The sequence below is a fragment of the Maricaulis alexandrii genome, assembly GCF_005871165.1.
In the GTDB taxonomy this organism is placed as follows: Bacteria; Pseudomonadota; Alphaproteobacteria; order Caulobacterales; family Maricaulaceae; genus Maricaulis; species Maricaulis alexandrii.
In genome coordinates, this window is the sequence record NZ_SWKP01000012.1 from 1 (window position 1) to 53490 (window position 53490).

A 53490-nucleotide genomic window follows, 5' to 3' on the forward strand; every position below is an offset into this window, starting at 1 on the left:
GGGCGATAATGTGGAAATGAATGTCGAGCTGATCACGCCGATCGCCATGGAAGAGAAGCTGCGCTTCGCTATCCGTGAAGGCGGTCGTACCGTCGGCGCCGGCGTCGTCTCCAAAATCGTCGAGTAATTGTAAACAACTGGTCGGGGCGGTGCCTCAGCGGTATTCGCCCCGGCCTTTCGCTCTTTTTGAAAGTTTAGACACGGGATCGGTTTGATGGAACGTCAAAACATCCGCATTCGCCTGAAGGCGTTCGATCACCGGGTACTGGATAATTCCACCCGGGAGATCGTCTCCACCGCCAAGCGCACCGGCGCGAACGTTCGCGGTCCGATTCCGCTGCCGACGCGTATCGAGAAGTTCACGGTGCTGCGTGGACCGCACATCGACAAGAAGTCGCGCGAACAGTTCGAGATCCGGACTCACAAGCGCCTTCTCGACATTGTTGACCCCACCCCGCAAACGGTTGATGCGCTGATGAAGCTCGACCTGTCTGCCGGTGTGGACGTCGAGATCAAGCTGGGAGCGTAGGATTATGCGCCAGGAAGATCGCAGAACCGGCGTTGTTGCCCGCAAGCTGGGCATGACGCGAGTTTTCGCCGACGACGGGGCTCACGTGCCCTGCACGGTGCTGCAGCTGGAATCTGTCCAGGTTGTTGCGCACAAGACGGCGGATCGTGATGGTTATGTCGCAATGCAGCTCGGCGCGGGTGAGGCCAAGGCCAAGCGGACGCCGAAGGCGCTGCGCGGTCATTTCGCCAAGGCCAAGGTTGCGCCCAAGCGCAAACTGGTCGAATTCCGCGTTCCGGAAGGAAACCTGATCGAAGTCGGCGCCGAGCTGACGGCGGATCACTTCGTTCCGGGCCAGAAGATCGATGCCGCAGGCATTTCGATCGGTAAGGGTTTTGCCGGTGCCATGAAGCGGCACAATTTCGGTGGTCTGCGCGCCTCGCACGGCGTGTCCATCTCCCACCGTTCGCACGGCTCCACCGGTCAGTGTCAGGACCCGGGCAAGGTGTTCAAGGGCAAGAAGATGGCCGGCCATATGGGTGCCGTCCGTGTCACGACCCAGAATATCGAAGTTGTCCGCGTCGATGCCGAACGTGGCCTCATCCTGGTCAAGGGTGCGGTTCCGGGCTCGGCCGGCGGCTGGGTTGAACTGCGCGATGCAGTGAAGGGTCACGGCGATGCCGAGCTCCCGCTGCCGGGCAAGTTCCGCACGCTGGACGAAAAGAACGCACCGGCTGAAGCGGCTCCGGCTGTCGAAAACGACGCCGCGCCGGCTGAAGCCGAAGCTGCGGCGCCGGAAGCGGCTGCCGACGGTGAAGAAGGAACGCAAGCATGAAGATCGAGGTAAAAACCCTCGCGGCGAAGGACGCCGGTGCTATCGATCTCGACGATGCCGTTTTCGGCATTGAAGAGGTGCGCTCCGACCTCCTGCAGCGCGTTGTGAAGTGGCAGCTGGCCTCCCGCCAGCAGGGCACGCACAAGACGCTCGGCCGCTCTGAAATCGCCCGCACGAAGAAGAAATTCGGTCGCCAGAAGGGTGGCGGTGGCGCTCGCCACGGCGCTCGCTCGGCACCGATCTTCGTCGGCGGCGGCAAGGCGCACGGCCCGCGTGTGCGCTCCCACGCCCATGAGCTTCCCAAGAAGGTCCGGGCCCTGGGTCTCAAGCATGCCCTGTCGGCCAAGGCCGGCTCCAAGGCGCTCATCATCCTGGATGATGCCGCCATGAAGGCACCGAAGACCAAGGACCTGCGCACCTCGCTGGAAGGCCTGGGCATCTCCAACGCCCTGTTCATCTCCGGTGATCAGGTCGACGAGAATTTCGCCATGGCGGCTCGCAACCTGCCGTGCGTCGACGTTCTGCCCGCACAGGGCCTGAACGTGTACGACGTGCTGCGTCGCGATACGCTGGTGCTGACGAAGGCTGCCGTGGAGAAGATCCACGAACGCCTGAGCGCGAAGGAGGCTTAAGATGACGGCTGCTGCGCGCCATTACGACACGATCCTGCAACCGGTGATCACGGAAAAGTCCACCCTGCTGTCGGAAGACGGCAAGGTTGTCTTCTTCGTCCCGCTGACGGCCAACAAGAAGGAGATCGCGGAAGCGGTCGAACAACTCTTCAAGGTCAAGGTCACGGCGGTGAACACGATCAAGGTTCACGGGAAGACCAAGCGTTTCCGGGGTATTGCCGGCAAGCGCAATGACCAGAAGAAAGCGGTCGTGACTCTCGCAGAGGGTCACTCGATCGACGTGACGACGGGTCTCTAAGATGGCTTTGAAAACATTCAAACCGACGTCTCCGGGCCGCCGCGCCCTCGTGCTCGTGGATCGCTCCGCGCTGCACAAGGGTCGTCCCGAGAAGACGCTTGTTGAAGGCCTTACCAAAAAGGGTGGCCGCAACAATACGGGCCGGATCACCGCCCGCCGTCGTGGCGGTGGTGCGAAGCGCCTTTACCGTGTGATCGATTTCAAGCGCCGCAAGTGGGACGTTCCCGCGACGGTCGAGCGCCTGGAATACGACCCGAACCGGACCGCATTCATCGCGCTCCTCAAGTATGAGGATGGCGAGCTGGCCTACATCCTGGCGCCGCAGCGCCTGGGCGTGGGTGATACGGTGATCGCGTCGGCCAAGGCTGACGTGAAGCCGGGCAATGCGATGCCGCTGAAGGCCGTTCCGGTCGGGACGATCCTGCACAATGTCGAGATGAAGCCGGAAAAGGGTGGCCAGATCGCCCGTTCCGCCGGTGCCTATGTCCAGCTGGTCGGCCGTGATGCCGGCTACGCCCAGATCCGTCTGGCTTCGGGCGAGCTGCGCATGGTTCCGGACAGCTGCATGGCGACGGTCGGGGCTGTGTCCAACCAGGACCACCTGAACGTCAATCTCGGCAAGGCCGGCCGCAAGCGTCACATGGGCAAGCGTCCGTCTGTTCGCGGTGTTGTCATGAACCCGATCGACCACCCGCATGGTGGTGGTGAGGGCCGGACCTCCGGTGGTCGTCACCCGGTGACGCCCTGGGGCAAGCCGACCAAGGGTGCCAAGACGCGCAAGAACAAGTCCACGGACAAGTTCATCATCCGCTCGCGCCACGAGCGCAAGAAGCGATAGGGAGCCGAGACGATGCCTCGTTCTGTCTGGAAAGGTCCGTTCGTCGACGGTTATCTGCTGAAGAAAGCGGAAAAGTCGCACGAAGGCGGACGCAAGCAAGCGATCAAGACCTGGTCGCGCCGTTCCACCATCATGCCGCAATTCGTGGGTCTGACCTTCCAGGTCCACAACGGCAACAAATTTGTGCCGGTGCTGGTGACCGAAGATATGGTCGGCCACAAGCTCGGTGAATTCTCGCCGTCGCGGACCTATTACGGTCACGCTGCGGACAAGAAAGCGAAGCGGAGATAAGCGATGGGCCAGTCTGCCAATCCCCGTCGCGTCGCTGACAATGAAGCACGCGCCAAGCTGCGGATGATCCGCACCAGCCCGCAGAAGCTCAATCTCGTCGCGGCCCTGATCCGTGGCAAGAAAGTCGAGCGCGCGCTGGCGGATCTCGAGTTTTCGCGCAAGCGGATTGCCAAAGAGGTTCGAAAGACCCTCGAGTCGGCGATTGCCAATGCCGAGAACAATCACGGCCTGGACATCGACAGCCTTGTCGTGTCGGAAGCCTTCGTCGGCAAGAACCTGGTCATGAAACGGTACCGGGCTCGTGCACGCGGTCGCGGCGCGAAGATCCTGAAGCCGTTTTCCGAGCTCACCATCGTGGTGCGCGAAGTCGAGGAGGCCGCCTGATGGGTCAGAAGATTAATCCGATCGGTCTGCGCCTCGGCGTCAACCGCACCTGGGAATCCCGCTGGTATGCGGGCGCCGGCGAATACGCCAAGCTGCTGCACGAGGACATCAAGATCCGTGCGATGCTTAAAAAGCGCCTGAAGAATGCCAGCGTCTCGAAGATCGTGATCGAACGCCCGCACAAGAAGTGCCGCGTCACCATCCACACGGCCCGTCCGGGTGTGGTGATCGGCAAGAAGGGTTCGGACATCGAAGTCCTGCGCCGTGAACTGTCCAAGATGGTTGATGGTGAGGTCTTCCTGAACCTGGTCGAAGTGCGCAAGCCGGAAATCGACGCCAATCTGGTGGCCGAATCCATCGCTCAGCAGCTCGAGCGCCGCGTGGCTTTCCGCCGCGCCATGAAGCGTTCGATGCAGTCTGCCATGCGCATGGGTGCCAAAGGCTGCAAGATCCTGTGCGGCGGCCGTCTCGGCGGTGCTGAGATCGCCCGTTCCGAGCAGTACCAGGAAGGCTCCGTGCCGCTCCACACACTGCGCGCGGACATCGACTACGGAACCGCCGAAGCCAAGACCGCGATGGGTATCATCGGTATCAAGGTCTGGATCTACAAAGGCGAGATCATGGAACATGACCCGATGGCCCAGGAGCGTCGTCTCCAGGACTCGGGTGAGCAGCGCGCCCGTTCGGGCCGCCAAGCCGCGTAAGGAATTACAGCCATGCTGCAACCGAAACGCACGAAATTCCGCAAGGCGCACAAAGGCCGCATCAAGGGACAGGCGAAGGGTGGTTACTCCCTGAACTTCGGTTCCTACGGTCTCAAGGCGCTGCAGCCGGAACGCGTCACCGCACGCCAGATCGAAGCCACGCGTCGGGCCATCACCCGTCACATGAAGCGTGCCGGTCGCGTGTGGATCCGCATCTTCCCGGATGTGCCGGTTTCCAAGAAGCCGACCGAAGTCCGGATGGGTAAAGGTAAGGGCTCGCCCGAGTTTTGGGCGTGCAAGGTCAAGCCGGGCCGCATCATGTTCGAGATCGACGGGGTTCCCGAAGATGTCGCACGTGAGGCTCTGGCGCTCGGCGCTGCGAAGCTGCCGGTCAAGACCAAGATCGTCGCCCGTCTGGGCGAGTAGGAGCACGGACAATGAGCAAGTCTGAACTCAAGGCCGTCGACGTTCGGGCCATGACCGAAGACCAGCTGACGGACACGCTCCTGAAGCTGAAAAAAGAGCAATTCAATCTGCGCTTCCAGCAGGCCTCCGGCCAGCTGGACAACACCGCCCGCTACGGCCAGATCCGCCGCGACATCGCGCGTATCCAGACGGTCCAAAACGAGCGCAAGTCGCAGCAAGAGCAAGGGAGCTAAGCGATGCCTAAGCGTATCCTGCAAGGCGTCGTTGTGAGTGACAAAGGTGCCAAGACCGTTGTGGTGCGTGTGGAACGGACTTTCCTCCACCCGCTGCTGCGCAAGACGGTTCGTCGCACCAAGCGTTACCACGCGCATGACGAAGCCAATACGTTCAAAGTGGGTGACACGGTCCAGATCCAGGAATGTGCACCCAAGTCGAAACTGAAGCGGTGGGAGGTCGTCCCGGCTCAGGCGAACGCCTAAGCAGAGGACCCTTTCCTAAGGAGGATCTGCCATGATCCAGATGCAAACCAATCTGGACGTAGCCGACAATTCTGGCGCCCGCCGTGTGCAATGCATCAAGGTGTTGGGCGGTGCCAAGCGTCGCTATGCCCATGTGGGCGACATCATCGTCGTCTCCGTCAAGGAAGCCATTCCGCGTGGCCGCGTGAAGAAGGGTGACGTCCGCAAGGCCGTCGTCGTTCGCGTGGCCAAGGACATCAAGCGCAAGGACGGTTCCGTCATTCGCTTCGATTCCAATGCGGCGGTGATTATCAACAATAACAACGAGCCGCTCGGCACGCGTATCTTCGGCCCGGTTCCGCGCGAACTGCGTGGCAAGAACCACATGAAGATCGTTTCGCTGGCGCCGGAGGTGCTGTAATGGCTGCCAAGATCAAGAAGGGCGACAAGGTCGTCATTCTCGCCGGCCGTGACAAAGGCAAGACCGGTGAGGTCACCAAAGTGCTGCCGTCCGATAACAAGGTCGTCGTCGCTGGCGTGAATGTGGTCAAGCGCCACACGCGTCCGACGCAGACCGAGCAGGGCGGCATCAAGGAAAAAGAGGCCCCGATCCACGTCTCGAACGTGGCCCTGGCCGATCCGAAAACCGGCGAACCGACCCGTGTCGGCTTCACGACGAATGAAGCGGGCGAGAAGGTCCGGGTCGCCAAAGCATCCGGCGAGGTCATCGATGTCTGACGTTGCGACCTATACTCCGCGCCTGCGTGCGAAATACCGCGAAGAGATTCGCGCTCGCATGAAGGAAAAGTTCGGCTACGCCAACGACATGATGATCCCGCGTCTGGACAAGATCGTGATCAATATGGGTGTTGGTGAAGCGTCCCAGGATTCCAAGAAAATCAAGGGTGCCCTTGAGGATCTGGAAGCCATCACCGGCCAGAAGCCGGTCAAGACGGTTGCCAAGAAGTCGATCGCCGGCTTCAAGCTCCGCGAGGAGCAGGTGATCGGTGCGAAGGTGACCCTGCGCCAGGATCGTATGTACGAATTCCTGGACCGTCTGATCACCATCGCCCTGCCGCGCGTGCGTGACTTCCGTGGGCTCAATGGTAAGAGCTTCGACGGTCGCGGGAATTACGCGATGGGCATGAAAGAACACATTGTGTTCCCGGAGATCGACTACGACAAGGTCGAGAAGATCCGGGGTATGGATATCGTTGTCTGCACCACCGCCGGCAATGATGAGGAAGCGAAGGCCCTGTTGGCCGAGTTCGATTTTCCGTTTTCGAACTAACGCAGCAGGAGAGCAGGACCGCTCGGGTTCTGCACGCAGGAGGATATAAATGGCGAAGACTTCCGCAGTTGAACGCAATCGCAAGCGTGAACGCCTGGCTCAGCGCTATGCTGCCAAGCGTGCCGCACTGAAGGCGATGGCGCGCAATCAGGAACTGCCGGTTGAGGAGCGTTTTGCTGCTCAGCTGAAACTGGCCCAATTGCCCCGCAATTCGGCCCCGACGCGTGTGCGTAACCGGTGTGAGATCACCGGCCGTCCGCGGGCGTTTTACCGCAAGCTGCGTATGTCGCGTATCGCGCTGCGCGAACTGGCCAGCCAGGGCATGATCCCGGGCATGGTCAAGTCGAGCTGGTAAGAGAGGGAGACGAAACATGTCCGTGAATGATCCTCTCGGCGATATGCTGACCCGGATCCGCAACGCGCTGATGCGCAACAAGCGGTCTGTGAACACGCCGGCTTCGGCCCTGCGCCGCCGCGTGCTCGATGTGCTGAAAAGCGAAGGCTATATCCGCGACTATGCGGAAGTGGACCACGCCAACGGCCAAAAAGAGTTCGAGATCGAACTCAAGTATTTCGAAGGTGACTCGGTGATCCGCGAGATCAAGCGTATCTCCAAGCCGGGCCGCCGTGTGTATTCCGGCGTCAAGGACCTTCCGCTCGTCCAAAATGGCCTGGGCATCGCCATCCTCTCCACGCCGAAGGGCGTGATGTCGGATGCGACTGCTCGCGAGGCCAATGTGGGCGGCGAGATCCTGTGTCACGTCAGCTAAGGGAGCGCGCCAATGTCACGTATCGGTAAACTCCCCGTCGCCATTCCGGGCGGTGTCAACGTCACGCTGACGGATGACAGCCTGACTGTGAAGGGGCCCAAGGGCGAACTCTCGATGCCGATCGTCGAGCATGTGAGCCTGTCGCAAGGTGAAGACGGTCTGACCGTCAAGCCGGTGGACGAGTCCAAGAAGGCCCGTGCCATGTGGGGCATGCAGCGTGCGCTGGTTGCCAACCTGGTGCACGGCGTCACGAACGGGTTCGAAAAGGACCTGGAACTCGTCGGCGTCGGTTACCGCGCCCAGATGCAGGGTTCGTCCCTGAAGCTGTCGCTCGGCCTGTCGCACGACGTCGTCTATGACGCACCGGATGGCATCACCATTTCCTGCCCGAAGCCGACCGAAGTGAAGATCGTCGGCTCCGACAAGCAGAAAGTCGGTCAGGTGGCGGCTGAAATCCGTCGCTTCCGTCCGCCGGAGCCCTACAAGGGCAAGGGCATCAAGTATGCTGGCGAATACATTCGCCGCAAAGAAGGCAAGAAGAAGTAGGGCGAGCGATGAAGACTCAACGCGAAAAACAGGTCCGGCGTGCCCAGCGCAACCGGATCCGCCTGCGGAAATTCGCCAATGGGCGTCCGCGGCTCTCGGTCTACCGTTCTTCGAAGAACATCTATGCCCAGATCATCGACGATGTGGCGGGCAAGACCCTGGCTTCTGCGTCTTCCCTCGAGGAAGTGGCTCTGAAAGAGCACGGCAAGTCCTGGGACACGAAGGCGGCGGAAATCGTCGGCAAGCTGATTGCCGAGCGCGCTGTCAAGGAAGGCGTCAAGGACGTCGTCTTCGATCGTGGCGGTTACATCTATCACGGGCGTATCAAAGCGCTCGCAGAGGCGGCCCGCGAGGGCGGCCTGAACTTCTAAGGGAGCGGACGTATGGCTCATCAGAACGAGCAACAGCGCGACCGTGGTGATCGCGGCGATCGTGGCCGGGGTCGTGGCCGTGGCCGGGACCGTGACCAGGAGCGCGACGACGAGCTCGTAGACAAGCTCGTCCACATCAACCGTGTGGCCAAGACCGTCAAAGGTGGCCGGAACTTCCAGTTTGCCGCGCTTGTCGTGGTCGGCGACACCAAGGGTCGCGTCGGCTTCGGTCAGGGCAAGGCTCGCGAAGTGCCGGAAGCCATCCGCAAGGCGACGGACGAAGCCAAAAAGACGATGATCCGTGTGCCGCTGCGCGAAGGTCGCACGCTGCACCACGACACCAAGGGCCGTCACGGCGCTGGCAAGGTCATCCTGCGTGCTGCGCCTCCGGGTACCGGTGTTATCGCCGGTGGCCCGATGCGTGCCGTGCTGGAGACCCTGGGTGTCCAGGACGTCGTTGCGAAATCGGTTGGTACCTCCAACCCGTACAACATGATCCGCGCCACCATTGACGCGCTGAAGTCGCAGTCGAGCCCGCGCTCGGTTGCTGCCAAGCGGGGTCTGAAGGTTGGTGATCTGGTGAACCGCCGTGATGACGGTGCGTCCTCGCCGGAAGCGATCGAAGCGTAAGGAACGGATCCAATGGCCAAGAAGACCATTCGCGTGCGCCAGACGGCGAGCCCGATCCGTCGCCCGCAAGATCAACGTGCCACGCTCGTCGGCCTGGGCCTCAACAAGGTCGGTCGTGAACGTGAACTGGAAGACACCCCGGCTGTCCGCGGCATGATCGCCAAAGTCAGCCACATGGTGGAAATCGTCGAGGAGTAGGTCCCGTCACGGGAAACCGCTCGTTCGAATGGAGAACGACATGCGTCTCAATCAATTGCGCGACAATGACGGCGCCGCCAAACTCCGCACCCGTGTGGGTCGCGGTATCGGCTCCGGCAAAGGCAAGACCGGTGGTCGCGGCGTCAAGGGCCAGAAATCCCGTTCGGGTGTGGCTATCAAGGGTTTCGAAGGCGGTCAGATGCCGCTTCACATGCGCCTGCCGAAGCGCGGCTTCAACAAGCCGAACCGGAAGGCCTATGCCGAAGTGAACCTCGGACGTCTTGAGAAAGCCATTGCTGAAGGCAAGATCGATGCGAAAGCCGCGATCAATGCTGAAGTCCTGATCGCGGCCGGCCTGGTCCGTCGTGAACTGGACGGCATCCGCCTCCTTGCGAAAGGTGAGCTCAAGTCCAAAGTAGACATCACCGTTGCCGGTGCCTCCAAGGCGGCCATCGAGGCTGTCGAGAAGGCTGGCGGTAAAGTGACCGTCACCGCTGCCGAGAAGGCCGCGGACTAAGCGACTTCACGCTGACCTTTCGGGGACTGGTTGATGGCTTCAGCAGCTGAACAGCTTGCACAAAACATGAGTTTCAGCTCCTTCGCGAAAGCGAAGGAGCTGCAACAACGTATCCTGTTCACGATCGGGATCCTGATCGTGTACCGCATCGGGACCTTCGTTCCGATCCCGGGCATCGACCCGGAACAGTATGCGCGGGTATTCGAACAGTTTCAGGGCGGGTTCCTGAGCATGTTCAACACGCTGGGCGGCGGTGCCGTCGAGCGTATGGCGATTTTTGCGCTCAATGTGATGCCGTACATCTCGGCGTCGATCATCATGCAGCTCATGTCCGCCACCATTCCCTCTCTCGAGAAGATGAAGAAGGAAGGCGGCGAGCAGGGGCGTCAGCAGATCAACCAGTACACCCGGTATCTCACCGTGGTTCTGGCCACCGGCCAGGCGCTGGCGATCGCGATTCCCATGGGCAGCGTGAATGCGGACGGCCTGTCTCTGGCTGTGCACCCGGGACCGTTCTTCATCGTGTCGACGGTGACGACCCTGGTGGGCGGTACGATGCTGCTGCTGTGGCTGGGTGAGCAGATCACCTCGCGTGGCGTCGGCAATGGCGTTTCGCTGATCATCTTTGCCGGTATCATCTCGGCCGTGCCGGGCCTTCTGGGCAATGCCTTTGGCCAGGCGGCGTCCGGCGCCATTACGCCCGCCGTCTTCTTCTTCGGCGTCGTGATGGTTCTGGCTGGTCTGGTCCTGGTCGTGTTTGTCGAGCGCTCCCAGCGCCGTCTTCTGGTCCAGTACCCGAAGCGCCAGCAGGGCAATCGCATGGTGGGCGGTGACACGTCCTTCCTGCCGCTCAAGCTGAATACGGCCGGCGTGATCCCGCCGATCTTCGCTTCCTCGCTTCTTCTGCTGCCGGCGACGGCGGCCCAGTTCCAGGCCCAGTCCGGCCCGCAATGGCTGCAGACCGTGGTTGCCTATCTGGGTACCGGGTCTCCGCTCTTCCTGACGCTCTATGCCGCGCTGATCATCTTTTTCTGCTTCTTCTACACCTCGGTTGTCTTCAACCCGGAAGATACGGCAGACAATCTGCGCAAGTATGGCGGCTTCCTGCCGGGTATCCGCCCGGGCGCCCGGACCGCCGAGTACATCGATTTCGTGCTGTCGCGTCTGACCCTGATCGGGGCGATCTATCTGGTCATCATCTGCATGGTTCCCATGCTGATGGGTGGCGGAGCGGCGATCGCCCTGGGTGGCACGTCCATTCTCATCGTGGTTTCGGTGACGATGGATACCGTGTCCCAGGTCCAGTCCCACATGCTGGCTCACCAGTATGAGGGCCTGATCAAGAAGTCGAAACTGCGGGGGCGCAAGCGATGAATATCATTCTGTTCGGACCGCCGGGCTGCGGGAAGGGGACCCAGGCCAAGCGTCTGGTGACCGAGCGCGGCTGGGTACAGCTCTCCACGGGCGACATGCTGCGTGCAGCGGTTGCGTCCGGTTCCGAACTCGGTAATCGCGTGAAGGCGATCATGGATGCTGGCAATCTCGTCTCCGACGCGATCGTCATCGAACTGATCGAGGAACGCCTGCCGGAAGCCGAAGCTGCGGGCGGGGCCATCTTTGACGGTTTCCCGCGCACCGTGGCCCAGGCTGAAGCCCTGGATGCAGCGCTGGAAAAGCGCTCTACCAAGGTCGACGCAGTCATCCGTCTTCTGGTGGATGATGCTGAACTTGTGGCCCGCATGGAAAAGCGGGCTGCCGAGGAAGGCCGCGCCGACGACAATATCGAGGCCTTCAAGGTTCGCCTGAATGCCTACCAGGAGCAGACCGCTCCGCTGCTGCCCTTCTATGCTGATCAAGGCAAGTTGCGGGAAGTGGAGGGGATGGGCTCCATGGAAGATGTCGCGGCTCGTATCGCCACGGCACTGGATGAGAAGTGACACACACCTGTTGCAACCCCATTGACGGGGCGGCAACGCTGACTGTAGATAGCGCCCTTCGCGAAACGGGCGAGCACATGCGGCGACCGAAAGGTTGCCCATTGGTTCGTCCGTGAATGGCGTTCTGAATTAGGAGATGGAAAGTGGCCCGTATTGCCGGCGTCAATATTCCGACGAACAAGCGCGTTGAAATCGCGCTTCGCTACATCCACGGCATTGGCCCGGCCAAGGCGAAGGAGATCTGCGAGCAGGTTTCCATCACGCCTGAGCGCCGTGTCGCTGAACTGACCGACGCAGAGGTCCTGCAAATCCGTGAAGTGATCGATCGCGATCACCTCGTGGAAGGGGATCTGCGCCGTGAAGTGGCCGTGAACATCAAACGTCTCATGGACCTGGGTAATTACCGCGGCCTGCGCCACCGTCGTGGCCTGCCGGTCCGCGGCCAGCGCACGCACACCAATGCGCGTACGCGTAAAGGTCCGGCCAAGCCGATTGCCGGCAAGAAGAAGTAGGGCCCTGACAGATGGCTAAGGAACCGAGCCGCGTAAAGCGGCGCGAACGTAAGAACATCACGTCGGGCGTTGCCCACGTGAATGCCAGCTTCAACAACACCATGGTGACCATCACGGACGCCCAGGGAAATGCGATTTCCTGGTCCTCTGCCGGTCACATGGGCTTCAAGGGTTCGCGCAAGTCGACCCCGTATGCAGCCCAGATGGCTGCTGAAGACGCTGGCAAGAAGGCAATTGAACACGGCATGAAGACCCTGGAAGTCAAGGTCTCCGGTCCGGGTTCGGGGCGCGAAAGCGCGCTGCGTGCGTTGCAATCGGTGGGTTTCACCATCACCACCATCCAGGACGTCACGCCGATCCCGCACAACGGGTGTCGTCCGCCGAAGCGCCGCCGCGTCTAATCCAGACGTTTCGCGCATTTCGCCTGTTGAACGCGCCGCCGCTAAGGCGCGCGGCTGATGAAGGGGCAGTAAGAACGTGATCGAGAAGAACTGGCAAGAACTCATCCGCCCGATGAAGCCGGAAATCGAACCGGGCCACGACCCGGAGCGGCATGCGAAGATCATCGCCGAACCGCTGGAGCGTGGCTTCGGCATGACGCTCGGCAATGCGCTTCGCCGCGTGCTGCTGTCCTCGCTCCAGGGCGCGGCCATCACCAACGTCCATATTGATGGCGTGGTGCACGAGTTTTCGTCGATCGACGGTGTGCGGGAAGATGTCACTGACATCGTCCTGAACATCAAGCAGATCGCCCTGCGCATGCATGGTGAAGGCCCCAAACGCGTCGTGCTGAAAAAGTCCGGCCCGGGTGCCGTCACGGCGGGTGATATCGAGGAAACCGCCGACGTCGAGATCGTGAACAAGGACTTGGTCCTGTGCACGCTGGACGAAGGTGCCGAGATCCGCATGGAATTCACGGTGAATACGGGCAAGGGCTATGTCCCGTCCGAGCGCAACCGTCCGGAAGATGCTCCGATTGGCCTGATCGGCGTGGATGCGCTGTACAGCCCGGTCAAGCGCGTCTCCTACAAGGTCGAGAACACCCGTGAGGGCCAGGTTCTCGATTACGACAAGCTCACGCTTGAAGTGGAGACCGATGGTACGGTCACGCCGGAAGACTCCGTGGCTTTTGCCGCGCGCATCCTGCAGGACCAGTTCCAGATCTTCATCAATTTCGAGGAAGCCGTCGAGGCCCGCCCGGCCGAGGACGACAAGCCCGAGCTCGACTTCAATCCGGCGCTGCTGCGCAAGGTCGACGAGCTGGAGCTGTCGGTGCGTTCCGCGAACTGCCTGAAGAACGACAATATCGTCTACATCGGCGACCTGATCCAGAAGTCCGAGGCGGAAATGCTCCGTACCCCGAACTTCGGCCGCAAGTCGCTTAACGAGATCAAAGAAGTTCTCGCCCAGATGGGTCTCCACCTGGGTATGGAAGCGCCGAACTGGCCGCCGGAGAACATCGAAGATCTTGCCAAACGTTTTGAGGATCACGTCTAGGCAGCCGCCGGGAGGCGCCTGAACCGGACCTGAGGAGATAAAGCCATGCGTCACGGCATCGCACACCGCAAACTCAATCGCACGCACTCGCATCGCAAAGCCATGCTGGCCAATATGGCCTCGTCGCTGATCGAGCACGAGCAGATCGTCACCACCCTGCCGAAGGCCAAGGAACTGGCCCCGTTCATGGACAAGCTCATCACGCTGGCAAAGCGTGGTGATGTGCACGGCCGCCGTCTGGCCATGTCCCGCATCCGGAACGAGGACCAGGTCAAGAAGCTGTTCGACACGCTGGGCGGCCGTTATTCCGAGCGCAATGGGGGCTACACCCGCGTGCTCAAGGCCGGCTTCCGTCACGGCGACAATGCGCCGATGGCTGTCATCGAGCTGGTTGATCGCGACCCGGAAGCCAAGGGTGCCGTCGACCGGGCCCGTCTGGCGGCCGAAGATGGCATGACTGAAGAGTAAGCTTCCAGTCAGCACAGGTTCAGGGAAAGGCGGCTTTGCTCTTGCAAGCCGCCTTTTTCATGTCTCGAACTCGGCCTATATGGACACCATGATCAAACACATCCTGCTTGCCTCCGCCCTCGTCACTGCGCCGGTCGCGGCGCAGGAGACCGGTTTCACCCCCGAAGCCACCTTGCCCCAGGACCGGATCGTGCCGGACAGCCGGGCCGAGGTGCAGCTGTCTTTCGCGCCCATTGTCCGCGATGTGACGCCGGCCGTGGTGAATGTCTATTCCCGCCGCGTGGTGCAGAACCAGCACCCCTTCGCGAATGATCCCTTCTTCTCGCGCATGTTCCGCAGCCAGCCGCAGGAACAGAACTCGCTGGGCTCCGGGGTGATCGTGGATCCTTCCGGTGTGATCGTGACCAATAATCACGTCGTGGCGAATGCCACCGAATTGCGCGTCGTACTCGCGGATCGCCGCGAGTATGAGGCGGAAATCCTGCTGACTGACGAGACAACCGATCTGGCCGTCCTGCGCGTGGAGACGGACGAGCCGCTGCCTGTCCTGAATTACGACATGTCGGGCGATATCGAGGTCGGCGATCTGGTCCTGGCGATCGGCAACCCCTTCGGCGTCGGCCAGACGGTCACCTCCGGCATTGTGTCGGCCCTGGCGCGGACCGATGTCGGACGCAGTGATTTCGGCTCCTTCATCCAGACGGATGCGGCGATCAATCCGGGCAATTCCGGCGGCGCCCTCGTGGACATGGATGGCGAACTGGTTGGCGTGAACACGATGATCTTCTCGCGCTCGGGCGGATCCAACGGGATCGGCTTTGCCATTCCGGTGGAGATGGTCCGCCGTGTCGTGGATACGGCCTTGGGCGAGGGGGAGTTGATCCGGCCCTGGCTGGGCGCGCGTCTTCAGCCCGTCGACAGTGATCTGGCCCAGGCCCTGGGTCTGGACCGGCCGCGCGGGGCCCTGGTGGGCGAAGTTTATCCCGATGCCGCCGCGGACGATGCCGGATTGCGCCAGGGCGATGTGATCCTCGCCATCGACGGACGGGATATCAATGACGAGTCCGGTGCCCGGTTCCGGCTGGCGACCCGAGCGGCCGGTGATGAAGCACGCTTCACCGTTCTGCGCGGCAGCCGCGAACTCGACCTGGATGTCTTCGTGGAGGCCGCCCCGGGCAATAGCGAACCCGTGCCCTTCGAGGCGGAAGGCCGCAATCCGTTCAACGGGGCCGGTCTCGTCCAGATGTCGCCGGCCTTCAATGAACGCGTGGGCTTGGACCCCTTCCTGGACGGTGTGATCGTGTCAGGCGCGGCCCGCCGCAGTATCGCGGCGCGGTTCGGCTTCCGGCCGGGCGATGTCGTGGTGGAAGTGATGGGTGAGCCCGTGCGTACGATGGACGATTTGGCAGAGACCCTGATTCGTTATGATGGCGAGCGCGTCTGGCCGGTGGTCATCGAACGCCGGGGACGCCGCTACGAGACGGCGCTGCAGCTCTATTGAGTCTCGACCGGCTTGGTCAGCGCTTCAGCTCGACCACGCTCCAGACATGCCCGAACGGGTCGCGCAGCTTGCCGTGCCGGCCGAAGAATTCCTGCGTCAAAGGGCGCAGGGTTTTCGCGCCGGCGGCCGTGGCCCGCTCGAACCAGGCTTGGGCGTCATCCACATTGAGATTGATGGTGGACGTGGTGCGGCCGCCCAGGGTCTTCGGTGAGACATTGCCGATCAGGTCATCGGGGTCGGGAAATTCGTCTGCCAGCATCAGGATGCCGCCATTGATGCGCAGGGTGGCATGTCCCAGCTTGCCCTCGTGCTCGTACCGCTCCAGCACTTCGGCGCCGAAGGCCGTTTCGTAGAAGGTGAGGGCAGCCGCCCCGTCATCCACGCTGAGATAGGGCACGACCCGCATCTCGAGGCTGACTTGCTGGGTTTGCGCGACCGGATCGTCCATCTTCGTCGACATGCTGTCCTCCCAGGCAGAGGCCGTCACTCTAGCACAGTCCAAAATGACTGCGGATAGGCGAGCGGGACAGGTGTGTCCGCGCTCCGCGCGTGGCAGGGTAGGGATATGAGCACATTGTTCGAATCAGCCGGCCTTGAGGCCGAGGCGCCGCGTCCGCTCGCGGACCGTCTGCGTCCGCGGACGCTGGATGAAGTCGTCGGACAAGACCATCTCCTCAAGGGGGATGGGCCGATTGCCCGCATGCGGGCCCAGGGACGACTGGCTTCGCTGATCCTGTGGGGCCCGCCCGGTGTGGGCAAGACGACCACGGCCCGGCTTCTGGCTGAGGATAGCGGCCTGGAGTTCGAACCGCTTTCGGCTGTCTTCTCCGGCGTGGCCGATCTCAAGAAGGCGTTCGAGCGAGCCCGGGCCCGGCGGCAATCCGGCCGCGGCACGCTGCTTTTCGTCGACGAGATACACCGGTTCAACCGCGCCCAGCAGGACGGCTTTCTGCCGGTCGTGGAAGAGGGCGTCGTCACCCTTGTGGGTGCGACCACGGAGAACCCGTCCTTCGAGCTCAATGCGGCTCTGCTGTCGCGGTGCCAGGTCCTGGTGCTCAAGCGTCTGGACGAGGAGGGGTTGGATCTCCTCATGGCCCGGGCCGAGCAGGAGATGGACCGGTCCCTGCCGGTGGATGAGAGCGGACGGGCAGCCCTGCGCGGCATGGCGGACGGGGATGGGCGCTATCTGCTCAATCTGGTCGAGGAGGTCTTCACCTTCGACTTCCCCGAACCGGTCAATGCCCAGCGCCTGGCGCAGCTCCTCAACAAGCGTCCGCAGGCCTATGACAAGGACCGGGACGAGCATTACAACCTGATCTCGGCGCTCCACAAATCGGTGCGGGGGTCCGATCCGGATGCGGCGCTTTACTGGTTCGCTCGCATGCTGGAAGGCGGGGAAGATCCGCTTTTCCTGGCCCGCCGTCTGGTGCGCATGGCGTCGGAAGAAATCGGTTTGGCCGATCCGACCGGACTGATGATCGCGTCTGAAGCGGCACGGACCTATGAGCGGCTCGGCTCGCCGGAAGGCGAATTGGCCCTGGCGCATGCCGTTGTGCATCTGGCTACGGCACCCAAGTCCAACGCGGTCTATACGGCCTACAAAAAGGCCCGCCGCCTGGCGAAGGAAACCGGTTCGCTTATGCCGCCGGCTCATATCCTCAATGCGCCGACCAAGCTCATGGAAAGCCAGGGCTATGGGAAGGGGTATGAATACGACCATGATGTCGAGGGCGGTGTGTCGGGGCAGGACTATTTCCCCGAGGAGATGCGCGAGCGGCCCGTCCTGTATGAGCCCAAGGATGTGGGACGCGAAGCGCCGCTGCGCGAGCGTCTGGCCCGGTCACGGGCGCTGCGGGACCAGCGCCGCAAATCGGCTGAATAAAGCGACGCTTGCCACGATCGCGGAACCGGAGAATTCTCCTGCCACTTGAAACTCTGGGGGGAATTCAATGAATCCGATTCGTATCAATCTGACGCTGGGATTGCTCTGGCTGCTGCTGGGCATGTTGCTGGGCGAGCATATGGGGCGCACCGGTGACCACGGGCAAATGCCGACCCATGCCCACATCATGCTGCTGGGCGGCGTGCTCTCGATCAGCTGGGCCGTGATCTACAAGGTGTTCGAAATCCCGGCCGGTTTGCTGGCTTGGGTCCAGACCGGGTTCCACCAGGTCTCGACCGTCGTGATGATCACCGGTCTCTACATGCTCTACGGCCATATGGCGGAAGAAGCGGTTCTGGGGCCGGTCCTCGGCCTGTCCGCGATCGGTGCTGTGGTGTCGGTCTTGCTGGTGCTCGTGCAGACGCTTCGCACCAAGGTCTGATCAAGGCTGTTCGTCGTCCGGTCCGGCGTCTTCGTCGCCGCAGGCTTCACTGACGAAGGCGTCCGGATCGAGCGGCGGCAGGCCCAGCGCCTCGCGGCGCTCTGCGAGCGCTTCCGGGGCGCGGACCGGGGCGAGGGCGGTTTCACCAGACAGGCAGACAAGGGCGGTGCCATAGGATTGCGGTGCTTCCTGGCTGACGGCCAGGGCATCGGCCATCTGGGCAAAAGCGAGACCGTCGTAATCGCCATTCAGGGCGACCGGTTCCAGCGCGGCCACGATCTGAGGACGGGCCGATTCGGCCCGCTCCGCCCAGCGCAAGATGTCCTGGGCCATGCGTGGTTCCTCGGCATAGAGCACGGCGAAGTCTTCCGGGGTCAGCTGATCCACGGCCCATTGCGTATTGGCGTCCTCGACGGCGGCGATCTGCGGACCGAAGGCCTGCAGGATTTCACCCCGTGCGCCATCATCCAGATCAGTGCGGCTGATGACGGGCAAGACGAGCCCGGTCAGATAGCGTTCGCGGGCCTTGCGGGCGGCGAGTTCGGCGGCCAGTTCGCCATAGGCGGCTGCACGGCCTTCAATGTCAGCAATCAGGGTCGGTGCGTCTGTGGGCACGGCCGGCGCCTCGCTCCCGGTTTCCGCCGGTGGCGTCTCCGGCTCCGGGGTCGGCGTGTCCTGGACGAGCACAAGGGCAATGAGGGCCGTGAACAACATGACGCAATCTCCTGACTGGAGCGGCAGTCTAGGCGGTTCAGGTTCGCTGCCAAGAGCGCAAACAAAAAGCGGGAGCTGTGGGGGCAGCTCCCGCTCTTTTTGGTGAGGGATCGATCCGACCGGTCTGGGCTGTCTCGTGAGGCGGTGAGGCAGCCGGGACCGGGATCGTAGCCGTTCAGGTTTTAGGCAACCGCGCCGGACAGCGCGATCGTCATGGCCCCAAACACACCGGCCACGAAGAGGATATTGATCACCGTCGACAGGGTTGAAGTGACGCGGTCCATAATGAAGTCCTTTTCTCTTGGCGAGACCGGGCCCTCCCGGTTCGCGTCTTGGTAAATAAGGACTTAGCCGAAATCCGGAAGCGCCATTCCGCCAATGCGGCATTGCAAAAATGCATATTAAACGTTTGTTAGTATGACAAAAAAGAAAGGGCGGCCGAAGCCACCCTTGCTGCAGACTGTGTCTGGCGGCGATCCGCCCGGTGACGGGCCGCGATTTTCGGGACCGGGTTGGGCCCTATCCGGCCAGGGCCGACAGGATGATCATGGCGGCGCCAAAGAAACCGATCACGAAGAGGGTATTGAAGGCGCTGGAGATCTGGGTCTGGTTGCGAGTCATGGGAGTCTCCTTTCAATCGGGCTCAGCAGTATTTCGCATGTGCAGCATACTGCGAATGGTGCGGTGCACAATTTGCAGAAACGGATACCGGGTATGAATTTCCGGGCAGGCGCGTGGCGCGGGTCTTGAAGCCATTCCGCTTGCGTCCTGCGGGGCAGGGCCTTATCGAGCCGCCATGACCAATCTTTTGCTGATCGGCGCCGGGGGCGCACTGGGTGCCATCTCGCGCCATCTGGTCGGACGCGCCGCCCTGCGCTGGCTTGGACCGGACATGCCACTGGGTCTGCCCTGGGGCACGCTGGCCGCCAATGTCCTGGGCGGGCTGTGCATGGGTCTCCTCGTCGGTTGGCTGGCCCTGTCGGGCCGGGGCTCGCTGGATCATGATATCCGCCTGTTCGGGGCTGTGGGATTACTGGGCGGGTTCACGACCTTCTCCGCCTTTTCGCTGGAACTGGCGCAAATGGTGGAACGCAAGCAGGTTACGCTCGCTTTCTCCTATGCTGCCGGATCGGTGCTTCTGTGTCTGGCCGCAGTTTTCCTCGGCCTGTTTGTCATGCGAAAGGTGCTGGCATGAGTGGTGTTCAGACCCTCCGGGTCGAGCCGTCCGAGGACGGGTCCCGCCTGGACCGCTGGTTCAAGCGGCGCTTTCCCCATGTCTCGGCCATCATGGTCCAGAAGCTCTGCCGCAAGGGTCAGATCCGGGTCGATGGCGGCCGGGTGAAGGGGGATAGCCGGGTCACAGCCGGCCAGGAAATCCGGGTTCCGCCTTTGCCCGAGCCCAGCGAACGCAAGCCCAAGCCGCGCCTGTCGGACGAGGATATCGATTATGTCCGCTCCCTCGTCATCTATGAGGATGCCGAGCTGATCGCCTTCAACAAGCCTGCCGGTCTGGCCGTGCAGGGCGGGTCCAAGACCACGCGACACCTGGACGGTCTGCTGGATGCGTTCGGCGAGGGGCTGGAGCGCCCGCGCCTCGTTCACCGGCTCGACAAGGATACGTCCGGTGTCGTGATTGTCGGCAAAGGGCCGAAGGCGACGGCGAAACTGGCCAAGGCTTTCCAGTCCCACAAGACCAAGAAAACCTATTGGGCCATCGCCCTGGGTGTGCCCAAGCCGAAAATGGGTGAGATCAAGGGCTTCATGAAGAAGGCCGCGGGGGCGGGCGCCGATTCAGAGCGCGAGACCATGGTCGCGGCCCGCCATGGCGATGAGGGCGCCAGCCATGCCCTGACCCGCTATGTCGTGGTCACCGAGGCCGGTCAGAAAGCGTCCTGGGTGGCGCTGCGACCGGTGACGGGCCGGACCCACCAGCTGCGCGTCCATCTCGCTGCCATGGGCCATGCCATTCTCGGCGACCGCAAATACACCTGCGACCGTGAAGCCCCGGAAGACCTCGACCGCCGCCTCTGCCTGCATGCCCGCCGTCTGGAAATCCCGCGCGAGGGCAAGAAGCCGCTGGTCCTCACAGCGGACCTGCCGCGCCAGACCCAGAAGATTTTCGACACGCTGGGCTTCTTCGCGAACGAGATCGACGAAGCGGCAGCGGAAGAGGATCTGGCTTAGTCGGTGGGAAGCACGAATACGGCTTGAGCGCTTTCTGCGAGTTCGGTCAGGTGTGATCTCACACACTCGGCGTCATCTTGATTGATGACTCTTACGGACGTGAAGGGCCCGCGAGCGGCATTGCGCACGAATGGCTCTCGAGCATCAGCCGTCATTCTGAGAACAATTAAGCTATCGGTTTCAGGTGAGCTGATTTGATCCTGACCCGTGAAATATCCGGACCATCCGACGTCCCACACAGTGTCAGCGTCGCACGCCTCAAGTCTTACTGTGTAGAGCGTGCTATCGATGCCATGCGCTTGGTTAACGATGCGAAATTCACCCGCTGTGGCGGGGAAGGCAAACCCGCCGAGGATGAAGCCGGTCGCGGGGCGAACGGCACGCTTGTCAGGTTGCAGCAGGATTGCCGTTGCAGTGGCGCCCAATAGGGTGCCTGCGACCAGAGAAACGACTACCTTCATCTTCCACTCTTTTCGTCCGTCAGTGTGTCCAGCTCAGCGCCGAAGATGGGCAATTATTTGGCCACCTGCTTCGCCTTGAAGGCCGCAATCTTTTCCGGGCTGGCTTCGGCTTGGTGTTTCGATTTCCACTCGGCGTAGGGCATGCCGTAGACGCGTTCACGGCCTTCTTCCCTGGACACCTCCAGACCGCGTTCGGCGGCGGCTTCGCTCCACCAGTCGCCCAGGCAGTTGCGGCAGAAATCGGCCAGCAGCATGAGATCGATGTTCTGGACCTCCTTGTGGGCATCCAGATGCGCCAGGAGGCGGCGGAAGGCGGCGGCGTCCAGTTCGGTTCGCTGGGCGTCGGTCAGGTCGGTGGGGGCAGTCATGGACACAAACTCCGGTTTGGCAGGGGCGCATAGCTAGCATGCCGCGCCCCCGTCTTGCCAAGCGGCAGGCAGGCTTCTATCTCGCGGTCAGACCCCGAACGGAGACGCCATGTCCGCCCCGCTGAAACTCGCTGTCTGGGATATTGACGGCACGCTGATCGACAGCCGCAAGGTGATCCAGCAAGCCATGGAACGGGCCTTTGCCCGTGCCGGCCTGCCGCCGATCGAGTATGACCGCACTCGCACGATTGTCGGATTGGAGCTCTCCGAGGCCATCACCCGCTTGGCGCCGCCGGACTATCCGGCCGAGCACATCATGCAGCTGGCGACCTATTACAAGGAAGCCTTCGTCGAGCAGCGCGCCGAGAAGGGGTTTGACGAGCCACTCTATGAGGGCGCTCTGGAAACAGTGGAGCGGCTGGCCGATGAAGGCTGGCTGCTGGGCGTGGCGACCGGCAAGGCCCGGCGGGGGCTGGACATCGTCTTTGGCCATCATGATCTGCACCGCCTGTTCGACACGCTGCATACGGTGGATGGCGGACCGGGCAAGCCGCATCCGCGCATGGTGCTGGATGCGATGCGCGAGACCGGCACCGACCCGCACCAGGTCGTCATGATCGGCGATACGCGCTTCGACATGGAAATGGGCCGCAATGCCGGGGTGCATGCGCTGGGCGTCAGCTGGGGCTTCCACACCGAGGACGAGATCCGCGAGGGCGGAGCTCATTCCATCCATCATGATTTTGACGGGCTGAATGCCGCGCTGGACGCCTTCGGGGCTTCCGTGGAAGGACGGGTCGCATGAGCGAGAAATACGAAACCAAGCCCGGCGTGCGCCTGCCCAAGCCGGAAGATGCCCGCCCGAAACGTTTCTATGAAACCGTGTCGGTGGAGCCGACGGAGACCGGCTTCGCCGTGCGCCTGGACGGGCGGCCGGTGAAGACCCCGGCCAAGATGCCGCTGGAAGTGCCGACCGAAGCGCTGGCCCGCCTCATCGCGGCGGAGTGGGACGTGCAGGGGGAACGGATCGATGCCCCCTCCATGCCGACGACCCGCCTCTGCTTTGTCGCCCTGGACCGGATGGGTGAAAGCCTGGAGGCCACCGTGGCGGAAGTGACCCGCTATGCGGCGACGGACCTGTTGTGCTTCCGTGCGCCGGACCCGGCCGAACTGGTCGCCGCCCAGGCCGCTGCCTGGGATCCGCTGCTGAAATGGGCGGACGAGACACTCGGGGCGCACTTCGTGCCGGCGACCGGCGTGCTGCCGGTCGACCAGGACCCGGTCGCCCTGCAGCGTGTCATGGCCAAGGCCGGCGAGCAGGACAAATGGCGTCTCACCGCACTGGCCCATACAACGGCTGTATGCGGTTCTGCCATTCTCGGCCTGGCGCTGCTGGAGGGCGAGATTGATGGCGAGCAGGCCTTTGCCCTGTCCTCCGTCGACGAGGCTTTCCAGGCCAGCCAGTGGGGCGAGGACAGCGAAGCGGCCGAGCGTCTGGCCCTGCTCAAGGGCGAATTGCAGGCGGTCGATGCCATGCTGCGCGCTTTGGACGCGCCTGCCGCGGTTTGAAGCTTCGGCCAGCTGCGTTAGATTGCGCCGCATAAACTGATCGGAGTGGATGTGATGGCTGAAACCGTCGCCAAGGACACCGCGGCTGAAACGCCCAAGGCCGGCAAGACTGGACCGGGGGGCATGCTGGATTTCGACGCGCTGCGGTCAGCCCGCCTGCGCACCGAGCCCTACAATTATTTCGTCGCCGAGGGTGCGCTGTCCGAAACCGAGGCAGCCGATATCCGCCGCGACTATCCGGCCATCAACAAGCCGGGCTATCTGCCGCTCTCCAAGCTGGAAGCCACAGGCGAATTCCAGCGTCTGATGGACGATCTCAATTCCGCCGAGCTGGCTGAAGTCCTGACCGAGAAATTCGGCGTCGATTTCACGCAGAAGCCGCGCATGATCACCGTGCGCCGCCTGTCGCAGCTGTCCGACGGTCCGATCCACAATGATTCGAAATCGAAAATCCTGACCATGCTGACCTATCTCAATGCCGAGTGGGACGGTACGGGCGCCGGCTGCATCCGCGTGCTCAATGGGCCGAAGGATTTCGAGGATTTCACCGAGGAAGTGCCGCCGCTGGCCGGCTATGTCTTCGCCTTCCTGCGCGATGACCATTCCTGGCACGGCCATCTGCCCTTCGAGGGCGAGCGCTATGTGGTGCAGACGACCTTCCTGACCTCCCAGGAAGAGCTCGACCGCAAGGAAAACCGCGGTGGCCTCCAGTATTTCCTCAAAAAGCTGAACCCGTTCCAGTAAACGAACAGCTTTCCGGTCCGCCAATCCGGACGGCCCTGAACGGGCAGTACCGGCGGTTTGTTCCGGTTCGAGACTGTTTGGTCTTGTGACACTGCACGCTTGCGCTAACCTGTTGCCAGCCAGCAAGGGGGGATATCATGCGCGCAATCTGGGCAGTGGGGATTATCTGGTTTTCCTTGGCCGCCATGGCCGAAGGTCAGGCCTATCAGGCCGGGCTCTATGATGGACGGTCCGTGCCGGGCTGGACCTATTCGGAGGCCGGGACGCAATCGGCCAATCTGCCAACCTGGTATCCCACTGACGGATCCCAGACCCGGGATGGGGCCAATTGCAATGTCGGCACGGCCGCGGTGAGCGGGACCGCCGCCCAGTGGAACGAATATTTCGCCTCGGTTACCCCGCAGAGCTTCGTGCAGCAATTGCGCGCCAACGGCACGGATGCCACGCAGGGCTATCTTACCGAGATTGTGACGCTCAATGGCCGCCCGGCTATGCGCAATCTGCTCGCGGTTAATGCCGGCGATCAGCAGATGGAATTCATGATCCTGTCGATCAGCGGCGCAGACCAGCTGGTAACGGTGACCTGCACGGCTCTGAGCGGTCAGCTTCTGCCGCGGCTGACGCAATTCTACAGTTTCGCCGAGGGGCTGACTGTGTATACGGCGGCCCCGCGCTGAGCCTCACAAGGCGTGCACACTGGCCCATTTGTCGATCCGGCGGATCGCCTTGCCCGGCCAGGCGGACGCCCGGCCCAGGGGCAGGGCCTGGGCCATCCGATCCAGGCCGCGGCCCAAGGCGACGACGGCCTGGGTGACGGACGGCCGATGGACCTGGCCGGAGACCACGCCGAAACCGGCATTGCCGAGACGGCGTTTGAAGTCGTAATCCCCCGGACCCATGTGGATCTGGGTGAGCCCGTCCTCGCTGAGCGTCCGGGCCATTTCGCAATAAAGCGACAGTCCCGGTCCGAGATTGGCGTGGTCCGGCCAGAAGACCGGAAACCAGTAATGCAGCACGGTTTGCGAGCGCATGCCGAAATGGGCCGCGGCCAGCTGGCCATCAATTTCCAGCGTCGAGAGCAGTCCGGAAAATTCCGGTTCGCGGGTATCGAACAGGTCCAGGATCGCGGCCTGCACCCAGGGGGCGACGAAAATGTCCAGGGCCCGGGTCCGGCGATATTGCTCGCGCTTGGCTTCGACCAGGGCTTGCAGCGCTTCGGGGCGCCGGTCATCGATCCGGAAAACCACGTCGGCATCCAGCTTGTCCAGCTTGCGCAGGCGGGCCCGAATATTCCGCATCGCCTTGGCATCCGCGGCGGCGCATTCGGCCATGAAGCTGTCATAGCCGCGTGTCAGATCGGACACCCAGGATATCTCCGGCGGGCCATCACAATGCTTCAGGAAAGCGGTCTGGTCAGCGAGGGCGCCATGAAAGGCAAAGACCCCGAAACCGGCACTCACCAAGGCGGCCTCCAGATCCAGCTCGGGCTGGTCGGTGATGAAGCCGTGATGATCACCCAGCGGTCCGCCGATCGGACGGGCCACGCCGGAGCGGGACAGGTGCAGGGGCAGGAAACCGGCCAGCGTTCCGTTCCGGGACACGACCAGAATGCGGGTATCGGCCCGGTGCATGGCCATGATGTCCGTGAATTCAGGCGCAAAATAGGGGGAGGCCAGCGCGAAATTGCTGTCCCGCATGGCATTCCAGGCCGCGCGCTGACGGTCTGTCAGCTGGTCAGCCGTGATGATATCGGTTGATAGTGACGGCACCATCTTGCCTTGCTCCCAATGCGTTCTCCTTGACCCGGCTGCAAAATCCGCGCCGGTTCCGGCCTATTAGCCGCACCCGTTTGATTGCCTGTGCGGCCCGGCCTCTGCTATCCGGTGATCACAAGACCAATTCCGGGAAGGATGCCGCCATGAAAGACGTTCTCGAACAGCTTGAAGCCAAGCGCTCTGCGGCGCGTCTGGGCGGGGGTGCGGCGCGGATCGAGGCGCAGCATGCCAAGGGCAAGCTGACGGCGCGCGAGCGGATCGAGATGCTTCTGGACGAAGGCTCGTTCGAGGAATGGGACATGTTCGTGGAGCATCGCTGCACGGATTTCGGGATGCAGGACAAGAAGATCCCGGGCGATGGCGTGGTCACCGGCCATGGCACGATCAATGGCCGCCTGGTCTATCTCTTCTCCAAGGACTTCACCGTGTTCGGCGGCTCGCTGTCGGAGACCCATGCCCAGAAGATCGTGAAGATCCAGAAGGCCGCCATCCAGAACGGCGCGCCGATCATCGGCATTTTCGACGCCGGCGGCGCACGCATCCAGGAAGGCGTCGCCTCGCTGGGCGGGTATGCCGACATCTTCCTGCAGAACACGCTGGCGTCCGGTGTGGTGCCGCAGATCTCCATGATCATGGGCCCGTGCGCCGGCGGGGATGTCTATTCCCCGGCCATCACCGACTTCATCTTCATGGTGAAGGATACCTCCTACATGTATGTGACGGGTCCCGATGTGGTGAAGACGGTCACCAATGAGACGGTGACCCACGAGGAGCTCGGTGGCGCCTCCATCCATGCCAAGAAGTCCGGTGTCGCCGATGGGGCCTTCGAGAATGATCTGGAAGCGCTGGTTCAGATCCGCCGCCTGATCGACTTCCTGCCGCTCTCCAATCGCGAAACCCCGCCCAAACGTCCCAGCTATGACAATGCGGACCGTCAGGAACCCAGCCTGGACACGCTGGTCCCGTCCAACCCGAACAAGCCTTACGATATCAAGGAACTGATCGAGAAGGTCGCCGATGAGGGCGATTTCTTCGAGATCGCGCCGGACTATGGCGCCAATATCGTCACCGGATTCGGGCGTCTGGATGGCCAGCCGGTCGGCTTCGTCGCCAACCAGCCCATGTCCCTGGCCGGCGTGCTCGACATCGACGCCTCCCGCAAGGCGGGCCGCTTCGTGCGCTTCTGCGATGCCTTCAACATCCCGGTCGTCACCTTCGTGGACGTGCCCGGCTTCCTGCCCGGCACGAAGCAGGAATATGGCGGCCTCATCAAGCATGGCGCCAAGCTTCTCTTCGCCTATGCCGAAGCCACGGTTCCCAAACTCACCGTCATTACCCGCAAGGCCTATGGCGGCGCCTATGACGTGATGAGCTCCAAGCATCTGCGCGGCGATGTGAACTATGCCTGGCCGACCGCCGAGATCGCGGTGATGGGCGCCAAGGGGGCCGCCGAGATCATCCACCGCAAGGATCTGGGCGATGAGGAGAAGATGGCCGCCCACACGAAGGAATATGAAGACCGTTTCGCCAACCCCTTCGTGGCCGCCGGCCGGGGCTATATCGACGACGTCATCATGCCCCACAACACCCGCAAACGCCTGATCTCAGCGCTCCGCACGCTGAAGAACAAGAAGGCGGAAAACCCCTGGAAGAAACACGACAATATTCCGCTTTAGGGGGCAGTGCCGGCACCAAAAACGCCGTCATCCCCCAGCTAGCCCGGGGGACCTTGTCCCTCCGGTCCACAGGTTAGCTCAGCTCCCCCGGATGCCTTTCAGGCACCGTGGGATGACGGGGCGGGTGCGTTGGCGGTTCAACCTCCCACCAAATCCTCCAGCACATCCCGCACCGTCCAATCACCATTCATGGCGAGGGCCTCTTCCTCGCAATCCAGGCTTTGCGCCAGGCGGCAGTCCGGCAGGCGGTCCATCAGGCGTTCCGTCGTGGCGATGGCTTTGGTGAACTGACCGGCTTGGGCCTGTTGGTGTATGACAGTGTGGAGGAGGTGCAGGGCGTCCTGTTCCCAGGCGAAGACCTGCATGTTGATGGGGGTGCGCGGGGATTTGTGGTGTTCGCGGGACATGTTGGCTCCTGAGTTTCTTCCCCATTTGATGGGGAAGTGGGCCGATGCGCAGCATCGGGTCGATGGGGCGGCGCGCAGCGCCGGGTTCAAGCAATGGTTTCCGGCTTCGCCGGCCCCTCCGTCCCTGCGGGACACCTCCCCATGGAATGGGGAGGAAAGAGGTTCAGCTCCACAGGTTTTCACCTTGGAGGGATGAGAGGCGTGCGGGAGACCTGACGGGTCGGATTTCTTAGTGAGTGTGAGTGACCTGACAGGTCTCCCGCACGCGGAGATTTGATCGTCTTCCCTTGCGGGCGACGCACCGAAACCGCCTGGGTGCCAGCACGGTCGGGACCTTGTGCCGTGTGGCCCGGGCGATGGCCCTGCCGGAGCTTGGGATGTCACCCCCTCGCGCGGACAGGCTCCGCACACTTCCGGGCACAAGGGACTGAGCTCGCGCCTCTCTTCCCGGAAGTCGAGACAAGTCTCTCACAGGTTTTCAGGGTGGGGATAAGTTTGGCTGGGTCGGCACGCCCTCTCCCTGGGGAGAGGGTGGCGCGCATGCGCCGGGAGAGGGGGAAATCCCGGTGTTTAAAGGTAGTCTCGAAGACCCCGCCATCCCCCCTCATCCGCCGCTTCGCGGCACCTTCCCCCCAGGGAGAAGGAGGGGCTAGCCTGTTATGCACGCGCCCGCAGGTGGCGGGCGCGTCAGTTCCCCGCAAACGGGGAGAAGGAGGGCGCTACTCCGCCAGACCGCGATCCTTCACACCCGCGCCGTCGACGACGCCTTCGCCGGGATAGAGCACCACCACATCGCCTGCAGTCAGCCCGTCCAGGACTTCGGCGTCGACGCCATTGTCCTGGCCGATGCGGACCGGGGTGAGGGCGGCGCGGTTGTTGTCGACGCGATAGACGGCCCAGCTGCCGTCCTGGCGGAAGAGGGCGGCGACGGGAACGCGCAGGGCGTCCTCGCTGTGCCAGACGGTGATGGCGGTTTCGACGCGATAGCCATGGCCCAGGGCCGACCAGTCACCCGGCTCGCCGGTGAAATCCAGCACGACATTGACGCGTTGCTCCTCCACGCCGAGCGCGGAGACCTGTTCAAACCCGTAGGGCTCGACCCGGCGGACGCGGGCCGGCAGGGGCGGGGCGTCGCGGCGCCAGCCGGTGATCTGCGCCGGATCGCCGGGCGTGGTCTGGACGGCGTCGGCGGAGAGGAATTCGGCGACGATTTCCAGCCCGGACGGATCGCCGATCTCCAGCAGCGGGGCGCCGGCCGCGACCGGGCCCTCGCTTTCGCGCACGGTCTGCAGGACGACACCGTCAATCGGGGAGCGGATGTCGAAAATCGCGCTGTCCCGGTCGCCGGCACCGCTGCCATGGAGATGGATGCGCGCGGCCTCGATCTCGGCTTCGCGCATGCGGATCGCGGCCTGGGCGCGGCCGGCAGCGGCTTCAGCGGCGCGCAGTTCGGCGGCGGCCCGGTCGATCTGGGCCTGGGAGGCGATGCCGGTCTCGTGCAGGCGGGCGATCCGGGCATGATCCTCGCGGGCCAGGTCGAGGGCGGAGCGGGCCGTGCCGGCTTCGGCGCGGGCTGCGGAGCGGGCGGCTTCGGCGAGCGCGATGGCGGCTTCCGCCTCGCCCTGGCTGCGGGCATCGAGAATGGAGGGTTCCGCCGGCAGGATGCGCGCCAGGACATCGCCGGTCGCGATACGGTCGCCCGGTTCCCAGTCGATCCGCAGGAGACGGCCGGAGACCGGGGAAGCGATGGCATAGACATCGCGGATCCGTGTGCGCCCTTCATCGCGGATCGCGACGGAAAGCGCGCCGCGCTCGATCCGGGCCGTGTCGACGAGGACCGGGCGGGGCCAGAAACTCCAGCCGATCAGGGCGATGACGAGCACGGCCGTGCCGGACCAGAACAGGGTGCGGAAACGAAGCGTCATGGCGGTCTAGTCTCCCGTCTTCAGGGCCGCGACCATGTCGAGCCTGTTCAGTCGCGCCCGGACCATGAGGCCGGAAGAGAGCGCGACGATCAGCACGACGAGGGCGGTATAGCCATAGGTGGCCGGATTGATGATGTAGGGCAGGCGGAACAGGTCGGAACTCATCGCCTCGGCGAAATACCAGGACAGGCCGGCACCGAGCAGGCAGCCCACGGGCAGGGCAATGAGGGTGAGCAGGGCGATCTCGCCGAGCAGGACATAGGCGACTTCGCCGCGGGTGAAGCCGAGCACGCGCAGGACGGCGAGTTCATGCTCGCGTTCGGAAAAGGAGATGCGGACACTGTTATAGACCACGCCGACGGCGATCATGCCGGCGAAGATCGTGTAGATGTAGATGGAGGTCCCCATGCCTTCATCCATCAGGGTTTCGAACTGTTCGCGCGCTTCAGTCTCCAGTGACACACCGGCGATGGCGGGAGCGTTCTTCAGCTCGGCATAGAGCGTGTCGGCCCGGTCCGGATCAATGCGCAGCCAAGCCCCGGAGATCAGGGCGTCCTCGCCCAGCACCTGGTTGAGATCACCGATCTCCATCAGGGCACCGGACCCGATCAGCGTGGTGACGACATTGGCGACCGGGATCGAGAAGACCGGCCGGTTGCCTTCGGTGATCTCCACGTCGATCCGGTCGCCGGGGCTGACGCCCAGCGGGGCGGCGATGTCGCGGGACAGGATGATGGAGCCGGGCGGCGGCGTGACCGGCTCGCCCCGGCTGTCGATCAGGCGGGACAAATGGGCTCCGGTCGGGGCGCCGGTCAGGGCGATGCGTTCCTCATGGCCGGCAAAGTGCAGACGGGCCGGGGCATGACGCACCGGTTCGGCCGCCAGCACGCCGGGCAGGCGGGCCATGGCGTGCAGGGCGGCACGCGGCCGCGGCTCGACCAGGCTGACCGTCACGTCCTGGCGGTTGGACAGGTAGAAATGGGCATCGATCATCGCCCGGGTCGCATCCAGGAAGTACATGGAACTGGCCAGCAGGCCGACCGAGACGGCGACGCCGGCCAGGGTGAAGCCGGCGCGTCCGGGCCAGCGCAGTGTGTGGCGCAGGATCATGCGCGATTGCTGGTCGAAGCGCTTCCAGCGGGCCAGGGCGGCACCCAGCGCGCGGGAATAGTCCGGTGGCGGCGAGGGGCGCATGGCTTCGGCCGGAGAGAGGCGCGCGGCGCGCAGTCCGGCGAGCATGGCGCCGCCGCCCACGGCCAGCAGCGTCACCGCGAAAGCGCCGGCATAGACGGAGGCAGGCAGGTCGAAGAGCAGGAAGGGGAAGTGATAGTATTCGATATACATGGCCGCCATGAGACGGCCGAGCCAGGTGCCGCCGCCCAGGCCGAGGGCCAGACCCAACGCGCCGATCACCAGGGCGAATTTCGTGTAGTGCCAGACCACATCGCGGGAATAATAGCCGAAGGCCTTGAGCAGGCCGATCTGGGCCCGTTCCATCGCGATCAGCCGTGTCAGAACGACATTCACCAGGAAGGCTGCCACCAGGAGGAAGACTGGCGGCAGCAGCGAGGCCATCGTGCCCAGCTGGTTGATCTCGCTGGAGACGAAGGCATCGGAGATGTGATCCGCACGGCCATAGGCGCCCGGTGCGCCCCAGGGCGCCAGCAGCCGGTCGAGGGCATCGATCACGCGGCGTTCCCCGGCGCCGGGCTGCAGGATGAGGGCGGCCTCATTGAAGGCGCCGTCACTGTCGGCGGCCTGTTCCAGGGCCTCGCGTCCCATCCAGCCGACCCCGAACAAACGGTCGTCCGGCACGATCTGGCCCGGCGCGATGGCGTAGACGAATTCCGGCGCGAGGGCGAAACCGACCACGCGAAACGCCTCCCGGCCGCCGCGGATCGTGGTGGTGACGCGGTCTCCGATGGCCAGTCCATGGGCGCGGGCAAACCCGTCCAGCAGAACGATTTCCTCGCGCTGACCGGGCCGGGGGCGGCGGCCTTCGGTCAGGTGGATGCGGTTGACGGATGGCAGGCCGGTTTCCGGCAGGGAGAGGATCAGCCCGCTCGCCGGCGCGGACAGGCCCGGCATGTCGAACAGGGCCGGCTGGCGCACCCGCGTCTCGACCCGGGCCACGCCGTCGAGATGCTGGATGGCGTCCGCGACACTGTCCGGGGCGCGCACGACCGGGGCCCAGACATCGGCAAACCGGTAGCGGTCATAATAGGCGTCGCGGGTCTCGCGCAGACTGTCCAGCATGCCGGCCGACACGACGAGCACGGCGACACCGGCGGCCACGACCAGGGCAATCGCCAGGGCTTGAAGCCGGATGGCCCACAAATCCCGCACCATTTTGCGATCCAGCCGGGCCGGCAGGGCGGCGGCGATATCGCGGGCGGGGCGGGTCATCACCAGCTCAGCGCCTCCGGTTCCACCGGATGCTCATTGCGGCGGGATTCGCGGACCTCGCCATCGGCCAGGGTGATCACCCGGTCGGCCATGGCGGCGACGCCGGCATTGTGGGTGATCAGGAGCACGGTGGAGCCCAGATCGCGATTGACCCGTTTCAGCGCCTGCAGGACGCGGACCCCGGTCGCACTGTCCAGCGCGCCGGTCGGCTCGTCGCACAGCATGACTTCCGGCCGTTTTGCGATGGCCCGGGCGATCGCCACGCGCTGCTGCTCGCCGCCGGACATTTCGGCGGGGAAATGGTCGGCCCGTTCGGCCAGTCCGACCAGGTCCAGCGCTTCCAGCGCCGGCATGGGATCGGCCGCGATCTCGGTGACGAGCTCGACATTCTCCCGCGCCGTCAGGCTGGGCATGAGATTGTAGAACTGGAAGACGAAGCCGACATGATCCCGCCGAAACCGGGTCAGGGCGGTGTCGGTGATGGTGGTCATGTCCCGGCCGCGGAATTCGAACGCCCCGTCCGTGGCCCGGTCCAGCCCGCCGAGAATGTTCAGCAGGGTGGACTTGCCCGACCCGGACGCGCCCAGCAGGACAACGACCTCGCCGGAGGGAATGGTCAGATCGACCCCGCGCAGAGCCCTGACCTGGGTCGTGCCTTCGCCGAAAACGCGGGTCAGCCCCCGGGTCTGGAAACAGGCCCGGTCGTGTCCCTGATCGGTCGGAACGGATGGTGGTGTCTCCCCCATCGGCACCGGTCTCCCTTCAACCCCTGTTTGCTAGCACCGTTCGGGCGGCGCGCGAAGCAGGCGGGAAGCGGCAAGACGTCTCAGGCCGGGCTTTGAACCGCCTTGGTGAGCATGTGCGGATAGGAGCGCGAGATGCAGCGATAGCCCTCATAATAGCCCCGTTCGGCCAGGAGGCGGTGCAGGCGGGGCAGATTGTAGGGCGGCACGGCGGCGAACATGTGGTGTTCCAGGTGGAAGTTCACATTGTTCGGCGCCACCAGGAGGCGTTCCAGCCAATTGGCCACGGTCGTATGTGTGTTGAGCCGGGCGTCCAGATCATAGCGATCCGTGGCGGCGCCATGCTCGCCGATATTCCGCAGCCGCATGATCACGGGATAGATGAAAATCCGCGCCACCCACCACAGCAGCCAGGCCCAGGGCGCACCGGCCAGGGTGAGGGCGCCGAGGAGGACGGCCTGGAAGACCAGGAAGGGGGTCTTGGCGCGCCAGTCGGGGCAGCGCCAGGCCATCACCATTTCCTTGAACCCGGTCTGGCCGGTGATGTCGCGGATGAATTTGCGGCGCAGGCTGGCCTGCGTGACCGGATAGGCCTTCACCAGGACCTGGTCGGGATCCTTGTCGGTCCCGGCATGACGGTGATGGTCCAGATGATAGTCGCGATAGAGCTGCAACGGCACGTCCACCGCAGCCCCGCCGATCCAGCGGCCGACGAATTCATTGAGGGCGGGCGTGCGGAACAGGGATTTGTGGGCGCAGTCGTGCAGCACGATCGCCAGGGCCAGCTGACGCCCGCCAATGACCAGCACCGCGACCAGAAAGCTCAGCGGATTGGGCCAGGCAATGGCCAGGGCAAAGGCGAGGGCCAGCAGGAGCAGATCGCCACCCAGCATGAGCGCGCCCTGCCAGTTCGTGGTTTTCGACAGGCTGCGCAATTCCTCCCGGCTCAGGCAATCCTTGAGGGATTTGTCGTTTCCGGTGATGGGCGGCGTTCGGGGTTGGGTCATGCCGGTCTCCTTGGCGAACAGTGTGACAAAAAACCCTGTTTCCTCCAAGCGGTCAGGCTTAGTCTGGGGCAGAGGCCCGGGCGAATCTGCGGGTCCGGGGAGGCGGATCATGCTCCAGGCACTTGTCCTGTCAGCTATCATGGTCGTGGTGACGACCGCCATTCACCTGGCCGGGCTGACGCTTTTGCTCGGCTGGACGCGCCAGCACCGGTCCGAGGTGGACGCGCCGGGGCACACGCTTTCCCTCTTCCTCTTCATCCTGGCCATCGTGATCGGCGTCTTTCTGGTCCATGTCGTGGAGATCATGGCCTTTGCCGGTGTCTACATGGCGATCGGCGAGATCACCTCTTTCGAGACGGCGGTCTATTTCTCGGCCTCCACCTTCACCACGCTGGGCATGGGCGACATTTATCTGGACAGTCATTGGCGGCTTCTGGTCGCCATGGAGGGACTGATCGGTTTCCTGATGATCGGCTGGTCGACCGCCTTCCTGATCTCCCTTGTCGGCAAGCTTCGAACGCTGGAAGAAGTGTGGTTCGACCGCGATCGCGAGACGGAGCAAGACGCGGACTGATATCAGCCCAAGTGCTTGCCGCCCCCCGCCGGGGCACGCTAAACCCGTCCGCATCCGGGGCGTCTGCCCGTTTGCCATTGGGGCCTCCATGTTCAAGAAAATCCTGATTGCCAATCGCGGTGAGATTGCTGTTCGCGTGATCAAGACGTGTCAGCGTCTGGGGATTGCGACGGTGGCGGTTTATTCGGAAGCGGATGCGGACAGCCTGGCGGTTGAGATGGCGGATGAGGCGGTGTTCATCGGCCCGCCGGCGCCGGGCGAGAGCTATCTGGTGCTGGACAAGATCCTCGACGCGATCAAGCAGACCGGGGCGGATGCGGTGCATCCCGGCTTTGGCTTTTTGTCGGAGAATGCAGCCTTCCCGAAGGCGCTTGAAGAGATCGGCGTGGCCTGGATCGGGCCCAATGTGAACGCCATTGACGCGATGGGCGACAAGATCCGCTCCAAACAGCTGGCGGCCAAGGCGGGCGTGTCGACGATCCCGGGCGCCGATGGCGAGATCAATGACGCCGACACGGCGCTCGCGGCCGCCAAGGCGATCGGCTATCCGGTCATGCTCAAGGCCTCGGCCGGGGGTGGCGGCAAGGGGATGCGGATCGCCCGCTCGGACGCGGAGGTCAAGGAGGGCTTCAAGGCGGCCCGCAATGAGGCCAAATCCTCCTTCGGTGATGACCGGATCCTGATTGAGAAATTCATCGAGGAACCGCGCCATATCGAGATCCAGGTGCTCGGCGACAAGCACGGCAATGTGGTGCATCTCAATGAGCGCGAATGCTCGGTCCAGCGGCGCAATCAGAAAGTCCTGGAAGAAGCGCCATCGCCCTTCCTGGACAAGAAGACCCGCGCCGCCATGGGCGAGCAGGCGGTGTCCCTGTCCAAGGCGGTCGATTATGACAGCGCCGGCACGGTGGAGTTCATCGTCGACAAGGACAAGAACTTCTACTTCCTGGAGATGAATACCCGGCTTCAGGTGGAACACCCGGTCACGGAGCTGACCACGCATCTGGACCTGGTGGAACAGATGATCCGCGTGGCGGCCGGTGAGGCGCTGGGCTTCAAGCAGTCGGAGGTTCCCTTGGACGGCTGGGCGGTGGAAGCGCGGCTGTATGCGGAAGATCCCTATCGCGGCTTCCTGCCCTCCATCGGGCGCCTCAAACACTTCCTGGAGCCGGCCGAGGGCAAGCTCGGCGAGGGCCAGCTGCGCATCGACAGTGGCGTGCGCGAGGGCGACGAGATCTCGCTCTTCTATGACCCGATGATCGCCAAGGTGATCGGTTACGGAAAGACCCGTGAGATCGCGATCGACACGCTGGCGGAAGCGCTGGACCGGCTGCATGTGGACGGTCTTCAGTCCAATGCCCCCTTCCTCTCTGCTGTGCTGGACGAGCAGGACTTCCGGTCCGGCCGCATCCATACCGGCTATATCCCCGAACACTTCCCGGAGGGCTTCCACGGCACCGCGCCGCGCGAGGACCAGCTGATCGCGATGAGCTGTGCGGCGGCCTATGTGCACGAGATCAATATCCGCCGTGGTGGCCGCATCGAGGGGCGCATCCGTCCGGAAGAGGACATTACCAGCCGGGACTGGGTGATCTTCCTGGACAAGCGGCGCATCCCGGTTGAGATCGAGATGACGGCGGAGGGCGAAGCCACCATCTGGTCGCCCTCGCTGAAGGCGGACAAGATCACGCTGACCACCCAATGGCATCCCGGCCAGCACCTCTTCCAGGCCACGATCGACGGGCAGGAGATCGCCCTGGTCTTCGCGGACCGGACCGAGGGCTATGTGATGCGCCATCGCGGCTTCACGGCCACGGCCATCGTGTGCACGCCGCGGTCCGCGGAGCTGCATGTGCGACTGCCGGAGAAGGAAAAGCCGGACATGGCCAAGCTGGTCGTCTCCCCCATGCCGGGCCTGGTGGTCACGGTGGAGGTGGAGGAGGGCCAGGAGGTCAAGACCGGCGAACCCCTCATCATCGTGGAAGCCATGAAGATGGAAAACGTCCTGCGCGCAGAGACCGACGGCACCATCAAATCCGTCAAGGTCGAAGCCGGTAACTCCGTCGCCGCCGACGAACTCATGATCGAGTTCGAATAGGGGAAGTCTCATGGACTATCAGTACGTTCTTCTGAACCCGAACGGGCGGATCGCCCCGCGCGAATTCTGGATCGGCGTGCTGATCATTCTGGGCGGCAATGTGCTGGCCGGTCTGATCCCGCTGATCGGCGGGCTGGTCTGGCTGGGTCTGATCTGGGCGGGCATCTGCGTCTATGGCAAGCGCCTGCATGATGCCGGGCGCAGTGCCTGGATCCATGTCATCCCCTGGGGGATCAGCCTGGTGACCTCGACCATTTCCGGCGTCATTCTGGGCGGCAGCATCCTGGCCGCAGCCCTGGCCGGTGATGATTTCACCATCATGCCGCTTCTGGCGGCCGGGGGGCTGGTGACCGGTCTGACCGGCCTGTCCACCCTCGTCTGGCTGATCTATACCGCATGGGTCGGCCTGGCCGAGGGGCAGGGCGGCACCAATGCCTACGGGCCGGCCCCCGTCCGCATCATTGACGTGACGCCGGCCGGCGAAGACTGAACCCGTTCAATATCCGGACCTGACATGAATCCGCTCGCCCCTTTCCTGCCGGTCAACCGGGCCTCAGCGACCGCCTATCTGGTCGGGATCGGCTTTCTGGCTGTGCTGGATTTCCTGCGCCTGAAATCCGGCCTGCCGGGCATGCTGGTCTTTGTCGGCATGCTGGCGATCTGGTTCCTTGTCCTCTCCCTGCACGTCAATCGGCGGCGCCATGCGGGACGCGATATCGGCCTGGCTTTCCTGCCGGTCGGTCTGGCCATCCTGGGCAAGGTCCTGGGCAGTTTCATTGCCCTGATGCCCGGCGTGTACAGCGCCATGATGGATTTCGCCGAGAGCAATGGGGTGGATACGTCCGATCCCGTCGCTTTGCAGGAGGCCTTGTCCGAGCCCGGTTTCCAGACCGAGTTCCAGCGCCAGATGGAGGCCAATCCGGAACTGGTGGCCCATATCGCCTCGGCCACGGGCGGCGGCTCTTTCCTGGGGTTCTGGCTGGTGATTGCGGCGTTCGCGATCTTCTACAGCCGCATGCCGAAAGCCGGCTAGCCGGGCTCAGGCCGCACTGTCCGGAGACGGCGCCTCGACCCGTCGGGTCTCCCCGAAAATCTCCGTGAAGGCCAAGTGCAGGGCCGTGTCGAAATCGGCCATGGACACATCCAGACCCAGGTCCTGCAGCGAGGTCACCCCATAGCGCGGATCAGAGATGCCGCAGGGCGTGATACCGCCGAAATGGGACAGGTCGGGCGCCACATTGAAGGCAATGCCGTGGAAGGACACCCAGCGGCGCAGACGCACGCCGATGGCGGCGATCTTGTCCTCACGCTCTTGGCCGCGATCCACCCAGACGCCGACCCGGCCCTCGCGCGGACCGGCGACGACATCGAACTGGGCGGCCGTGCCGATCAGCCATTTTTCCAGCGACTGGATGAAGGCGCGCACATCGCGGCCGCGGCGGGTCAGGTCGAGCATGACATAGGCCACGCGCTGGCCCGGCCCATGATAGGTGTATTCGCCGCCGCGCCCGGTCTCGTAGACGGGAAACCGGTCCGGCATGAGCAGATCATCCGGCTTGGCGCTGGTCCCGGCCGTGTAGAGCGGCGCGTGTTCGAGCAGCCAGACCAGCTCATTGGCGGTGCCATCGGCGATTCGCGCCGCGCGCGCTTCCATGAAAGCGACCGCTTCGGGGTAGGGGACGAAACCGTCGGAGACGGCCCAGTCGACATTCGGGTGCGCGGTCTGCGGGGTTTGATCAGCCTGTAATGTCATATCGGGCCTTCTTAACCCTGCGGAAACCGAATGGGACAAACATCATGTCCGAGCCCACGAATCGCAAGTCAGGAGCGCTCCCTTGTCACAGGTCGGATCTGTCGATGTCGAAATATCGGTCCTTTTGGGGCGGTCCAAGATGCCGATTCAGCAATTCCTGCGCATGGGACGCGGGGCCGTCATCCCGCTGGACAGCGGTGAGGACGACCAGGTGTGGATTCTGGCCAATAATCATCCCATCGCGCGTGGCGATGTCGTGATCCAGGGCGACCGCATTGCCGTGTCCATCACAGGACCCGCCGACTCCAACGAGTTCTTCGCTGCTGCATAAAGGGTTGCAGAACACTCTTCACAAGGGGCGGGGATGTTGCTATCTCCCGCGCCTCCATGACGTGCGGTCGTGGCGGAATTGGTAGACGCGCAGCGTTGAGGTCGCTGTGGGGTAAAACCCGTGGAAGTTCGAGTCTTCTCGACCGCACCATTTTGGATCTCCCGACAATTTGCTTCGCAAATGTCTCCGATGGGGCGGCCCATCAGGCGCCGGCGCGCGGTCGCGCTTGCGGGCCTGTGGCCCGGGATTTTCAGATGTTCCCGCTTCGCTCGACCCGAGTCTGACGCAGCTGGTGGATCTCCCGACAATTGGCTTCGCAAATGTCTCCGATGGGGCGGCCCGTCAGGGGCCGGTCCTGCGGGGCAGGACCGGCGTGTCCGTCTATTCGGCGGTCACGGGTTCCGGTGCCGGTGTCTGGCCTCGCAGCGGATCGATGACGACCCGGCGATAGGCGGCCGAAACGATGCTGATGGCGACCAGCGTAGAGGCGGTCGTGATCAGGATGATCGGCAATTCCACCAGGACGAATTCCCACAGGAAGGCCGGGTCATCGGCCTGCAGCGTCCAGTCCGACGTGCTGACTGGCAGGTTCAGCGTGCTGCGAACCATCTCCAGGCCGACCATGACCGCGACGGTCAGGACGGCCATGATCAGGAAATTGCTCCACAGGGCGCCCGCCAGGGCAAAGCCCAGCCGGTGGGTTTCACGCGCAGCCGTGCCGAACCAGGACTTGCGCCCCAGTGCGGCGGCCGGGAAGGCGAAGCTGAGCCGAGTCATCACTAGGGAAATGACGGCCAGCCCCAGGCCCAGGAGAAAGCCGAACCCGATATCGAACAGGGTGGTCGGCGCGCCGGCATTCAGGATCAGCGCATTGAAGAAGGCGTAGGGCAGGAACAGCAGGCACAGCAGCGCGACGAGAATCACCCCGCCCAGAACCCCGCGGACCAGAACGGCAAAGAAGCCGCGGTCCGGCAGGTTGAACCCGGTTTCCTGGAAGGGTTTTTCCAGCAGGAAACGGTGTCCCAGGAAAATCACGCCGCTGCCGGTGAGCAGATCCATGATGCCGAGCGGAATGCCGGTCAGCAGGGTGACGGCCGTGGACAGGGTGTAGAGAAAGGAAATCGCCAGAAAGAGCGCCAGAATGCGTCCGGCATTGACCCGCAGGCCGGTCAGCCCCTCCATCAGGAGGCTGCCGCTGTAGAGCCGGGTCCCGTCCTCCATCCGGCTGACACCGCTCAGCCCGCAGACCAGAAGGATGAGCACGCCGACCAACAGGCCGCCCACGCCGCCCAGTGCGAGCGGAATATATTGTTCAAAACCCGAATTCACGACACGTCCCCCAAGGAAATTCCCGTGGCAACCCAAGATTATCCCGGGGCCGGGGTCAATGTGTTTGCGAGCCGGGGCGCTGTCATTGGCGGGGGCGGAGCGGTCAAACGCTGAAAAGACGCGTTTCCACCTGAAATTTGTCGCGTTTGGACCTGATACCGCACTCGATTTTGTGTGGCGCGAGCCCTAGTCTGGGCCACAGATTCAGCCAGCCGGGGAGGGAGATATGAGCGAAGCCGCTTTGGAAGACGATCTCCTGGTTGATTCCCCGGCCCGGGCGGACACCGACCCGGAGTTTGTCGGCAATCTGCGCCAGGCCATCAATGACCAGGATGCCGAACTGATCCGGCGCATGCTGGCCCCGCTGCACGAGGCGGACATTGCCGACGTGCTCGAGCAATTGACGGCCGGCCAGCAGGAAGTCCTCGCCACCATCACGCCGGATATCTACACCGGTGAAGTCCTGGCCGAGATGGAGCCGGACTCGCGCGAAGTCGCGATGTCCTATCTGGACACGTCCCATCTGGCCGCGGCGATCCAGGAACTGGACTCCGATGACGCCACCGAAGTGGTCGAGGAGCTCGACGACGAGACGCGGGCCGCCGTGCTCGCGGAGATTTCCGAGATTGACCGCCAGGCGGTCGAGCAGAGCCTGGCCTTCGAGGACGAGACGGCCGGCCGTCTCATGCAGCGTGAATTCGTGGCGGCGCCGGAATTCTGGACCGTCGGCCACGCGCTGGACCATATGCGCGCCACGGACGAGGAATTGCCGGACAAGTTTCACGATCTTTTCGTGATCGATACCGGTTTCCGGCCGGTCGGCGAGATTCCGGTCTGCCGCCTCCTGTCGGCCAAGCGCGATGTTGCCCTGTCGGACCTGATGGAAACGCCGCGCATTCTGGTCGATCCGGAAACCGATCAGGAAGAGGTCGCCTACCTGTTCCAGAAATACCACCTCGTCTCGGCCCCGGTGGTCGATACGGCCGGGCGCCTGACCGGCATGCTGACACTGGACGATATCGTCCACGTCATCCAGGACGAGAACAAGGAAGACCTTCTGGCCCTGGCCGGCGTGAATGATGCCGGCCTGGCCGATACGGTGTGGAGTTCGGTGCGCTCGCGGGCGCCCTGGCTGCTGGTCAATCTGTTCACGGCCATCCTCGCCTCCGGCGTGATTGCCCTGTTCGAGGGGGCGATCGCCCAGGTCGTGGCGCTGGCCGTGCTGATGCCGATCGTGGCGTCCATGGGCGGCAATGCGGGCACCCAGTCCCTGGCCGTGGCCGTGCGGGCGATCGCCGAACGCGATCTGACGGCCGCCAACACGATGCGTGTGGTCGGCCGCGAACTGGCGACGGGGGCCTTCAACGGGCTGATCTTTGCCGTCGTGATGGGGCTGGTGACCCTGGTCTGGTTCCAGGATTTCGAACTGGCGGGCGTCATCGCCATCGCCATGGTGGTCAATCTGGCCTGTGCCGGCCTGTCGGGTATTCTGGTGCCTCTGGGCCTGGTCCGGGCGGGGGCCGACCCGGCCGTGGCCTCCTCGGTCTTCGTGACCACGGTGACCGATGTGGTGGGCTTCCTGGCCTTCCTGGGACTGGCGACGCTGGTTCTGTTATGATGGTATGCATCCCGCATGGGGTGCGTAAGCAAGCAACAGGGTGGTTTCGTGCGTAATTGGATCCTACCGGTGATCATGTCCGTCATGGTCCTGGCCCCGGCCGGGGCCCAGGGACGTTGGGAAACGGCTGCGCGCCTGGATGCGCCGCGCGCCGGTCTGGCGGTGGTCGTTCATGAGGGCCGTGTCTACGCCGCTGGCGGGTCCGGCCTGACCACGCCGCGCAATGAATTCGAGAGCTATGATCCGGCCTATGACCGCTGGTTCCCGGAAAACCCGCTGCCGCGCGGGCTGGAACAGTTCGGCATGGCCAGCCTGGACGGGCGGATCTATGCCACGGGCGGGTATGCGCCGGACGAGAATGGCCTGGTCGGGCCCAGCGCCGCCATGTGGTCCTGGTCGACGGACACCTATGTCTGGCAGAGCGAAGTGGCCATGCCGGGCTCGCGGGCCGATTTCGCCCTCGTGCCGCTGGACGGCCAGCTCTACGCTATTGGCGGGCTGGTCGATGACCAGACCGGCTATATGTTCGATCCGGAGAGCCGCGAATGGTCCCGCCTCGACCTCCCGGCCGGTGTGACCCGCCGGGCCGCCGCCACACTGGTGGTCGATGGCCGTATCCATGTCATTGGCGGGATTGCCGGCGAGACCGTGTCGGACCGTCATGACATTTTTGACCCGGAAACCGGCAGCTGGAGTGAAGGCCCGGCCCTGCCGGCCGCGCGTTCGGGCAGTGCCGTCGCCCTCTATCAGGGCCGGGTGCATCTGTTCGGCGGCCAGTCCTCGGACGGACGGACCACGCTGCAAACGCATATCTCCTGGGCGCCGGGTGACACGGTGTGGACAGAGGATGCCGATCTGCCGGCTCCGCGCACCGGCGCCGAGGCGGTCGTTCTGGAACGGGGCATTTTCCTGATCGGCGGCGGATCGGGCGGCGGCTTCTTCGCCCCCTTCACCGCACTGGATGCGACCGATGTGTTTCTTGACGACGCCAGCTGAGCACCCGGTGCCGGGCTTGCAGGGCAGCACGGGAACAAGCTGTGCGATGTCCCGAAACGGAACACGATGAAACCGCGACTGAAATCCTCTCCGGCCGCCCGCGACCTGATCAAGCGGTTCGAGCCCTTCCGCCAGACGGCCGAGCGCGGCGATGATGGTCGCTGGGTTGTCGGTTATGGCCACCGTGCCGCAGCGCGTGCGGGTATCAAGGTGTCCGAGGAGGAGGCATCCCTCCTGCTGATCTATGATGTGATGCAGGCGGAAGAGGCGATTGATGACACGCTCTCCACGCCGATCTCGCGCGGCCAGCGCGACGCGCTGATTTCCTTCGTCCATGATATCGGCCTGAATGCCTTCAAGGGCTCCGATGTCGCGCGCTATCTGTTCGAGGGACGTCTGGAAGCCGCCGGTGAGGCCCTGGCGGCCCATGGTGACGGCACCAGTGCGCGCCGTGAGGCCGAGAGCACGCTCTTCCTCGATGCGCTGCAGCCCGTGCCGGCCAAGTCGCAACCGGTTGAACTGGTGATCAAGGTCGAGCATCCCAATGAGGAGCGGGTGCTGGAAGGCGCCGTGTCCGGCGGACCGCCGCCGGCTCCGGTCGAGGATTTCGCGCCGCCGCCACCGCCCATGCCGGACCGCCGTATCACCAGCCGCCGCGAAGCCGAGGCGGAGATCGCCCGCATTCTGGCCACGGTCGAAGCCATGCCGCTGGAAGAGCGCGAGGCAATGGCGGCCGAGGATGCGGTGGATTCCATCGAGGCGGCCCTGTCAGAACGCCGGGATGACCCGATCGAGGGTGAGTATCACGCTGTCGAGGCTGAGCCGGAAACCCCGGAACCGGTCGAGGAAGAGCCGGCTGCTGAACAGAGCGCAGAACAGCCGGATGTCGAGCCGGAAACAGAGACCGAGCCTGAGCCCGAAGCCTCCGTTGAAGCGGATGTGCTGGCCCGGGTGGCCGAAGCCATCGACGCTGAATTGCCCGCGCAGCAGGAGGCCGACGCACCGGCCCCCGTCGCAGCCGAGCCTGTCGAAGCGACTGAAGCTGAACCGCTGCCGGAAGGGACGCGGCTGGGCTTTGACTATGTGAAGAATGCGCCCGTGCGCCGCCGTCCGGCGCCGCGCCCGGTCGCAACGCCCGATCCGGAACCGGTCACCGAACCGGTTGAGGACGCCGCATCCGAACCGGTCCAGGAATATGTGCTGGACCTGCCGGCCGGAACGCCGTTGGGTTATGCCTTCACGGCCGTCCTGCCGGGCCGTTTCCGTCCGCAAGCGGGCGCGCAGAAACCGCAACAGAACCTGGCGCGCGCCGGGCGGTCTTCCGTCCAGTCGGCCGGACTCGTGCCGGTCGCGCCGCAAGCCGTCGCGCCCCTGGCCGCCGACACGGACCCGTCCGAACCGGATATGACGCCGGAAGCCGAAGCACCGGTCGAACCGGTCCGGGAGGCCGCGCCGGACCCCGTCGAGGCTGAAGATGCCCATACCGCGCCGGTGACCGAGATCGTCGAGCGCGCCGTGTCCGTGGCCGGTGATGACACACCGCCGCCCCACCCGTCCGACCATCCGGCCGAAAGCGCCGGGTCTGTCGGCGAAGTGATGGGTGAGACGCGGAACATGTCGGCCAAACCGGCCCTGACCGGTCCGGACCATGATCCGCTGATGGAAGATGATGACCCGCTGCTGGAAGAGGATTTCTCGCCGCAGGATCTCGCCTCCGATGTGCCGCCGAGCCAGGAAAAGCCGCTGCGCCGTCCCGATGACGGGATCTGGGGATTCCTCTCCATTTTCGTCGCGGGCTGTGTCGTCGCAGGCTATGGCCTGGCCGTCACCCGCGGCGATTGGGGCTGGATGCTGAGCGAGCGGAATCTGACGATTGATGGCTGGGCCACGATCGGCGGGGTCTTTCTCATGCTGGCCTCTGCGTGGCCGATGGTCTCGGCAATCGTTGGAAGGTTGAAAGGAAATCGCTGAAAACCTGCCAGATAGTGGCAAGGTATTTCAAAGGTTTCAGGCTTTCATCTTGACCGGATCGGCGCGCGTGATACATCGCGCTCCATGATTTCGAACCAATACCCCACGCTTGATTTCCACCTCGGTGACACGGCGGACATGATCCGTGACACCGTCCGTTCCTTTGCTGCTGACGAGATCGCGCCGCGTGCGGCCGAGATCGACCAGAGCGACGTCTTCCCCGCCGATTTGTGGCGCAAGATGGGCGATCTGGGCCTGCTCGGCATCACCGTCGAGGAAGAGCAGGGCGGCTCCGGTCTGGGCTATCTGGAACATGTCGTGGCGATGGAAGAGATTTCCCGCGCCTCGGCCTCGGTCGGCCTGTCCTATGGCGCCCACTCCAATCTCTGCGTCAACCAGCTACGCCGTTGGGGCAGCGAAGAGCAGCGCGCCCGCTATCTGCCCAAACTGATCTCCGGCGAGCATGTCGGGGCCCTGGCCATGTCCGAACCGGGCGCCGGGTCCGATGTGGTTTCCATGCGCCTGAAGGCGGAAAAGCGCGGCGACCGCTATGTGCTCAACGGGTCCAAAATGTGGATCACGAATGCACCGGCGGCCGACACGCTGGTCGTCTATGCCAAGACAGAGCCGGATGCCGGTTCGCGCGGTATCACAGCCTTCCTGATCGAGCGCGATTTCAAGGGTTTCTCCGTCGCCCAGAAGCTGGACAAGCTGGGCATGCGCGGCTCGGAGACCGGCGAGCTGGTCTTTGAAGACTGCGAAGTCCCCGAAGAGAATGTGATGGGTCCGCTCAATGGCGGGGTGGAAGTTCTGATGTCGGGTCTCGACTATGAGCGCGCCGTCCTGTCTTCCGGCCCGGTCGGCATCATGCAGGCCTGCATGGATGTGGTGATGCCCTATATCCGCGAGCGCCAGCAATTCGGCCGTTCGATCGGCGAATTCCAGCTGGTCCAGGGCAAGCTGGCCGACATGTATGTGCGCATGAATGCCACGCGCGCCTATGTCTATGCGGTGGCCCAGGCCTGTGACCGCGGCGAGACCACGCGCAAGGATGCCGCGGGTGCCATTCTCTATGCCGCTGAAAACGCCACGCAAATGGCGCTGGACGCGATACAGCTCCTGGGCGGCAATGGCTATATCAACGAATACCCGACCGGCCGCCTCCTGCGTGACGCCAAACTCTACGAGATCGGTGCCGGCACGTCGGAAATCCGCCGCTGGCTGATTGGCCGCGAACTGTTCGGCGAAACGGCTTAAGACTGGCCGTCACCGTGACACGGGATTAGGCTCCGGACAGACCCTCTGTCCGGAGCTTTTTCATGCGTGCTGCCCTGGTTTTGATGTGTGGCCTCGCCTTTTCCGCCTGTGCCCAGGCGGCGCCGCCGGGCGGCGAAGCCAGCCGGTCCATGCCGCCGCTGTCGGCCTCTGACACGATCGAGCTCTGCCTGACCGCAGCCGACAATCGCGGTCAGGGCGAGGCGTGCATCCTGGAGTATGCGTCCAATTGCATCTCCCTGGCCGGAGACCTGCCGACAGCCGCCATTCGTGAGACCTGTTATGGCGAGGAGCGCGAGGCGTGGATGGCGCGTCAGGCCGCGAGCCTGGCCAGCCTGGTCGATGCCATGAGTGTCGAGCGGCGCGGTTTGCTGACGCAGAGCCAGGACGCCTGGTCCGCAGCCGTCCAGCGCGATTGCGATTTTGTTGCCAGCTTCTACCCGCATGAGCCGGTCGCGCAGGCCCAGGGCGCCCAATGCCTTGCGGAACGTTCCGCGCACCGCGCCTTGCAGCTGCAGGCCTGGGACGAGGCTTATACCCGCTAAACCACCGGCAGGCCCAGCTGGGCGCGCATGGTGTCGTCCAGGCCGGCGAGCATGGATGTGGCGGCTTCGTGGCCGGCGGCGACGGTTTCGTCGAACCGGTCCCAGTCGCGGATATCGACCGGCGTGTCGGGCAGGATGAGGAGGTCGGCGGCCTCACGGCCGATATCGCGGTGATCGGCCACGCCCACGGTCGCGGCCCGCATCAGCAGGGAGGCGATCGGCGGCGGGGATTTGAAGCCGTGGCGGCGCACCCAGCCCAGGAAATTGGGCGGATCGATGAAATCATCCGGATTGAGACCCTGGGCGCGGGTGACATCACTGCCCACCACGGCCCCGCGGTGGAAGGCGCGCATCTCGCGGGCGGGGAAATTGGTGAAGACGGCCCCGTCGACCAGGATCTGGCCGTGATGAACGACCGGCGGCAAGAGGCCGGGGATCGCGATGGAGGCGCGCAATGCGTCGCGCAGCCGTCCGGACCGGTGCACATGCGGACGGCCGGAGGCCAGATTGGACGAGAGGCAGAAATAGGGGCGCGCCATCTCCGCGATCTCGACATCGCCGAAATGTTCCTTCAACCGCTTGTCGACCTTCTCGCCCTTGGTCAGGGAGACCACGGGCAGGGTCCAGTCATCCAGCGGATTGGTCTCGACGAAAGCCTTGCGGATCCGCCTTTCCAGCTCGTCATCATCCCAGTCCAGCGCCACGCCGGCGGCCACGATGGCCCCCATGGAGGCCCCGCCGACAAAGTCGAAATGCATGCCAGCCTCGCGCAGGGCCCGGATCGCGCCGAGATGGGCATAGGCGCGGGCACCGCCGCCGGAGACAACCAGGCCGACCGACTTGCCCGCCAGTGTGCGGGCGAGGCGGGCTGTATCGGCAGCGTGCTGTTTCTGGCGCCAATGGAAGACCCGCGAGGCATCGGAGGCATCGGACCATTCCTGCGGCCGTGAGGCGGCGGTGACGCCCTGCGGGCTCAAGAGGACAACATCGAGCAGTTTCAGCCGCATGGCGGGTGAGGGATCGTCGGGCAGGAGCGGCCGCGAAGGCCGCGCATCGGCACGGGCAAACAGCCAGAGCCGGTCGGCCCGGCCCATGGCCCGCCGCGCCCAGCCCGGATCGGAGAAGCGCGCGATCAGAAGGACGATGTCATGGCTCTGTTCCAGCTTGTCCAGCTTCTGCCCGGACCAGTCGGAACAGCTTTCATCGGCAATGGCGCAGCTCATGCCCAAGGCCTGCAGCGCCGATTTCAGCTCGGCGGCGCGATAGTCCAGGTCGATCGTGGGGGAGGTGCCGATCAGGGCAAAGACCCGGGGTTCGGATCCGGCCGTGCGATTGCCGCCCCGCAGGCGCGCCAGCATCATCTTGGAGAGCTCGCGCATCAGGCTGGCATGCTTGTCCGTCAGCCGTTCGAAACTCGCCTTGGGCAGACGCACCAGCTCACTGTCGCGCAGGGCGTAGACACTGGCGGAATGGGGGGTCTCGTCCAGCAGGGACATCTCGCCCACCGGCTCACCGGCGCGGATGTAGCCCAGCAGGTCCGGTCGCCCCAGCGGCCCCGCCTTGAAGGCGGCCAAGGCGCCGGAGCGGACCAGGTAGAAGGCGTCGGCATCATCGCCTTCGCGGAACAGGAGCTGGCCTGCCGGCAGGCAGAACCATTCCACCTCATGCTCGACAGCATCCAGCACGGATTTCTCGATCCGGTTCAGGAAAGGCAGGAAGGAAAGGTTGAGGGCCATGATGCGGGGCAGCCTGTTGAATCGTCAGGCAGTCTAGGCGTCTCGCGGCCGCTTATGAAGAGGGACGGGGCAGGGGTGTTTTCTTCCCCATTTCATGGGGAAGTGGGCCGATGCGGAGCATCGGGTCGATGGGGCGGCGCGAAGCGCCAGAAGTGTGAGGCAAGCCCATCGGCTTCGCCGGCCCCTCCGTCTTGCCCTGCGGGCAATCCACCTCCCCAACTGTGGGGAGGAAAAGTACGACGCCATCGGGCCAAAGGCCCGCAAGCGCGACCGCGCGCCGGCCCTGATGGGCCGCCCCATCGGAGACATTTGCGCAGCAAATTGTCGTGAGATCTAAAACCGGCGCCGCAGGACCAGATGCCCCACCGGACGCACCGAGCGGGACTGGCTTTCGCCGATGGCGTCAGCGTCGACGCGGTCGAGGTCTTCCAGCAGACGCATGCGTTCGCCGGTTTCCGGGTCGAACAGGACGAGCTGGTCTTCCGAGGAGTCCTGAAAATAGGCCCCGCCTTCCACGGTGAGGCTCCAGTCATCAATGGTACGCACCGTGACGCCGGCACCGAAATAGCGGGTCAGTGTGTCGAGCTGGCTATCATCGAGATCCTCGGCCAGTTCGGCGTGCGGAAAGGCGGCCCAGGCCGGCCGGGTGTCGATGGAGCCCGTGCCGGGGAAAAGGGTCCGGTCATTTCGGGTGACCGTACCGGCCGACAGGAAGAAATCCTCGCCGAAGGGGTAGAAGTCGAACTGGCTGGCGATGGCCGAGACATCGCGGTCCTGGAGGTGTGATTCTGACAGGATGACGGGGGCCGGCGAGCGGGTTTCCGTGTTCAGGCGCCAGCGCACGGCACCGGTACTGTCCGGTCCGGCGGGCGCGGTCAGCCAAGCCTGGGAATCGACCGAGGTCTGCGCCTGGGCGGTCGCCGTGGCCATGGCTATAACGCCAATGGAAACAATGATTTGTATTCTCATTGCTGCCTCCCTTGAAAGCCCGTGCTCCATGCTAGAGCGTGCGGCTTCCATTCCCTATCAGCCTGTGGGGGAGGGCTGAATCAGACGTTAAATCCGTCCCCTCCCTTTGAGCTATCCCGGCACTTTTTGACGGCCGGTTCGTGTCTGAAACCTTACGGGAGAAGTGTGACCCTTCCAAGGCTGACGACCAAAAAACGCGCCGGGCAGGCGAAAGGTTCCTGCCCGGGCAGGGAAAATATTTAATGACGGGTCTCGAGCCAGGGGAGCGGGTCCACCCAGACGAGATTGGGGGCATTGTCGACGAAATCATCCAGCAGGCGCTTGTGTCCGGACCCGTAGATGACCAGCACCCGCTCGCCCGGCTCGGCGACGCGCGCCACATTCGCGAAGATTTCCAGATTGCGGCCCCACCAGTTCGTCATTTCACGGGCTCCGGCCGGATTCGATTCGCTGCCCATCTGGGCGAGCAGGAGGTAGAGATCGTGGAAGCGGGCGGTCTCGGCGGTGTTTTCCTGGATCATGCGCTCCAGAATGGTGCGGTTCGGCGCGTCCATGGCGGACATATAGGTCTGAACCTCGCCGATATAGGCCTCCCACTCGGCCAAAAGCGCGGTCTGGCCGGCATCGGCGGCGCTGGACATCATGGCCTCGAAATCCATCCCGCCCTGCGCATCGACAGCATAAAGCCGGTCATGACCGAGGCGGGCGGCGAGACGCATGCCGATCTGCTGGCGCTCATTCACGTCCAGCTCCAACTCGCCCGCGCGGTAGGCGGCATAGCGTTGATTGAAGTCCGCTTCGTGCTCGGGCATCAGCTCGACCGCGATCCGGGTCGGGGCGAAGGCTTCCAGCCGGTCCAGCACGGCCTCGATCTCGGCTTGGCGGTGCGGAGCGTGAAAATCATCGACTTCCGGATTGATCATGTCCTGGCCGCCGCCGCTGAAATGGAATGTTCCCAGCACCATGATTTCCGCCGGCGGTGGATTGTCCTGCGCCATGGCCGGGCCGGACAGGGCCAGTCCGGACGTCGTCAGGGCAAAGCCCATCAGGATAATGGCGGTCTGTTTGAGCATGATTTTCCCTCCTGTTTGCTCCTTTCAGGATGCATCTGCCCCCAGGATCGGATGCAGGGGCAATTGCGTTTGTGGGGGCGGGCAGGGTAAGCAGCGGGCAGGACGGATCAATTCAGGCCCCAATCCATGACCCAGATCGTTTCCGCCATCGACCCCAATTCCGCGGCCTTCGAAGAGAATGCCGCCACGATGTCGGCCCTCGTCGAAGAGCTCAAAGCCCGCACTGCCGAAGCCGCGCTGGGGGGATCGGAACGCTCCCGTGAGCGCCATGTCTCCCGCGGCAAACTCCTGCCGCGCGACCGGGTGGAACGCCTGCTGGATCCCGGCTCGCCCTTCCTGGAGATCGGGGCCCTGGCCGCCAATGGCATGTATGAGGGCAATGTCCATGGTGCCGGCGTGATCGCCGGGATCGGCCGGGTCTCGGGCCGCGAAGTCATGATCGTGTGCAATGACCCGACCATCAAGGGCGGCGCCTATTACCCGATGACGGTGAAGAAGCATTTGCGGGCGCAGGAAATCGCCATGCAGAACCGGCTGCCCTGCGTCTATCTGGTCGACAGTGGCGGGGCCAACCTGCCGCATCAGGCGGATGTCTTCCCGGATCGCGACCATTTCGGCCGTATCTTCTTCAACCAGGCCAACATGTCCGCCGAGGGCATTCCCCAGATCGCCGTCGTGATGGGCTCGTGCACGGCAGGCGGCGCCTATGTGCCGGCCATGTCCGACGAGACGGTGATCGTGCGCAAGCAGGGGACGATCTTCCTGGGCGGTCCGCCGCTGGTGAAGGCGGCGACGGGCGAGGTGATCTCGGCCGAGGATCTGGGCGGGGCCGATGTGCATGCCCGCACTTCCGGCGTCGCCGACCATTACGCCGCCAATGACGATCATGCCCTGGATACGGCCCGCCGCATTGTCGGCACGCTCAATTCGGTCAAACAGGTCGAGCTGGACGTCACCGAACCGCGTGAGCCGAAATACGATCCGCAGGAGCTCAACGGGATCATCCCGACCGATGTCCGCGCGCCCTATGATGTGCGCGAAGTGATCGCCCGCATCGTCGACGGGTCCGAATTCGACGAATTCAAGAAACTCTATGGCGAGACCCTGGTGACCGGCTTTGCCCGGCTCTACGGCATGCCGGTCGGCATCATCGCCAACAATGGCATTCTCTTCTCCGAGAGTGCCCAGAAGGGCGCCCATTTCATCGAGCTGTGCGCCCAGCGCGGCATTCCGCTGGTCTTCCTGCAGAATATCACCGGTTTCATGGTGGGCTCGAAATACGAGGCCGGCGGCATCGCCAAGGACGGCGCCAAGCTCGTCACGGCGGTGTCCACCTTCAAGGGGCCGAAATTCACCGTGATCATCGGCGGCTCCTACGGGGCCGGCAATTACGGCATGTGCGGCCGTGCCTATTCCCCGCGCTTCCTCTTCATGTGGCCCAATGCCCGCATCTCCGTGATGGGCGGGGAGCAGGCCGCCTCCGTGCTGGCCACGGTCAAGCGTGACGCGCTGGAAGCCCAGGGCGGGGAATGGTCGGCCGAGGAGGAAGCCGAATTCAAGGCCCCGATCCGCGAGCGCTATGAGGAAGAGGGCAATCCCTATTTCTCCACCGCCCGCCTGTGGGATGACGGCATCATCGCCCCGGCGGACACGCGCCGCGTGCTGGGCCTGTCGCTCTCCGCCTCGCTGAATGCGCCGATCGAGAAGACCAAGTTCGGCCTGTTCCGGATGTAACCGCGACGCCCTGCCACACAGGCGTGGGCGACCCTTCCTGCTAGAAAGACCGCACGAGGAGTGCGGTCATGACGAAAACCATTTGCGTGATTGATGCCCATCCCGATGCCGGATCGGGGCATTTCGTGTCGGCGCTGGCGGATGCCTATGCGCGCGGGGCGCTGGATGCAGGCCATGATGTGTCGCGAATCCGGGTGGCCGAACTGCCCCTCGACTTCATGAGCACGGCGGAGGAGTTCGCACAGCCGCCTTGCGAGGCCGTGCAGCAGGCGCAAGAGAAGATCACGGCGGCGGATCATGTCGTCCTGGTTTTCCCGCTCTGGCTGGGCATGGTTCCGGCGCGCCTGAAAGCCTTCCTCGAACAGGTCGGACGGGCCGAATTCTTCCTCGCGACCGGCGGTGACAGTTCCAAATGGCCGGCCCAGAAGATGAAGGGCAAATCGGCCCGGCTCGTGGTCACCATGGGCATGCCGGGCTTTGCCTATGGCCTGATCTTCGGCGGGCACAGCCTGAAGGGGCTGGCCAAGGGCGTGTTCGGCATGGCCGGCTTCGGACCGGTTCGCCGCACCGTGATCGGGGCCGTCGGCGCGCTCGACGAGAAGGCGCGTCAGGCGCGGCTGGACCGGATGGAAAACTGGGGCCGAAAGGCGCAGTAGGGCGCCGCCAACCCGGCACTGCCAATCCAGGCGTGTTGCCAGTCTTCTCAAAATTTCAAAGCGTTGCCCCGTGAACCTGAATGGGAAATCACGTGACAAAGAGTTAATCTGCGTTAAGGTCTTCCGTGTGAGAGCCCGGAAGCCGGGCGGGGGTGCGTGTCGAAGTCATGCTGGAAGATGTGTTGATCCTGGCCCGTGAAGGGTTTGCGGAAGTGAATGCGGTGCTCGGCCTTCTGGTCGCCGCCGTGGCCGCTCTGATCATGCGCAAATGGGCACGCCTCCCCGTGATCGCTGCGGGGGCTGTACTGGTGCATCTGGGGCTGGAAGTCCTGGCGCCGGTGATTGCGGAATCCGGTGGATTCCGCCTGCCGCCCCTGCTGGAACTCCATTACTGGCGATCCGCTGCCGTCCTTTTGGTCGGCTATCTGATCGTCATCGGAATTCTCTACGCGATCAAACGGGTTGTGATTAAAAGTTAACGGAACTCGCCTGTCAGGAGAACCCGCTTTCCATGGGATGAGTTTCGAATGATCGTTAACGCAGAGGCTCCTACGGGGTAAGGTAGGGCCGATGTAGCTGCGGAAGGGGACCGCGCAAATGGAATATCTTGACCAAATCATGGGCTATATTCAGCCCGCCATCGACTTCTTCATGCCGGGCCTGCTGGCCTATGCCGGTGACGGGGCTGTTGTGGACTGGATGCCGCTGGGCATCCAACTGGGCGTGATCGCGCTCGTCCTGGCGCTCCTGATGCGCGAGTTCGGCGCCATCCTTATCTTTACCGTGGTGGGTGTGATCATCCACATCATCGTCGATACGGTGATGCCCATGGTGCGCGGTGGCGGCGCTGACGGTTTCGACTTTGCCGTCTTTGCCCAGCAATTCACGGAAATGAATTACCTGCTCTATCTGGGCGC

Annotated in this window: 67 protein-coding genes and 1 tRNA gene (1 of these 68 only partly in view); 53 read left to right on the forward strand and 15 right to left on the reverse strand. The window is 63.9% G+C overall.

The annotated features are described in order from the left end of the window. From FCS99_RS15705 to FCS99_RS15845, 29 genes are all read left to right on the forward strand, one after another. Positions 1–127, forward strand: a 127-nt coding sequence (locus FCS99_RS15705; protein WP_456085640.1) for an EF-Tu C-terminal domain-related protein, incomplete at its 5' end; no start/stop codon positions are given. An 87-nt stretch (positions 128–214) separates the two neighbouring features. Beyond that, a complete protein-coding gene (rpsJ, locus tag FCS99_RS15710) occupies positions 215–529 on the forward strand; it encodes a 30S ribosomal protein S10 (RefSeq protein WP_138514295.1) in 315 nt (104 codons plus the stop codon). 4 nt (positions 530–533) lie between these two features. Continuing rightward, positions 534–1343 carry a 50S ribosomal protein L3 gene (gene rplC / locus FCS99_RS15715; RefSeq protein ID WP_138514297.1) on the forward strand — a complete coding sequence of 270 codons (810 nt, stop codon included), beginning with the start codon at positions 534–536 and terminating at the stop codon, positions 1341–1343. Then, positions 1340–1975 carry a 50S ribosomal protein L4 gene (rplD, locus tag FCS99_RS15720; protein WP_138514299.1) on the forward strand — a complete coding sequence of 212 codons (636 nt, stop codon included), beginning with the start codon at positions 1340–1342 and terminating at the stop codon, positions 1973–1975. Before rplC ends, rplD begins: the two co-directional genes overlap by 4 nt. 1 nt (position 1976) lies before the next feature. Continuing rightward, positions 1977–2273 (forward strand): 50S ribosomal protein L23, encoded by a 297-nt coding sequence (locus tag FCS99_RS15725; RefSeq protein WP_138514301.1) that lies wholly within the window; start codon positions 1977–1979, stop codon positions 2271–2273. A gap of 1 nt (position 2274) precedes the next feature. Beyond that, positions 2275–3111, forward strand: a complete 837-nt coding sequence (gene rplB / locus FCS99_RS15730; RefSeq protein WP_138514303.1) for a 50S ribosomal protein L2 — start codon at positions 2275–2277, stop codon at positions 3109–3111. 12 nt (positions 3112–3123) lie between these two features. Continuing rightward, positions 3124–3402 (forward strand): 30S ribosomal protein S19, encoded by a 279-nt coding sequence (gene rpsS, locus FCS99_RS15735; protein WP_011643729.1) that lies wholly within the window; start codon positions 3124–3126, stop codon positions 3400–3402. 3 nt (positions 3403–3405) lie between these two features. Continuing rightward, positions 3406–3786 (forward strand): 50S ribosomal protein L22, encoded by a 381-nt coding sequence (rplV, locus tag FCS99_RS15740; protein ID WP_138514305.1) that lies wholly within the window; start codon positions 3406–3408, stop codon positions 3784–3786. Further along, positions 3786–4490 carry a 30S ribosomal protein S3 gene (gene rpsC / locus FCS99_RS15745; RefSeq protein WP_138514307.1) on the forward strand — a complete coding sequence of 235 codons (705 nt, stop codon included), beginning with the start codon at positions 3786–3788 and terminating at the stop codon, positions 4488–4490. The genes rplV and rpsC overlap by 1 nt, the downstream gene beginning before the upstream one ends. A gap of 12 nt (positions 4491–4502) precedes the next feature. Next, the gene (rplP, locus tag FCS99_RS15750) at positions 4503–4916 is read left to right on the forward strand and encodes a 50S ribosomal protein L16 (protein WP_138514308.1); all 414 of its coding nucleotides are present in this window, start codon (positions 4503–4505) and stop codon (positions 4914–4916) included. Between the two features lie 11 nt (positions 4917–4927). Then, positions 4928–5149, forward strand: coding sequence for a 50S ribosomal protein L29 (rpmC, locus tag FCS99_RS15755; RefSeq protein WP_138514309.1), 222 nt, complete (start codon positions 4928–4930; stop codon positions 5147–5149). Between the two features lie 3 nt (positions 5150–5152). After that, positions 5153–5395: a 30S ribosomal protein S17 gene (gene rpsQ, locus FCS99_RS15760; protein ID WP_138514310.1), complete on the forward strand. Its 243-nt coding sequence runs from the start codon at positions 5153–5155 to the stop codon at positions 5393–5395. A gap of 31 nt (positions 5396–5426) precedes the next feature. After that, on the forward strand, positions 5427–5795 hold the full coding sequence (gene rplN / locus FCS99_RS15765) for a 50S ribosomal protein L14 (protein ID WP_138514311.1): 369 nt from the start codon (positions 5427–5429) through the stop codon (positions 5793–5795). After that, complete coding sequence (rplX, locus tag FCS99_RS15770; protein WP_138514313.1) at positions 5795–6112, forward strand: 50S ribosomal protein L24; 318 nt, start codon at positions 5795–5797, stop codon at positions 6110–6112. The genes rplN and rplX overlap by 1 nt, the downstream gene beginning before the upstream one ends. Continuing rightward, complete coding sequence (gene rplE, locus FCS99_RS15775) at positions 6105–6665, forward strand: 50S ribosomal protein L5 (RefSeq protein WP_138514315.1); 561 nt, start codon at positions 6105–6107, stop codon at positions 6663–6665. The genes rplX and rplE overlap by 8 nt, the downstream gene beginning before the upstream one ends. A gap of 49 nt (positions 6666–6714) precedes the next feature. Continuing rightward, positions 6715–7020, forward strand: coding sequence for a 30S ribosomal protein S14 (gene rpsN, locus FCS99_RS15780; RefSeq protein WP_138514317.1), 306 nt, complete (start codon positions 6715–6717; stop codon positions 7018–7020). A 16-nt stretch (positions 7021–7036) separates the two neighbouring features. Further along, complete coding sequence (rpsH, locus tag FCS99_RS15785; protein WP_138514319.1) at positions 7037–7435, forward strand: 30S ribosomal protein S8; 399 nt, start codon at positions 7037–7039, stop codon at positions 7433–7435. A 12-nt stretch (positions 7436–7447) separates the two neighbouring features. Then, entirely contained in the window at positions 7448–7981 is a 534-nt protein-coding gene (rplF, locus tag FCS99_RS15790) for a 50S ribosomal protein L6 (protein WP_138514321.1), read from the forward strand. An 8-nt stretch (positions 7982–7989) separates the two neighbouring features. Continuing rightward, complete coding sequence (rplR, locus tag FCS99_RS15795; protein WP_138514323.1) at positions 7990–8352, forward strand: 50S ribosomal protein L18; 363 nt, start codon at positions 7990–7992, stop codon at positions 8350–8352. 12 nt (positions 8353–8364) lie between these two features. Further along, positions 8365–8982 carry a 30S ribosomal protein S5 gene (gene rpsE, locus FCS99_RS15800; RefSeq protein ID WP_138514325.1) on the forward strand — a complete coding sequence of 206 codons (618 nt, stop codon included), beginning with the start codon at positions 8365–8367 and terminating at the stop codon, positions 8980–8982. 12 nt (positions 8983–8994) lie between these two features. Then, complete coding sequence (gene rpmD / locus FCS99_RS15805; protein ID WP_138514327.1) at positions 8995–9180, forward strand: 50S ribosomal protein L30; 186 nt, start codon at positions 8995–8997, stop codon at positions 9178–9180. Between the two features lie 40 nt (positions 9181–9220). Continuing rightward, complete coding sequence (rplO, locus tag FCS99_RS15810; RefSeq protein ID WP_138514329.1) at positions 9221–9697, forward strand: 50S ribosomal protein L15; 477 nt, start codon at positions 9221–9223, stop codon at positions 9695–9697. Between the two features lie 33 nt (positions 9698–9730). Further along, positions 9731–11071 (forward strand): preprotein translocase subunit SecY, encoded by a 1341-nt coding sequence (secY, locus tag FCS99_RS15815; RefSeq protein ID WP_138514331.1) that lies wholly within the window; start codon positions 9731–9733, stop codon positions 11069–11071. After that, positions 11068–11634 (forward strand): adenylate kinase, encoded by a 567-nt coding sequence (locus FCS99_RS15820; RefSeq protein WP_138514333.1) that lies wholly within the window; start codon positions 11068–11070, stop codon positions 11632–11634. The genes secY and FCS99_RS15820 overlap by 4 nt, the downstream gene beginning before the upstream one ends. A gap of 143 nt (positions 11635–11777) precedes the next feature. Continuing rightward, positions 11778–12146: a 30S ribosomal protein S13 gene (gene rpsM, locus FCS99_RS15825; RefSeq protein ID WP_138514335.1), complete on the forward strand. Its 369-nt coding sequence runs from the start codon at positions 11778–11780 to the stop codon at positions 12144–12146. 11 nt (positions 12147–12157) lie between these two features. Next, complete coding sequence (gene rpsK, locus FCS99_RS15830; protein ID WP_138514337.1) at positions 12158–12547, forward strand: 30S ribosomal protein S11; 390 nt, start codon at positions 12158–12160, stop codon at positions 12545–12547. Positions 12548–12623: 76 nt separating this feature from the next. Next, positions 12624–13643 (forward strand): DNA-directed RNA polymerase subunit alpha, encoded by a 1020-nt coding sequence (locus tag FCS99_RS15835; protein WP_138514339.1) that lies wholly within the window; start codon positions 12624–12626, stop codon positions 13641–13643. A 45-nt stretch (positions 13644–13688) separates the two neighbouring features. Further along, positions 13689–14111, forward strand: coding sequence for a 50S ribosomal protein L17 (rplQ, locus tag FCS99_RS15840; RefSeq protein ID WP_138514341.1), 423 nt, complete (start codon positions 13689–13691; stop codon positions 14109–14111). Positions 14112–14199: 88 nt separating this feature from the next. Further along, the gene (locus FCS99_RS15845) at positions 14200–15612 is read left to right on the forward strand and encodes a Do family serine endopeptidase (RefSeq protein WP_233352874.1); all 1413 of its coding nucleotides are present in this window, start codon (positions 14200–14202) and stop codon (positions 15610–15612) included. 16 nt (positions 15613–15628) lie between these two features. Here FCS99_RS15845 and FCS99_RS15850 read toward each other — a convergent pair whose 3' ends face one another. Continuing rightward, positions 15629–16072, reverse strand: coding sequence for a VOC family protein (locus FCS99_RS15850; protein WP_233352875.1), 444 nt, complete (start codon positions 16070–16072; stop codon positions 15629–15631). A gap of 105 nt (positions 16073–16177) precedes the next feature. Between FCS99_RS15850 and FCS99_RS15855 the strand changes: the two genes are divergently transcribed. Next, the gene (locus tag FCS99_RS15855; protein ID WP_138514345.1) at positions 16178–17494 is read left to right on the forward strand and encodes a replication-associated recombination protein A; all 1317 of its coding nucleotides are present in this window, start codon (positions 16178–16180) and stop codon (positions 17492–17494) included. Between the two features lie 67 nt (positions 17495–17561). Continuing rightward, on the forward strand, positions 17562–17936 hold the full coding sequence (locus FCS99_RS15860; RefSeq protein WP_138514347.1) for a TonB-dependent receptor: 375 nt from the start codon (positions 17562–17564) through the stop codon (positions 17934–17936). Here the strand turns inward: FCS99_RS15860 and FCS99_RS15865 are convergent, their stop codons facing one another. Beyond that, positions 17937–18650, reverse strand: a complete 714-nt coding sequence (locus FCS99_RS15865; protein ID WP_138514349.1) for a hypothetical protein — start codon at positions 18648–18650, stop codon at positions 17937–17939. A gap of 796 nt (positions 18651–19446) precedes the next feature. Between FCS99_RS15865 and crcB the strand changes: the two genes are divergently transcribed. Beyond that, positions 19447–19845, forward strand: a complete 399-nt coding sequence (crcB, locus tag FCS99_RS15870) for a fluoride efflux transporter CrcB (protein WP_138514351.1) — start codon at positions 19447–19449, stop codon at positions 19843–19845. Next, positions 19842–20834, forward strand: coding sequence for an RluA family pseudouridine synthase (locus FCS99_RS15875; RefSeq protein ID WP_138514353.1), 993 nt, complete (start codon positions 19842–19844; stop codon positions 20832–20834). The genes crcB and FCS99_RS15875 overlap by 4 nt, the downstream gene beginning before the upstream one ends. On the opposite strand, the gene FCS99_RS15880 is transcribed toward FCS99_RS15875, so the two are convergent. Both FCS99_RS15880 and FCS99_RS15885 read right to left on the reverse strand, forming a co-directional pair. After that, positions 20831–21295, reverse strand: coding sequence for a hypothetical protein (locus tag FCS99_RS15880; protein WP_138514355.1), 465 nt, complete (start codon positions 21293–21295; stop codon positions 20831–20833). The genes FCS99_RS15875 and FCS99_RS15880 overlap by 4 nt on opposite strands. A gap of 53 nt (positions 21296–21348) precedes the next feature. Then, a complete protein-coding gene (locus FCS99_RS15885; RefSeq protein WP_138514357.1) occupies positions 21349–21663 on the reverse strand; it encodes a DUF1244 domain-containing protein in 315 nt (104 codons plus the stop codon). Positions 21664–21772: 109 nt separating this feature from the next. Here FCS99_RS15885 and FCS99_RS15890 point away from each other — a divergent pair, with 109 nt between their 5' ends. From FCS99_RS15890 to FCS99_RS15905, 4 genes are all read left to right on the forward strand, one after another. Further along, positions 21773–22468, forward strand: coding sequence for an HAD-IA family hydrolase (locus FCS99_RS15890; protein WP_138514358.1), 696 nt, complete (start codon positions 21773–21775; stop codon positions 22466–22468). After that, positions 22465–23232 carry an ATP12 family chaperone protein gene (locus FCS99_RS15895; protein ID WP_138514360.1) on the forward strand — a complete coding sequence of 256 codons (768 nt, stop codon included), beginning with the start codon at positions 22465–22467 and terminating at the stop codon, positions 23230–23232. The genes FCS99_RS15890 and FCS99_RS15895 overlap by 4 nt, the downstream gene beginning before the upstream one ends. Positions 23233–23286: 54 nt before the next feature. Then, entirely contained in the window at positions 23287–23976 is a 690-nt protein-coding gene (locus tag FCS99_RS15900) for a 2OG-Fe(II) oxygenase family protein (protein WP_233352876.1), read from the forward strand. A 137-nt stretch (positions 23977–24113) separates the two neighbouring features. Beyond that, positions 24114–24653, forward strand: coding sequence for a hypothetical protein (locus FCS99_RS15905; protein ID WP_138514362.1), 540 nt, complete (start codon positions 24114–24116; stop codon positions 24651–24653). A 3-nt stretch (positions 24654–24656) separates the two neighbouring features. On the opposite strand, the gene FCS99_RS15910 is transcribed toward FCS99_RS15905, so the two are convergent. Beyond that, positions 24657–25748 carry a GNAT family N-acetyltransferase gene (locus FCS99_RS15910; RefSeq protein WP_138514364.1) on the reverse strand — a complete coding sequence of 364 codons (1092 nt, stop codon included), beginning with the start codon at positions 25746–25748 and terminating at the stop codon, positions 24657–24659. Between the two features lie 146 nt (positions 25749–25894). On the opposite strand from FCS99_RS15910, the gene FCS99_RS15915 reads away from it, so the two are divergent. Then, positions 25895–27427, forward strand: coding sequence for an acyl-CoA carboxylase subunit beta (locus FCS99_RS15915; RefSeq protein ID WP_138514366.1), 1533 nt, complete (start codon positions 25895–25897; stop codon positions 27425–27427). A 137-nt stretch (positions 27428–27564) separates the two neighbouring features. On the opposite strand, the gene FCS99_RS15920 is transcribed toward FCS99_RS15915, so the two are convergent. The 5 genes from FCS99_RS15920 to FCS99_RS15940 all read right to left on the reverse strand — a co-directional run bounded on the left by FCS99_RS15920 (position 27565) and on the right by FCS99_RS15940 (position 33915). Further along, positions 27565–27834, reverse strand: a complete 270-nt coding sequence (locus tag FCS99_RS15920) for a hypothetical protein (RefSeq protein WP_138514368.1) — start codon at positions 27832–27834, stop codon at positions 27565–27567. Between the two features lie 719 nt (positions 27835–28553). Beyond that, complete coding sequence (locus FCS99_RS15925) at positions 28554–29759, reverse strand: efflux RND transporter periplasmic adaptor subunit (RefSeq protein ID WP_138514370.1); 1206 nt, start codon at positions 29757–29759, stop codon at positions 28554–28556. Between the two features lie 6 nt (positions 29760–29765). Continuing rightward, the gene (locus FCS99_RS15930; RefSeq protein WP_138514372.1) at positions 29766–32165 is read right to left on the reverse strand and encodes an ABC transporter permease; all 2400 of its coding nucleotides are present in this window, start codon (positions 32163–32165) and stop codon (positions 29766–29768) included. Beyond that, positions 32165–32911, reverse strand: coding sequence for an ABC transporter ATP-binding protein (locus FCS99_RS15935; protein WP_138514374.1), 747 nt, complete (start codon positions 32909–32911; stop codon positions 32165–32167). Before FCS99_RS15935 ends, FCS99_RS15930 begins: the two co-directional genes overlap by 1 nt. 80 nt (positions 32912–32991) lie before the next feature. Continuing rightward, entirely contained in the window at positions 32992–33915 is a 924-nt protein-coding gene (locus FCS99_RS15940; RefSeq protein WP_138514376.1) for a fatty acid desaturase family protein, read from the reverse strand. 109 nt (positions 33916–34024) lie between these two features. Between FCS99_RS15940 and FCS99_RS15945 the strand changes: the two genes are divergently transcribed. The 4 genes from FCS99_RS15945 to FCS99_RS15960 all read left to right on the forward strand — a co-directional run bounded on the left by FCS99_RS15945 (position 34025) and on the right by FCS99_RS15960 (position 37620). Further along, positions 34025–34489 (forward strand): potassium channel family protein, encoded by a 465-nt coding sequence (locus FCS99_RS15945; protein ID WP_138514378.1) that lies wholly within the window; start codon positions 34025–34027, stop codon positions 34487–34489. Between the two features lie 88 nt (positions 34490–34577). Next, positions 34578–36587, forward strand: a complete 2010-nt coding sequence (locus FCS99_RS15950; RefSeq protein WP_138514380.1) for an acetyl-CoA carboxylase biotin carboxylase subunit — start codon at positions 34578–34580, stop codon at positions 36585–36587. A 10-nt stretch (positions 36588–36597) separates the two neighbouring features. Next, positions 36598–37077, forward strand: a complete 480-nt coding sequence (locus tag FCS99_RS15955) for a DUF805 domain-containing protein (protein ID WP_138514382.1) — start codon at positions 36598–36600, stop codon at positions 37075–37077. 24 nt (positions 37078–37101) lie between these two features. Continuing rightward, positions 37102–37620 carry a hypothetical protein gene (locus FCS99_RS15960; protein WP_138514384.1) on the forward strand — a complete coding sequence of 173 codons (519 nt, stop codon included), beginning with the start codon at positions 37102–37104 and terminating at the stop codon, positions 37618–37620. A 6-nt stretch (positions 37621–37626) separates the two neighbouring features. Here FCS99_RS15960 and lipB read toward each other — a convergent pair whose 3' ends face one another. After that, positions 37627–38340, reverse strand: coding sequence for a lipoyl(octanoyl) transferase LipB (gene lipB / locus FCS99_RS15965; protein ID WP_138514386.1), 714 nt, complete (start codon positions 38338–38340; stop codon positions 37627–37629). A gap of 82 nt (positions 38341–38422) precedes the next feature. Between lipB and FCS99_RS15970 the strand changes: the two genes are divergently transcribed. Together FCS99_RS15970 and FCS99_RS15975 are read left to right on the forward strand one after the other, a co-directional pair. Beyond that, positions 38423–38671 carry a FliM/FliN family flagellar motor switch protein gene (locus FCS99_RS15970; protein ID WP_138514388.1) on the forward strand — a complete coding sequence of 83 codons (249 nt, stop codon included), beginning with the start codon at positions 38423–38425 and terminating at the stop codon, positions 38669–38671. A 63-nt stretch (positions 38672–38734) separates the two neighbouring features. After that, positions 38735–38821: transfer RNA gene (locus FCS99_RS15975), tRNA-Leu, on the forward strand. A gap of 231 nt (positions 38822–39052) precedes the next feature. On the opposite strand, the gene FCS99_RS15980 is transcribed toward FCS99_RS15975, so the two are convergent. Continuing rightward, on the reverse strand, positions 39053–40000 hold the full coding sequence (locus tag FCS99_RS15980) for a hypothetical protein (RefSeq protein WP_138514390.1): 948 nt from the start codon (positions 39998–40000) through the stop codon (positions 39053–39055). A gap of 226 nt (positions 40001–40226) precedes the next feature. Between FCS99_RS15980 and mgtE the strand changes: the two genes are divergently transcribed. The 5 genes from mgtE (at position 40227) to FCS99_RS16005 (ending at position 46405) form a co-directional block, all read left to right on the forward strand. Then, positions 40227–41618, forward strand: a complete 1392-nt coding sequence (gene mgtE, locus FCS99_RS15985; protein WP_138514392.1) for a magnesium transporter — start codon at positions 40227–40229, stop codon at positions 41616–41618. Between the two features lie 48 nt (positions 41619–41666). Then, the gene (locus FCS99_RS15990) at positions 41667–42614 is read left to right on the forward strand and encodes a Kelch repeat-containing protein (RefSeq protein ID WP_171036416.1); all 948 of its coding nucleotides are present in this window, start codon (positions 41667–41669) and stop codon (positions 42612–42614) included. A 66-nt stretch (positions 42615–42680) separates the two neighbouring features. After that, positions 42681–44585: a lysozyme gene (locus FCS99_RS15995; RefSeq protein WP_138514395.1), complete on the forward strand. Its 1905-nt coding sequence runs from the start codon at positions 42681–42683 to the stop codon at positions 44583–44585. An 84-nt stretch (positions 44586–44669) separates the two neighbouring features. Then, positions 44670–45842, forward strand: a complete 1173-nt coding sequence (locus FCS99_RS16000) for an isovaleryl-CoA dehydrogenase (RefSeq protein WP_138514397.1) — start codon at positions 44670–44672, stop codon at positions 45840–45842. Positions 45843–45904: 62 nt separating this feature from the next. After that, positions 45905–46405 carry a lysozyme inhibitor LprI family protein gene (locus FCS99_RS16005; protein WP_138514399.1) on the forward strand — a complete coding sequence of 167 codons (501 nt, stop codon included), beginning with the start codon at positions 45905–45907 and terminating at the stop codon, positions 46403–46405. Here the strand turns inward: FCS99_RS16005 and FCS99_RS16010 are convergent. From FCS99_RS16010 to FCS99_RS16020, 3 genes are all read right to left on the reverse strand, one after another. Continuing rightward, complete coding sequence (locus tag FCS99_RS16010; RefSeq protein WP_138514402.1) at positions 46402–48141, reverse strand: patatin-like phospholipase family protein; 1740 nt, start codon at positions 48139–48141, stop codon at positions 46402–46404. The two genes, FCS99_RS16005 and FCS99_RS16010, sit on opposite strands and share 4 nt — an antisense overlap. Before the next feature lie 333 nt (positions 48142–48474). Then, the gene (locus FCS99_RS16015) at positions 48475–49110 is read right to left on the reverse strand and encodes a hypothetical protein (protein WP_138514404.1); all 636 of its coding nucleotides are present in this window, start codon (positions 49108–49110) and stop codon (positions 48475–48477) included. A 239-nt stretch (positions 49111–49349) separates the two neighbouring features. Beyond that, positions 49350–50183 carry a DUF5694 domain-containing protein gene (locus FCS99_RS16020; protein ID WP_138514406.1) on the reverse strand — a complete coding sequence of 278 codons (834 nt, stop codon included), beginning with the start codon at positions 50181–50183 and terminating at the stop codon, positions 49350–49352. A 126-nt stretch (positions 50184–50309) separates the two neighbouring features. Here FCS99_RS16020 and FCS99_RS16025 point away from each other — a divergent pair, with 126 nt between their 5' ends. The 4 genes from FCS99_RS16025 to FCS99_RS16040 all read left to right on the forward strand — a co-directional run. Continuing rightward, positions 50310–51917 (forward strand): carboxyl transferase domain-containing protein, encoded by a 1608-nt coding sequence (locus tag FCS99_RS16025; protein ID WP_138514408.1) that lies wholly within the window; start codon positions 50310–50312, stop codon positions 51915–51917. 68 nt (positions 51918–51985) lie between these two features. Further along, a complete protein-coding gene (locus FCS99_RS16030) occupies positions 51986–52573 on the forward strand; it encodes an NAD(P)H-dependent oxidoreductase (RefSeq protein WP_138514410.1) in 588 nt (195 codons plus the stop codon). A 152-nt stretch (positions 52574–52725) separates the two neighbouring features. Next, entirely contained in the window at positions 52726–53052 is a 327-nt protein-coding gene (locus FCS99_RS16035) for a hypothetical protein (protein WP_233352877.1), read from the forward strand. Between the two features lie 118 nt (positions 53053–53170). Further along, a protein-coding gene (locus FCS99_RS16040; protein WP_138514412.1) for a hypothetical protein crosses the window boundary here: on the forward strand, positions 53171–53490 show its 5' portion. The gene runs 73 nt beyond the window's last position; only the first 320 of its 393 coding nucleotides appear in the window; it begins with the start codon at positions 53171–53173; the stop codon falls past the right edge of the window.

Excerpts from the sequence above, each read along its gene's own strand:
- rpsJ (WP_138514295.1), top strand. The coding sequence starts at position 215 with ATGGAACGTCAAAACATCCGCATTCGCCTGAAGGCGTTCGATCACCGG.
- rplC (WP_138514297.1), top strand. The coding sequence starts at position 534 with ATGCGCCAGGAAGATCGCAGAACCGGCGTTGTTGCCCGCAAGCTGGGC.
- rplD (WP_138514299.1), top strand. The coding sequence starts at position 1,340 with ATGAAGATCGAGGTAAAAACCCTCGCGGCGAAGGACGCCGGTGCTATC.
- FCS99_RS15725 (WP_138514301.1), top strand. The coding sequence starts at position 1,977 with ATGACGGCTGCTGCGCGCCATTACGACACGATCCTGCAACCGGTGATC.
- rplB (WP_138514303.1), top strand. The coding sequence starts at position 2,275 with ATGGCTTTGAAAACATTCAAACCGACGTCTCCGGGCCGCCGCGCCCTC.
- rpsS (WP_011643729.1), top strand. The coding sequence starts at position 3,124 with ATGCCTCGTTCTGTCTGGAAAGGTCCGTTCGTCGACGGTTATCTGCTG.
- rplV (WP_138514305.1), top strand. The coding sequence starts at position 3,406 with ATGGGCCAGTCTGCCAATCCCCGTCGCGTCGCTGACAATGAAGCACGC.
- rpsC (WP_138514307.1), top strand. The coding sequence starts at position 3,786 with ATGGGTCAGAAGATTAATCCGATCGGTCTGCGCCTCGGCGTCAACCGC.
- rplP (WP_138514308.1), top strand. The coding sequence starts at position 4,503 with ATGCTGCAACCGAAACGCACGAAATTCCGCAAGGCGCACAAAGGCCGC.
- rpmC (WP_138514309.1), top strand. The coding sequence starts at position 4,928 with ATGAGCAAGTCTGAACTCAAGGCCGTCGACGTTCGGGCCATGACCGAA.
- rpsQ (WP_138514310.1), top strand. The coding sequence starts at position 5,153 with ATGCCTAAGCGTATCCTGCAAGGCGTCGTTGTGAGTGACAAAGGTGCC.
- rplN (WP_138514311.1), top strand. The coding sequence starts at position 5,427 with ATGATCCAGATGCAAACCAATCTGGACGTAGCCGACAATTCTGGCGCC.
- rplX (WP_138514313.1), top strand. The coding sequence starts at position 5,795 with ATGGCTGCCAAGATCAAGAAGGGCGACAAGGTCGTCATTCTCGCCGGC.
- rplE (WP_138514315.1), top strand. The coding sequence starts at position 6,105 with ATGTCTGACGTTGCGACCTATACTCCGCGCCTGCGTGCGAAATACCGC.
- rpsN (WP_138514317.1), top strand. The coding sequence starts at position 6,715 with ATGGCGAAGACTTCCGCAGTTGAACGCAATCGCAAGCGTGAACGCCTG.
- rpsH (WP_138514319.1), top strand. The coding sequence starts at position 7,037 with ATGTCCGTGAATGATCCTCTCGGCGATATGCTGACCCGGATCCGCAAC.
- rplF (WP_138514321.1), top strand. The coding sequence starts at position 7,448 with ATGTCACGTATCGGTAAACTCCCCGTCGCCATTCCGGGCGGTGTCAAC.
- rplR (WP_138514323.1), top strand. The coding sequence starts at position 7,990 with ATGAAGACTCAACGCGAAAAACAGGTCCGGCGTGCCCAGCGCAACCGG.
- rpsE (WP_138514325.1), top strand. The coding sequence starts at position 8,365 with ATGGCTCATCAGAACGAGCAACAGCGCGACCGTGGTGATCGCGGCGAT.
- rpmD (WP_138514327.1), top strand. The coding sequence starts at position 8,995 with ATGGCCAAGAAGACCATTCGCGTGCGCCAGACGGCGAGCCCGATCCGT.
- rplO (WP_138514329.1), top strand. The coding sequence starts at position 9,221 with ATGCGTCTCAATCAATTGCGCGACAATGACGGCGCCGCCAAACTCCGC.
- secY (WP_138514331.1), top strand. The coding sequence starts at position 9,731 with ATGGCTTCAGCAGCTGAACAGCTTGCACAAAACATGAGTTTCAGCTCC.
- FCS99_RS15820 (WP_138514333.1), top strand. The coding sequence starts at position 11,068 with ATGAATATCATTCTGTTCGGACCGCCGGGCTGCGGGAAGGGGACCCAG.
- rpsK (WP_138514337.1), top strand. The coding sequence starts at position 12,158 with ATGGCTAAGGAACCGAGCCGCGTAAAGCGGCGCGAACGTAAGAACATC.
- rplQ (WP_138514341.1), top strand. The coding sequence starts at position 13,689 with ATGCGTCACGGCATCGCACACCGCAAACTCAATCGCACGCACTCGCAT.
- FCS99_RS15845 (WP_233352874.1), top strand. The coding sequence starts at position 14,200 with ATGATCAAACACATCCTGCTTGCCTCCGCCCTCGTCACTGCGCCGGTC.
- FCS99_RS15850 (WP_233352875.1), bottom strand. The coding sequence starts at position 16,072 with ATGTCGACGAAGATGGACGATCCGGTCGCGCAAACCCAGCAAGTCAGC.
- FCS99_RS15855 (WP_138514345.1), top strand. The coding sequence starts at position 16,178 with ATGAGCACATTGTTCGAATCAGCCGGCCTTGAGGCCGAGGCGCCGCGT.
- FCS99_RS15860 (WP_138514347.1), top strand. The coding sequence starts at position 17,562 with ATGAATCCGATTCGTATCAATCTGACGCTGGGATTGCTCTGGCTGCTG.
- FCS99_RS15865 (WP_138514349.1), bottom strand. The coding sequence starts at position 18,650 with ATGTTGTTCACGGCCCTCATTGCCCTTGTGCTCGTCCAGGACACGCCG.
- crcB (WP_138514351.1), top strand. The coding sequence starts at position 19,447 with ATGACCAATCTTTTGCTGATCGGCGCCGGGGGCGCACTGGGTGCCATC.
- FCS99_RS15875 (WP_138514353.1), top strand. The coding sequence starts at position 19,842 with ATGAGTGGTGTTCAGACCCTCCGGGTCGAGCCGTCCGAGGACGGGTCC.
- FCS99_RS15880 (WP_138514355.1), bottom strand. The coding sequence starts at position 21,295 with ATGAAGGTAGTCGTTTCTCTGGTCGCAGGCACCCTATTGGGCGCCACT.
- FCS99_RS15885 (WP_138514357.1), bottom strand. The coding sequence starts at position 21,663 with ATGACTGCCCCCACCGACCTGACCGACGCCCAGCGAACCGAACTGGAC.
- FCS99_RS15890 (WP_138514358.1), top strand. The coding sequence starts at position 21,773 with ATGTCCGCCCCGCTGAAACTCGCTGTCTGGGATATTGACGGCACGCTG.
- FCS99_RS15895 (WP_138514360.1), top strand. The coding sequence starts at position 22,465 with ATGAGCGAGAAATACGAAACCAAGCCCGGCGTGCGCCTGCCCAAGCCG.
- FCS99_RS15900 (WP_233352876.1), top strand. The coding sequence starts at position 23,287 with ATGGCTGAAACCGTCGCCAAGGACACCGCGGCTGAAACGCCCAAGGCC.
- FCS99_RS15905 (WP_138514362.1), top strand. The coding sequence starts at position 24,114 with ATGCGCGCAATCTGGGCAGTGGGGATTATCTGGTTTTCCTTGGCCGCC.
- FCS99_RS15910 (WP_138514364.1), bottom strand. The coding sequence starts at position 25,748 with ATGGTGCCGTCACTATCAACCGATATCATCACGGCTGACCAGCTGACA.
- FCS99_RS15915 (WP_138514366.1), top strand. The coding sequence starts at position 25,895 with ATGAAAGACGTTCTCGAACAGCTTGAAGCCAAGCGCTCTGCGGCGCGT.
- FCS99_RS15920 (WP_138514368.1), bottom strand. The coding sequence starts at position 27,834 with ATGTCCCGCGAACACCACAAATCCCCGCGCACCCCCATCAACATGCAG.
- FCS99_RS15925 (WP_138514370.1), bottom strand. The coding sequence starts at position 29,759 with ATGACGCTTCGTTTCCGCACCCTGTTCTGGTCCGGCACGGCCGTGCTC.
- FCS99_RS15930 (WP_138514372.1), bottom strand. The coding sequence starts at position 32,165 with ATGACCCGCCCCGCCCGCGATATCGCCGCCGCCCTGCCGGCCCGGCTG.
- FCS99_RS15935 (WP_138514374.1), bottom strand. The coding sequence starts at position 32,911 with ATGGGGGAGACACCACCATCCGTTCCGACCGATCAGGGACACGACCGG.
- FCS99_RS15940 (WP_138514376.1), bottom strand. The coding sequence starts at position 33,915 with ATGACCCAACCCCGAACGCCGCCCATCACCGGAAACGACAAATCCCTC.
- FCS99_RS15945 (WP_138514378.1), top strand. The coding sequence starts at position 34,025 with ATGCTCCAGGCACTTGTCCTGTCAGCTATCATGGTCGTGGTGACGACC.
- FCS99_RS15950 (WP_138514380.1), top strand. The coding sequence starts at position 34,578 with ATGTTCAAGAAAATCCTGATTGCCAATCGCGGTGAGATTGCTGTTCGC.
- FCS99_RS15955 (WP_138514382.1), top strand. The coding sequence starts at position 36,598 with ATGGACTATCAGTACGTTCTTCTGAACCCGAACGGGCGGATCGCCCCG.
- FCS99_RS15960 (WP_138514384.1), top strand. The coding sequence starts at position 37,102 with ATGAATCCGCTCGCCCCTTTCCTGCCGGTCAACCGGGCCTCAGCGACC.
- lipB (WP_138514386.1), bottom strand. The coding sequence starts at position 38,340 with ATGACATTACAGGCTGATCAAACCCCGCAGACCGCGCACCCGAATGTC.
- mgtE (WP_138514392.1), top strand. The coding sequence starts at position 40,227 with ATGAGCGAAGCCGCTTTGGAAGACGATCTCCTGGTTGATTCCCCGGCC.
- FCS99_RS15995 (WP_138514395.1), top strand. The coding sequence starts at position 42,681 with ATGAAACCGCGACTGAAATCCTCTCCGGCCGCCCGCGACCTGATCAAG.
- FCS99_RS16000 (WP_138514397.1), top strand. The coding sequence starts at position 44,670 with ATGATTTCGAACCAATACCCCACGCTTGATTTCCACCTCGGTGACACG.
- FCS99_RS16005 (WP_138514399.1), top strand. The coding sequence starts at position 45,905 with ATGCGTGCTGCCCTGGTTTTGATGTGTGGCCTCGCCTTTTCCGCCTGT.
- FCS99_RS16010 (WP_138514402.1), bottom strand. The coding sequence starts at position 48,141 with ATGGCCCTCAACCTTTCCTTCCTGCCTTTCCTGAACCGGATCGAGAAA.
- FCS99_RS16015 (WP_138514404.1), bottom strand. The coding sequence starts at position 49,110 with ATGAGAATACAAATCATTGTTTCCATTGGCGTTATAGCCATGGCCACG.
- FCS99_RS16020 (WP_138514406.1), bottom strand. The coding sequence starts at position 50,183 with ATGCTCAAACAGACCGCCATTATCCTGATGGGCTTTGCCCTGACGACG.
- FCS99_RS16025 (WP_138514408.1), top strand. The coding sequence starts at position 50,310 with ATGACCCAGATCGTTTCCGCCATCGACCCCAATTCCGCGGCCTTCGAA.
- FCS99_RS16030 (WP_138514410.1), top strand. The coding sequence starts at position 51,986 with ATGACGAAAACCATTTGCGTGATTGATGCCCATCCCGATGCCGGATCG.